The sequence below is a fragment of the Pseudomonas azerbaijanorientalis genome, from assembly GCF_019139795.1.
Lineage (GTDB): Bacteria > Pseudomonadota > Gammaproteobacteria > Pseudomonadales > Pseudomonadaceae > Aquipseudomonas > Aquipseudomonas laurylsulfatiphila.
In genome coordinates this window covers 5,543,340-5,600,200 of the sequence record NZ_CP077078.1, presented here as the reverse complement: position 1 = coordinate 5,600,200, position 56,861 = coordinate 5,543,340, and the positions used below count along the sequence as shown (strand labels likewise).

The following is a 56,861-nucleotide window of genomic DNA, read 5'->3' as shown; positions in this document are numbered from 1 at the left end:
ACTGAAGATCGTCGAATTGTCGCTGCATGATTGATGACACCGGGGATCAAATGAAAAAGCTGGATCAGTAATTATCAGCTGCCAGCTCTGTAAAGAAAGGATTTCTTACCAATTCGCGCGGTGTTCGGCAGACCCGGGAAGCACCAGAACGCTAGCCTGAAGACGGAGGAAATGATTCGGCTGCCAATGCCAGCGGTCGGATTTTCCAGGGAATGTCGGATCCTCGGATTCAAAAACCTAACGGATGGGTTAGCATGAAGGTATGCAGTTTCAAAGGGCAGTCGGTAGTGATCATGTTGCGAGACGAGCATTGTCCGCCTCATGCGCATGTTGAAGCGGGTACGTGGAGTGCGAGATTCAGGTTCAGCTTTTGGCTTAAAGGTGTCGAGCTCTGGGATGTCGTTCCGCTTTCGCGTCGGCCGCCATTGGCGGTGCTTGAGGGTTTGCGCCAATCGCTCAAGCAACCTGCCCATTTGCGACGCGCCCGCGGCATCTGGTGGCGAAAACTACAAACGGCCTGTCTTGATAATCAACTATGGGACTGGCAAAGCAACGAAGTCGTTGTTGTGAAAAGGGTGGCCAGCACGACCAATATGATTGGATCGGCTTGCTACGTACCTGAATTGAACAAGACATTGCTGTCCCTGATCGGTGCACAGGAAAGTGTGGAGATCGAGTTATGAAAACGATAAAAGCCAAGGTTCTGGCCGATAATCCCGTAACGGAAAGTAGTCTGGACAAAGCCATTGAACGGGGCGAACTACGTAGAAAAAATAGCCTGCAAGCGACAGCGGTTACCTACCTGGCTCCCTGTCTGGCCCCTTGTCTGGCCGTCAGCTTCGAAGACGGCAGCGGCGTACTGTTGCCTGTGGCCAATTATCCGGAGTTCGATGATTTTGAGCCGAAGGACTACGCCAGTCTGACTGTCGGCTATGCGGGGACTGCACTGTGCCATGAAGGCAAGGACCTGCATGTGTCTATCGCCGGGATGATTTCTGCGAGCAAGCCGCTGATGGCCATGGCGGCCTCGGTCGTCGCTTCACGCAATGGTCGCCAGAGCAGCGCCGCAAAGTCTGAAGCCGCGCGGGCCAACGGCAGGAAAGGCGGGCGCCCGCGCAAGGTCGATGTTGTCGTGTAAGTGCCCACAAAAAGCCGTCGTGAAGACGGCTTTTTTGTGCCTGGCAGATGCCATCAACGCCGGGTCAGCATCACTCCGGATTCCATGTGATGGGTCCACGGGAACTGGTCGAACATCGCACACCGGCTGATGCGGTGGGTGTCGTGCAGTTGGGCGATGTTGGCTGCCAGAGTCTCCGGATTGCAGGAGATGTACAGGATGTTGTCGAAGCGCCGGGTCAGCTCGCAGGTGTCCGGGTCCATGCCGGCGCGGGGCGGGTCAACGAACACGCTGCCGAACTCGTAGCTCTTGAGGTCGATGCCGTGCAGGCGGCGGAACGGACGCACTTCGTTCAGGGCTTCGGTCAGCTCTTCGGCGGACAAGCGCACCAGGGTGACGTTATCCACAGCGTTTTCGCTGAGATTGCTCAGCGCCGCGTTGACCGAGGTCTTGCTGATTTCGGTGGCGAGCACTTTGCGTACGCGGGTGGCGAGGGGCAGGGTGAAGTTGCCGTTGCCGCAATACAGTTCCAGCAAATCATCTGCGCGATCCCCGAGCGCATCGTACGCCCAGTTGAGCATCTTCTGGTTCACCGTACCGTTGGGCTGGGTGAACGCGCCTTCCGGCTGGCGGTAGCTGAAGGTGCGGCCGCCGACGTCCAGTTGCTCGACCACGTAATCGTGACCGATGACTTCGCGCTTGCCCTTGGAGCGACCGATGATGCTGACGTTCAGGTCCGTCGCCAGTTTTGAAGCCGCCGCATGCCAGTGCTCGTCCAGCGGACGGTGATAGCACAGGGTGATCATTGCGTCGCCGGCCAGCGTGGTCAGGAATTCCACCTGGAACAGCTTGTGGCTCAGGGCCGCACTGGCTTGCCACGCGGCCTTGAGCTGCGGCATCAACTGGTTGATGCGCAGGCTGGCAATCGGGAACTCTTCGATCAGGATGGGCGTACGTTTGTCTTCCTGGGAAAACATCGCGTAATGCCGCTCGCCGGCCTCACGCCACAGGCGGAACTCGGCGCGCAGGCGGAAGTTTTTCAGCGGCGAATCGAAAACGGCCGGCTCGGGTGCATCGAACGGGGCCAGCAGGTCACGCAAGCGCGTGACCTTTTCTTCGAGTTGAACGGCATAGGCCTGGGAATCAAAAGTCATGCGTTGAACCAACCCAGCTTGATCACGAACAGAATCGACAGGATCACCAGCGCCGGGTTCAGCTCACGGCCACGACCGGACATCAGCTTGATGGCGGTCCAGGAAATGAAACCGAAGGCGATGCCATTGGCGATGGAGTAAGTGAACGGCATTGCCAGCGCGGTGATCACCACAGGCGCGGCGACGGTAATGTCGTCCCAGTCTATTTCGGCCAGGCCGGATGTCATCAGCACGGCGACGAACAGCAGGGCCGGTGCAGTGGCGAAGGCTGGAACACTGGCGGCCAGTGGCGAGAAGAACAGCGCCAGCAGGAACAGGATCGCGACGACGACGGCGGTCAGGCCGGTGCGGCCACCGGCACTCACGCCAGCGGCGGATTCGATGTAGCTGGTGGTGGTCGAGGTGCCCAGCAGGGAACCGGCCATGGCTGCGGTGCTGTCGGCGATGAGCGCGCGGCCCATTTTCGGCATGTGACCGTCCTTGCCCATCAGGCCGGCACGCTTGGCAACGCCGATCAGGGTGCCGGAGTTGTCGAACAGGTCGACGAACAGGAAGGCGAAGATCACGCTGACCAGACCGATGTCCAGTGCGCCCTTGATGTCCAGTTGCAGGAAGGTCGGGGCCAGCGACGGCGGCATCGACATCACGCCGCCGAACGGGGTGAAGCCCATCACGATCGAAACGATGGTCACCACCAGAATGCCGATCAGCACCGCACCGCGTACGGCAAGGGCCTCAAGTGCGACGATCAGGGCAAAACCGAGGGTGGCGAGGATCGGAGCCGGTTGTTTCAGGTCGCCGAGGCCGACCATGGTCGCCTGGTTGCTGACCACGATGCCGGCGTTGTGCAGGGCGATCAGCGCCAGGAACAGGCCGATACCCGCAGCAATGGCCGAACGCAGTGGCAACGGGATGCTGTTGATGATCCATTCACGGATGCGGAAGATCGACAGCAGGAAGAAACACACTGCCGAGATGAATACCGCGCCGAGCGCCACTTGCCAGGTATGGCCCATGTGCAGGACCACGGTGTAGGTAAAGAAGGCGTTCAGGCCCATGCCCGGCGCGAGGGCGATCGGGTAGTTGGCGATCAGGCCCATGGTCGTCGAGCCGATGGCAGCTGCCAGACAGGTGGCGACAAACACCGCGCCCTTGTCCATGCCGGTCTCGCCGAGGATGCTCGGGTTGACGAACAGAATGTAGGCCATGGCCAAAAAGGTCGTGACGCCCGCCAGAATCTCGGTCCGCACGTTGGTGTTGTGTGCCTTGAGTTGAAACAGCCTTTCCAGCATGTCTGCTCCCCGTGGCGCGCCGGGCGCCGTGAATGTATCGACCTCAACAGCAAAGCACAGGCAGCAGAACGCGCCTGGAAATTACTGTGGGCCGGAAAAAGCCGCGCATCATACCAGTAGCTTGGGAATATGGCTGCTTATGGCGGTGATCGTCGTCGATGTTTTGCGACAAAGCCAAGTGCGCCATACTGCGCGCTGGTTTTTCGGGGGTGGAAAGGACTGCATGAAAAGGCGTCTGGTTAGCGTGTTCGGCGTATTGATGGCGTTGCTTCTCGGGGCGCAAACGGCCACGGCGGCATCGGCCCCGCCATTGAGTCAATTGAAAGTGCTCAAAGTCGCGTCGCCGTCCTGTGGCGTTGAAAATATCGACGAAGGGCAAACCCGGACGCGCTGCGATCACAATGGCCCGAACATCACGGTGTACGTGCTGGAAGTGGGTTACGGGCGTGAGGCCCATGTCGCCCTGGACGGTTTTGAAGTGAATGGCACCCGCACACCGGTCTGCGCGTTCAAGAACGGCAACCTGACCAGTTGCACCCCCGGGGAAAAAACCGTCGGCTATTTGTATGCACTCGATCTGGCGGGTAAGCAGGAAGGCACATTGACCTTCAGCAATACCTCGATCAATGCGCCCGGCAATACGATGTCGACGCAGCTTTACATCCAGTAGCCACATGTCTCGAACAAGGCGCGGGAAAGCTGACTACGCTTAAAAGATCATTCCGTGGACAGTACCTGATGACCTTTAGAGCCTTGATTGCCCTCGCCGAGGGTACCGATGACCTGCAGACCGTGACCCTGATCGACGTACTGCGTCGCGCCAAAATAGAAGTGGTGGTGGCCAGTATCGAAGGGCGGCGCATGCTCACTTGCGCCCGCGGCACTCGGCTGACGTCCGATGCCATGCTGGTGGACTTGCTGGCGCAGCCTTTCGACCTGATTGCCTTGCCGGGGGGCGCCGTGGGGGCGCAGCACCTGGCAGCCCACCAACCCCTGCAACAATTGATCAAGGACCAGGCGGCAGCAGGCCGCCTGTTCGCCGGCATCGCCGAAGCGCCCGCCGTGGCGCTGCAAGCCTTTGGCGTTTTGCGTCAACGGCGCATGACCTGCCTGCCATCGGCCAGCCATCAACTGTTGGGCTGTAACTTCGTCGATCAACCGGTAGTGGTCGATGGCAATTGCATCACCGCCCAGGGCTCGGCTGGCGCATTGGCATTTGCCCTGGCGCTGGTGGAACAACTCTGTGGAAAAGCCACGCGTGCGGCGGTGGCGGGGGAGTTGTTGGTGTAGCCCGCTTAGACTTTCGCCTCTTGCTTCTCTTCATCTTTAGCCACGTGCATGCGATCGCGGCTGGCCAGGGTCGGGAACAGTTTGACCCACACCCCGGTCACCACCAGCGTGCCGATCCCGCCCATGACCACGGCTGGCACGGTGCCGAACCAGTGGGCAGTCAGGCCCGATTCGAATTCGCCCAACTGGTTCGAGGCACCAATGAACAGACCGTTCACAGCGCTGACCCGGCCGCGCATTTCGTCCGGGGTTTCCAGTTGAACGAACGATGCGCGGATCACCATGCTGATCATGTCTGCCGCGCCCAACACCACCAACACCGCCAGGGAAAACCAGAACGAGGTCGACAGGCCGAACGCGATGGTTGCCACGCCGAAGATGCCCACGGCGGTGAACATCACCCGCCCGACGTTGCGCTCCACGGCAAACCGCGCCAGGAACAGCGACATCAGCAGCGCACCGACTGCCGGTGCCGAGCGCAACAGGCCCAGCCCCCACGGGCCGGTCAGCAGAATGTCCTTGGCGAACACCGGCAGCAGTGCCGTGGCACCCCCCAATAGCACCGCGAACAGATCGAGGGAGATCGCCCCGAGAATGTCCGGACGACTGCGGATGAAGCGGATGCCCGCGAGCAGTGAATCCAGCGTGGCCTTGCCCTTGTTCAGCGGTGTTTGCCGGGCCGGCAGGTTGAGCATCAGCGAACAGGCGATGACGTACAGCAGCACCGTCGGGCCATACACCCAGACACTGCCGAAGGCGTAGAGCAAACCGCCGAGGGCCGGGGCGACGATGGTGGCTGATTGCTGGGCCGATTGTGCGGCGGCCACGGCCCGGGGAAACAGCGCGCTGGGTACGATGCTTGGCAGCAGGGCCTGGGTGGTCGGCATTTCAAAGGAACGCGCGGCACCGAGCAGGAAGGCCAGGATGAAGATCATTTCCCGAGTGACATGGTCGGTCGCGCTGCCAATGGCCAGCGACAGGGCGATCAATGCCTGCAAGGACTGGCAGATCGCCGCGACCTTGCGCCGGTCATAGCGGTCGGCGACGTGTCCTGTGTGCAGCATGAACAGCACGCGCGGGACGAACTCGACCAAGCCGACCAGACCCAGGTCGAGCACATTGCCGGTCAATTGATACAGGTTCCAGCCGATGGCCACGGTGAGCATCTGGAAGCCGCTGGCGGTAAAGATCCGGGCCAGCCAGAACGCGAGAAAAGGGCGATGGTGACGTAACAGCAAGGGCTCTTGGCTGGGCATCTGCGGGGAAATCTGGGGAGAGGGGAACAGCGAGATTATCACCAACCTGTAACAAGAAGTTGCCATGACTAAAAATTTAGTTAGCCAGACATCGATTTTCCTGTGGGAGCGGCGGTGCGACGATTCGACTTGCTCGCGAAGGGGGCATCAGCTTCAACATCAATGTTGACTGACACTCAGCCTTCGCGAGCAAGCCCGCTCCCACAGGAAATGTATTTCAGCTCGTGACCAAGGCCATGAGGCAACTTGTCACGCGGCAATAGACCACGCGGTTCATCCCCGAAATTGGGACTACTCTTTCAACGTTGATTGATCCAGATCAAAACCCGCAAAAGGAATTAATCCGGCGGCCGCAAGGCCAGATTCCCTGCGTTGTGATGCGTGCAAAAAAAAGAACAAACAGAGATTCGCCACACTCCATATCCGTGGGGGCCGTGGGTGCAGGCTTCCAGCCAGCAGCCGTACTACCTGACAGAGGAAGACTTATGTTCGGTTTAGAGGCACTTGATCTCGCCCGAATTCAGTTCGCGTTCACCATCTCGTTCCACATCCTGTTTCCGGCCATCACCATCGGCCTGGCGAGTTACCTGGCGGTACTCGAAGGCCTATGGTTGAAAACCCATAACGACACCTACCGTGACCTCTACCATTTCTGGTCGAAGATCTTTGCCGTCAACTTCGGCATGGGCGTGGTTTCCGGCCTGGTCATGGCCTATCAGTTCGGTACCAACTGGAGCCGCTTCTCGGACTTCGCCGGATCGGTTACCGGGCCGTTGCTGACCTATGAAGTGCTCACGGCGTTCTTCCTCGAGGCGGGGTTCCTGGGGGTCATGCTGTTTGGCTGGAACAAGGTCGGGCGTGGCCTGCACTTCTTCGCCACCGTGATGGTGGCCATCGGTACGCTGATCTCGACCTTCTGGATTCTCGCGTCCAACAGTTGGATGCAGACCCCGCAGGGTTTCGAGATCGTCAACGGGCAGGTCATACCCACCGACTGGCTGGCAGTGATCTTCAACCCGTCGTTCCCCTATCGCCTGATGCACATGGCCACTGCGGCGTTCGTAGCCACGGCCTTCTTCGTGGGGGCCTCTGCGGCCTGGCATTTGCTGCGCGGCAAGGACAACCCGGCGATCCGCAAAATGCTCTCGATGGCCATGTGGATGGCATTGATCGTTGCGCCGATCCAGGCGGTCATCGGCGACTTCCACGGCCTCAATACACTTGAGCATCAGCCGGCGAAGATCGCCGCGATCGAGGGCCACTGGGAAAACAAGGGTAACGAAGCGACTCCGCTGATCCTGTTCGGCTGGCCGGACATGAAGGAGGAAAAAACCAGGTTCGCCGTCGAGATCCCGTACTTGGGCAGCCTGATCCTCACGCACTCCCTGGACAAACAGGTGCCGGCGCTCAAGGAGTTCCCGCCTGAAGACCGGCCAAATTCGACCATTGTGTTCTGGTCGTTCCGGATCATGGTGGGCCTGGGTTTGCTGATGATCTTCACCGGTTTGTGGAGCCTGTGGCTGCGCAAGCGTGACACCCTCTACACCTCGCGGCCGTTCCTGTACCTGGCGTTGTGGATGGGGCCGTCAGGCCTGATCGCGATCCTCGCCGGCTGGTTCACCACCGAAATCGGCCGTCAGCCGTGGGTGGTCTACGGCCTGATGCGCACGGCGGATGCGTCGTCCAACCATAGCGTCATGCAGATGAGCATCACCCTGATCCTGTTCGTCGTGGTGTATTTCGCCCTGTTTGGCGCCGGTCTTGGCTACATGATGCGCCTGGTGCGCAAGGGGCCGAAGATCGACGAAGGCAAGGAAACCAACGACGGAGGCCCAGGCCAGAAACGCACACCGGCCCGTCCGCTGTCCGCAGCCGATGACGATCACACCGATGCCGGCCACAGCCTGACCAAGGAGATTTGAATCATGGGTATTGATCTTCCGCTGATCTGGGCCGTGATCATCATCTTCGGCATCATGATGTACGTGGTCATGGATGGTTTCGACCTGGGCATCGGCATTCTCTTCCCGTTCATTCCGGGCAAGACCGATCGCGATGTGATGATGAACACCGTCGCCCCGGTCTGGGACGGTAACGAGACCTGGCTGGTGTTGGGCGGCGCGGCATTGTTCGGCGCGTTTCCGCTGGCCTATTCGGTGGTGCTCTCGGCGTTGTACCTGCCGCTGATCCTGATGTTGATCGGGCTGATCTTCCGCGGTGTGGCCTTCGAGTTCCGCTTCAAGGCCAAAGACGACAAGCGCCACCTGTGGGACAAGGCGTTCATCGGTGGCTCGGTCACCGCGACGTTCTTCCAGGGCGTTGCGCTCGGCGCCTTCATCGATGGGCTGCCGGTAGTCAACCGGCAGTTCGCCGGTGGTTCACTGGACTGGCTGACACCGTTCACGATGTTCTGTGGCGCGGCACTGGTGGTGGCCTATGCGCTGCTCGGTTGCACCTGGCTGATCATGAAGACCGAAGGCAAGTTGCAGGAGCAGATGCATGACCTGGCACGGCCATTGGCCTTCGTCCTGCTGGCGGTGATCGGCATCGTCAGCATCTGGACCCCGTTGGCCCACCCGGAAATTGCCGCACGCTGGTTCACCATGCCGAATCTGTTCTGGTTCATGCCGGTGCCGATTCTGGTGCTGGTGACGATGTACGGCCTGATCCGCGCCGTGGCCCGCAACGCGCATTACACGCCATTCCTGTTGACCCTGGTGCTGATCTTCCTCGGTTACAGCGGGTTGGGCATCAGCCTGTGGCCGAACATCATCCCGCCGTCAATCTCGATCTGGGACGCCGCCGCGCCGCCGCAAAGCCAGGGCTTCATGCTGGTGGGTACGCTGTTCATCATCCCGTTCATCCTGGGCTACACCTTCTGGAGCTACTACGTGTTCCGCGGCAAGGTCACCCATGAAGACGGGTATCACTAGTGTGCTGCACAACGAACCTGTGGGAGCGAGCTTGCTCGCGATGGCGCCTTCAAAGGCGCCAACCCTCTCTACTGGAGAATTGAGTCATGTCCGGCAAACACACCCTGCACGACATTGAAGAAGCCGAAAAAAAACCGCTGTGGCAGCGGCTTGGCTGGTTGGCCCTGATCTGGGTCGGCAGCGTGGGCGCCTTGTTCATCGTCGCCAGCCTGATGCGTCTGTTCATGAACGCAGCCGGCCTGACGACGCACTGACATCTCTCCCGCAGCCTCAAGGCGCGGATTTACAACCCTCCGACCGGAGGGTTTTTTTTGCCTGTTACTTGCGCGCCTTGAGAATCACGAATTTCGGATTGGCCGCCACTTGCTCGACGCCACGGAACAATCGCGCCAGCTTGCTGTGGTAACCCAGGTGACGATTGCCGACGATGTACAGCGCGCCGCCCACAACCAGCGCTTCGCGCGCTTGCTGGAACATCCGCCAGGCCAGGAAGTCGCCCACGACCTGTTGCTGGTGAAACGGCGGATTGCACAGCACCACGTCAAGCGATTGCGCTTCCTGGCCGGCCAGTCCATCGCCGGCACGCACGATCACTTCCCGCTCACCCAACGCTGCGCGCCAGTTTTCGGTAGCCGATTGCACGGCCATGAACGATTCGTCCACCAGCGTGTAGTGGGCCTCGGGGTTTTGCAGGGCGCTGGCGATGGCCAGGACGCCGTTGCCGCAGCCGAGATCGGCAACCCGCGCCGAGCCAAGGTTTTTCGGCAGGTGTGGCAAAAACGCCCGGGTGCCAATGTCCAGGCCTTCGCGGCAAAACACATTGGCGTGGTTGAGCAGTTCGATAGCCGGTTCGTCGAGTCTGTAGCGTGTCGGGTAAGGCGACTCAACCGAGGGTTTGTCTTGCGCCGTGGCAATCAACAACCGCGCCTTCTTCACCGCCAGCGAAGCTTGTACGGGGCCGATGTAACGCTCCAGCAAATCACCCGCTGCCCGAGGCAGGTGCTTGATCATGGCCGCGGCGACCACTTGGGCGCCGGGTGCCAGTTGGCCTTGCAGGCGGATCAGTTGCTCTTCCAGCAATGCCAGGGTTTTCGGTACGCGGATCAGCACGCAGTCGAATGGCCCGACGGGGGGCTCGCTGGCGGGGACGCTCGGTACCGCATCAAACGCCAGGCCGTTGCGCACCAGGTTCTTTTCAAGACCCTGCAAGGCCAGGAATGAATCACCGCTACTGACTACCCGCACCTTGCCCGCCAGGCTGGCCGCCAACGCGCCGAAACTGTCGTTGAGCACCAATACCCGGGTATCGGCCGTCGGTTGCTGTTCGGCCAGATGGTTAAGCAGGTATTCATCAGCCGCATCGAAAGCTTGCAACGGTTCGTTCTGCTGTTCAGGCTGGCGGATCAGGTCGAGGCTGGCGAAGGGTGTTTCGAGCAAAGGCATGGGGCGGGGCTCTGGGTAATCAACGGATGTCCCGCTGCCCTCAGGCGTTGGTGCGGGCGGAGCCGTCCGAGTGTACTGCGTCGTGAAGGTTTACACGCCATCACTCAGGAGGGACCGCAAATGGTACGTTTTTTTTGTCTGGATTACCCGCAGGTTTTCCCGCAGTCGGGCGTTTTCAGATGACTTTGGCCCGGACCGCGGCCATGACTGCCGCCATCTTGTTGTTGACGCCGAGCTTTTCGATAGCCCTGTGCACATGAAAGTTGACTGTGCGTTCACTCAAATTGAGGATCCTGGCAATTTCATAGGCCGTCTTGCCATCGGCCGACAGTTTCAATACTTCGATTTCCCGCCGTGACAAGGGGGGCGCTTGAGTGCGAACCGGTTTTTTCGGTTGCATCCCGATCGCCAGGGCGTGCAGGTGGCGACTGATGAACACCGAGAATCCAAGATTCTCGTACAGCTCATAGGCTGAAATCGGGCAATGGCTTCGGGCCAGACTGAGAATGCTGCGCAGGCCGGTTTCTTCATCGTGAATTGCTTGCGACCAGCCATGCGCCAAGCCTTGCTGTTGCAGCAGTTGCCATAACCACGGGGTTGCGCAGAAGAGCTCTTTGCTCCAGAGCACGGGTAGCATGGAGTGATTGCAATAGGCCGCTACTGGGTCAATCTCGCTGGCATTGCTTTGTTCATACTGTGTGTTCCAGTTGTGTGGATAGTTGTTCAGGTTGACGGGGCAGCAATCAGTGCGACTGTTGGCTGAAATGGTTGAAAAGGCACAAAATTTATATCCAAGGTTCCTGACGAAATTCAGTGATATTCGATAGGCCGTATTAATGTCCTGTGTTTGAGAAAGCAGTTGAAGCTGTGACTCCTTCCAGATTTCCATATACGGGGTCTCCAACAGTATGTTCCCGGAGGGTGCCGGTTTTGGATCCGAGATCCGGCACGTGACGGAGTGTAGGACATTTCCGACAACTGTAGTCCAACGATTTTGCTCTTTTAACTGCTGACAAACTGTGTGCCGGGTTCTTAAGTCGTGTGTGAAATGTTAAATGCCATATGTCATTTTAAGTTGGCTGGTGTTTCTCGCGTCGAATAATCAATAAGTTGCACATTCAATAACACTACAAAATGTCTGTGTTTATGCTGCCGTCTTTGCGGGACACTGAGGTATCTATTGATTGGAGCCTTCCATGTCCGTCAGCGAAGAAAAATTTACCCGTCAGACCTTGCTCGAGGTTCATCCGTTGACCCCGAACCTGTTTACCCTGCGTGCCACGCGGGATGCGGGGTTTCGTTTTCGGGCGGGGCAGTTTGCCCGGTTGGGCGTCGCCAGGGCTGATGGCAGCACGGTATGGCGCGCTTACTCCATGGTGTCCTCACCCTTTGACGAGTTCCTCGAGTTCTTTTCCATTGTCGTGCCGGGCGGTGAGTTCACCAGCGAGCTCAGCCGGTTGGTTGTTGGCGACAAACTGCTGGTCGACCGCCAGGCCTTTGGCTACCTGACGCCGGACCGTTTTGTCGATGGGCGCGATCTATGGCTGTTATCCACCGGGACCGGCGTGGCGCCGTTCCTGTCGATATTGCAGGACTTCGAAGTCTGGGAGAGATTCGAGCGGATTATCCTGGTCTACAGCGTTCGTGAAGCCCGGGAACTGGCTTATCAGGAACTGATCGCGGGGCTGACGCAACGTGACTATCTGGCCGAGTACGCACACAAACTGCAATTGATCACCACGGTCACTCGTGAACAGCATCCTGGCTCATTGAACGGGCGTATCACCACACTGATTGAAAGCGGCGAACTGGAGCGCACCGCAGGTGTTGCGCTGACGCCTGAACACTCACGGGTCATGCTGTGCGGCAATCCGCAGATGATCGATGACACGCGCAAGCTGCTTAAACAGCGGGACATGCACTTGAGCCTCAGCCGGCGACCCGGTCAGGTGGCGGTGGAAAACTTCTGGTAAAAAAAACGGCACCTCGAAAAGGCGCCGTTTTTATGCGGGTGCGGTCAAGGCCGGTTGTTCTGGACCTTGAGCAAGTCGCGGATCTCGCCCAGCAACTCTTCTTCCTTGGTTGGAACCGGTGGCAGGCTAGGGGCTACGGCCTCTTCGCGCTTCAGGCGGTTGATGGCCTTGACGCCCACGAAGATCGCGAGGGCGACGATGATGAAGTCGATGATGGTCTGGATGAATTTGCCGTAGGCCAGCACCACCGGCGGAGTAGCGCCCTCGGCTGCCTTGAGCGTTATGACCAGATCACTGAAGTCCACGCCACCGATCAGCATCCCGATTGGCGGCATGACCAGGTCACCTACAAACGATGTGACGATCTTGCCGAAGGCCGCGCCGATGATGATGCCGACGGCCATGTCGACCACGTTGCCTTTGACCGCGAAGGCCTTGAACTCGTTTAGCACGCCCATAGGTTATTTCCTTGTTACAGATGAGGTTGATGTGCGCAGTGTAAATCAGCCAATCGCATTCTGCTCGAGTCAACGGCGTGCCGTGCTTGCCGGCAATAGATCAGGGGGGGCATGGAGAGCTCGTCGATTGATCTCATCTGTGGGCCGGTCAGCCCTTCTGCGGCGGTTCGCTTTTGGATTTGTTTCAGCGATATGACTTCGCTGTATGAGCGAACCAGGTTGAAGGACCATCCTTGAGTTGGGGTTTTGAAATTGTTCGGGTAGTTGTTAAACAAAAAGCCGCCATTGAAATTTGACTGCAGTTGCAGTGCTGTTAACTGTTTTGTTAGTTTGTGCTCGGTTTTGTTTGAGTGTTTTTAAGTTATGCATCAGGTATGAAGGTGAATAAAGCTTGTATAAGTTTTTAAGGCAGTAGTGAGGCTCGTATCAAGAGTTTTTTGAGTGTGTTGGGTGGAAACTTATACAAAGTTTTTGTATAGCGGTCGTGTTTCAAAAAAACACGAATGTAATAAGGCTATTTGACATCATTCAAGGGATTATAAAATATCTGGCCGCACTCGCGTGCCTCAGCTGAGCTATCATCGCGTTTTTTTTCCGGGAGTTCCGATGGCCAAGGCCAAGCGCATGTACGGCTGCACCGAGTGCGGCTCAACCTTCCCAAAATGGGCCGGCCAGTGTGGTGAATGCGGGGCCTGGAACACGCTCACCGAAACCATGGTGGAAAGCGGCGGGGCAGCCGCCCCCAGCGGTCGGACCGGCTGGGCCGGGCAGCAGGCGCAGATCAAGACGCTGGCTGAAGTCAGTGTCGAAGAAGTTCCTCGCTTCTCCACCGCTTCCAGCGAACTCGACCGGGTTCTGGGTGGTGGCCTTGTGGATGGCTCGGTGGTGCTGATCGGTGGCGATCCGGGCATCGGCAAGTCGACCATTCTGTTGCAAACGTTGTGTAACCTCGCCAAGAGCATGCCGGCACTGTACGTCACCGGTGAAGAATCCCAACAGCAAGTGGCCATGCGTGCGCGACGCCTGGGTTTGCCTCAGGATCAACTGCGGGTCATGACCGAAACCTGCATCGAAGCCATCATTGCCACGGCCCGCCAGGAAAAGCCCCGGGTGATGGTGATCGACTCGATCCAGACGATCTTTACAGAGCAACTGCAATCGGCACCGGGTGGTGTATCCCAGGTGCGTGAAAGCGCGGCCTTGCTGGTGCGTTATGCCAAGCAGAGCGGTACGGCGATTTTCCTGGTGGGGCACGTCACCAAGGAAGGCGCGCTGGCGGGCCCTCGGGTTCTGGAGCACATGGTCGACACTGTGCTGTATTTCGAAGGCGAGTCCGACGGGCGTCTGCGTCTGCTGCGCGCGGTGAAGAACCGTTTCGGTGCAGTCAATGAACTGGGCGTGTTTGGCATGACTGACAAGGGCCTGAAAGAAGTCTCCAACCCTTCGGCGATTTTTCTGACCCGGGCCCAGGAAGAGGTCCCGGGCAGTGTGGTGATGGCGACGTGGGAAGGCACGCGGCCGATGTTGGTGGAGGTACAGGCGCTGGTGGACGACAGTCATTTGGCCAACCCGCGGCGGGTCACGCTGGGGCTGGATCAAAACCGGCTGGCGATGCTGCTGGCGGTGCTGCACCGTCATGGTGGCATTCCGACCCACGACCAGGACGTGTTTCTCAACGTGGTCGGCGGGGTCAAGGTGCTCGAAACGGCGTCCGACCTTGCGTTGATGGCAGCGGTGATGTCCAGTTTACGCAACCGGCCGTTGCCTCACGATCTGCTGGTGTTCGGCGAAGTGGGGCTGTCCGGTGAGGTGCGACCGGTGCCAAGCGGTCAGGAACGTTTGAAAGAGGCTGCCAAGCACGGCTTCAAGCGGGCCATCGTGCCCAAGGGTAATGCACCGAAGGAGGCGCCACCGGGGTTGCAGATTATTGCCGTGACCCGTCTGGAGCAGGCGCTCGATGCACTCTTCGAGTAACGATTGTCTCCCTGTAGGAGCTGCCGCAGGCTGCGATCTTTGATCTTGCATTTTCAAGATCAAAGATCGCAGCCTGCGGCAGCTCCTACAGGGAGGTGCGCTCAGATTTCGATCAGTGCCCCCAACTCCCGTTCGAGTTCGACCTCGTCGGCCAGGTTGAGCTCGATCAGCCGTCGCAGCCGTTCGATGGACTCCAGACTGATGTGCAGGCAGGCAAACCCGAGTTGGCCATGGTCATCGTGGGCCAGTTGCGCATCCATGGTGATGTCGACGTCTTCGCTCAGATGAATGTCGATCAGAAAATCCTGCTGCGGATTGCCCTGCCACGAATCGGGTCGCTCAATCAGCACCCCTTTGAACGACAGATCAACCAACTTCACCGGCCAGGTGAACTCACCTTGACTCAGCTCGGTTCGGGCATCGAATGCAATACGTTTGAAGCGGCGACGGTCGGCAGGGTGCTCGCTCATGGCACGATCCTCGTAGATGTACGCTGACTATAGACCGGCATTCTTCAAGGCTGCCAGCGCTGGCGGGTGTCCAGACCTATGTCGGGGTATGGCCTTTGCCGTCAGGAGCGCTAAACTCGGTGTGGCTGTCTTTCTTGTCCACTCTGGCTGGAATAATAAAATGAAAAATAATAATAGCCCGCTACGCCATCTGCCCTGGCTGGTGCTGGCAATCGTAGGTGCGTGCGCCCTGGGTGTTGTGGCTTTACGCCGAGGGGAGGCAATCAATGCCTTGTGGATTGTGGTCGCTGCCGTGGCCATCTATCTGGTCGCATACCGTTACTACAGTCTGTTCATCGCCAACAATGTCATGCAGCTCGATGCGCGACGGGCCACGCCGGCTGTGCTCAATAACGATGGTCTGGACTATGTTCCGACCAACAAACACGTGCTGTTCGGTCACCACTTCGCGGCCATTGCCGGTGCCGGTCCGCTGGTCGGCCCGGTACTGGCGGCGCAGATGGGCTACCTGCCCGGCACGCTGTGGCTGATCGCCGGCGTGGTGCTGGCCGGTGCTGTGCAGGACTTCATGGTCCTGTTCATGTCCACCCGCCGCAACGGCCGCTCCCTGGGCGACATGGTCCGTGAAGAAATGGGCCGCATCCCCGGCACCATCGCGCTGTTCGGTTGCTTCCTGATCATGATCATCATCCTCGCGGTGCTGGCGCTGATCGTGGTCAAGGCCCTGGCCGAGAGCCCCTGGGGCATTTTCACGGTGATGGCGACCATCCCGATCGCGATGTTCATGGGCATCTACATGCGCTACATCCGCCCGGGCCGCATCGGTGAGATCTCGGTGATCGGCGTGCTGTTGCTGCTCGGTTCGATCTGGCTCGGCGGGCAGATTGCCGCGGATCCGGTGTGGGCCAAGGCCTTTACCTTTACCGGTATCCAGATCACCTGGATGCTGATCGGTTACGGTTTCGTTGCCGCCGTGTTGCCGGTGTGGCTGATCCTGGCGCCCCGTGACTACCTGTCGACCTTCCTGAAAATCGGTACCATCGTCGCCTTGGCCATCGGCATCCTGGTGACCATGCCCGAGCTGAAAATGCCGGCCCTGACCCAGTTCATCGACGGCACCGGCCCGGTCTGGAAGGGCGGCCTGTTCCCGTTCCTGTTCATCACCATCGCCTGTGGCGCGGTGTCGGGTTTCCACGCGCTGATCTCTTCCGGTACCACGCCGAAGTTGCTGGATAACGAAACCAATGCCCGCTACATCGGTTACGGTGGCATGCTGATGGAATCGTTCGTGGCCATCATGGCGATGGTCGCCGCCTCGGTGATCGAGCCTGGCGTGTACTTCGCCATGAACAGCCCGGCGGCCGTGGTCGGCAGTGATGTTTTGGCCGTTGCCACAGCCGTCAGTAACTGGGGCTTCGCGATTACCCCGGAAGCCCTGCAAGCGGTGGCCCATGACATTGGTGAAACCACCATCCTGGCCCGTGCCGGTGGTGCGCCGACCCTGGCGGTGGGGATCGCGCAGATCCTGCACAGTGTTCTGCCGGGCGAGAACACCATGGCGTTCTGGTACCACTTCGCGATCCTGTTCGAAGCGCTGTTCATCCTGACCGCAGTCGACGCCGGTACCCGTGCCGGGCGCTTCATGCTCCAGGACCTGCTCGGCTCGTTCGTGCCGGCCTTGCGCCGCACCGAGTCCTGGACCGCCAACCTGATCGCCACCGCCGGTTGCGTGGCCATGTGGGGTTATCTGCTGTACCAGGGCGTGATCGACCCGCTGGGCGGCATCAACACCTTGTGGCCGCTGTTCGGTATCTCCAACCAGATGCTGGCCGGTATTGCGCTGATGCTCGGCACCGTGGTGCTGATCAAGATGAAACGCCAGCGTTACATTTGGGTGACCCTGGTGCCAGCCATGTGGTTGCTGATTTGTACCACCACCGCCGGCTTCATCAAGCTGTTCGATGCCAACCCGGCGATCGGCTTCCTCGCCCTGGCGAAAAAATACAGCGATGCATTGGCTAACGGCCAGATCCTCGCCCCGGCCAAGGACATCACGCAGATGCAGCACGTGATTTTCAACGCCTACACCAACGCCACGCTGACCGCGCTGTTCCTGTGCGTGGTGTTCAGCATCCTGTTCTATGCGCTCAAGGTCGGTATTTCCGCCTGGGGCAGCAAAGAGCGTACGGATAAAGAAGCGCCATTCCAGGCTCTGCCGGAAGCGTGATCGAGGATTTGCATCATGTTCAATGACCTGAGTCGCCTCGGTAAATACCTCGGTCAGGCCGCGCGCCTGATGGTCGGCATGCCCGACTACGACAACTACGTCGAGCACATGCAGACCAAGCACCCGGACAAACCGGTGATGGACTACGAGGCGTTCTTCCGCGAGCGTCAGGAAGCCCGTTACGGTGGCAAGGGTGGGCCGAAGTGCTGTTGATCCGGTCGTCGGATTAACAGCAATACCTGTGGGAGCGGGCTTGCTCGCGAAAGCGGTGTGTCATTCAACATTCATGTCGACTGACACGACCCCTTCGCGAGCAAGCCCGCTCCCACATTTGTTCTGTGTTGTGTTTTCATCTTGTGAAAAAGGAGATCCAGTTTGTCCTCCCCCATCCCGGTCACGATCCTCAGCGGCTTCCTCGGCGCCGGCAAGACCACCCTGTTGCGCCACCTGCTCAAGGCCGAGCACGGCCTGAAAATCGCCGTGATCGAGAACGAATTCAGCGACGCCGGCATCGATACCCAGTTGTTGGGTGATGAACCGGTCCAAGTGATGACGCTCTCCAACGGCTGCGTCTGCTGCACCATCCATACCGACCTGACCAAAGCGCTTTATCTGCTGCTCGAACGTCTGGACCAGGGCGACATTGCCTTCGACCGGCTCGTGATCGAATGCACCGGCCTGGCCGACCCAGCACCCGTGGCGCAAACCTTCTTCATCGATGAAGAACTGCGCGAGCGCTACATCCTCGACGGCATCATCACGCTGGTCGACGCGGCACATGCCGACTTGCACCTGACCCAGACCATCGCCCAGGCCCAGATCGGTTTCGCCGACCGCTTGCTGGTGAGCAAGCGCGATCTGGTAGACGAACCGATCTTCACCGCATTGAGCGAACGCCTGACCCGCATCAACCGTCGTGCGCCGATCCGCGTGGTCGACCACGGCAAGATCGACCTGGCCGAATTGCTGGACGTACGCGGTTTCAATCTCAACGCCGACCTCGGTGGCGGTGTGAGTTTGCGACCGGTCAGCCAGGCACCGTCCATCGACCGTATTTCCAGTCTGGTCCTGCGCACCGAAAAACCGCTGGATATCGACAAGCTCAGCGAGTTCATGAACGAGCTGCTGGAGGCACATGGCAAGCAGTTGCTGCGCTATAAAGGCGTGTTGAACATCCTCGGCGAGCCGCGGCGGATGGTGTTTCAGGGTGTCCTGAAGTTGTACGGATTCGATTGGGACACGGAGTGGGCTGACGATGAATCGCGTGAAAGCGTGATCGTGTTTATTGCTGACGATTTGCCGGAAGAGAAGATTCGCGAGGGTTTTGCGCGTGTGGCGGCGCAGTAAAGTCAGAAATTGCGGCGAGTCTTGAGCCGCCATCGCGAGCAGGCTCGCTCCCACATTTAAAGTGCAGTTGCCTGTGGGGGTGAGTCCGCTCGCGAAAGCGGTCTAACCGGCGGCACAGTTTTGACCCAGTGCCGATGCAGGACTCAGCAACAAATCTTCCAGATAATCCAGATGCCGGTTGAGCGCGACTTGCGCCGTCGCAGCATCTCCTCGCTCCAGCGCATCGAGAATCTCGAGGTGCGCTTGCCCTGCGCAATAATCCTTCTGCCGCAGATCAAACTTCGCAACCGCCAACGAAGTCAGTGGGACAAGGCTCTCAAGAAAATGCGCTAGCGGTGCATTTCCCGCCATTTGTGCCAACTGCAAATGAAACTCTCCCGACAAACGAATCGCCCGGCCACGCTCGGCGCATTGACGCTCGTTTTCGACCAGTGTCCGCAGGCGCTTCAAGTCTTGCGCGCTCGCTCGCTGACCGGCCAGCCGCACCAGCATGACCTCGGCCAGCCGCCGGGCATGCAGTGTCTGCCGGGTCTGCTCGGCATCAGGCTCGGTGACGCGGGGACGATGGTTGGCGCGCAGGAGGATGATGTGCTGATGGGACAGTCGCCTCAGCACCTCCCGCATGTCGCTGCGCCTTGCACCGAACATCTGCGCAAGGCTTTCTTCCGTAAAGCGACTGGCCGAATGGATGCGCTGCTCGAAAATGGCCTCGAGGACCCGTGAGTACAGATCATCCACTGAAGGGCGGACGGGCAGGGTGGCGAGTGTTTGTGGCGAGGCGAAGCGGTTCATGGCCGATCTCCAGTTCGAAGAGGTTTCAACTGCCGAGGTTGTCTTCCGGGATGTTCAGTTCGATACCCATGCGTTGACCTTCGCGCAGTATGTGCCGGCGCATCTCGGCGCTGGCCTGGGCGCTGTTCTTGCTGCGGATTGCCCGCACCACGGCTTCGTTTTCTTCAAGTCGCTCGGCCAGATGCTCCGGGGAGTTGCGCAACACTTCGGCGCTTTGCTTGAGGGCATTGCTGGTTTGCTGCACCACACTCTGGAAGATCGGGTTCGACGTCAGCGTGAACAGCTCTTCGTGGAACGCAATGTAGGCGTTTACGCCGGCTTCACTGTCATTGGCCTCCAGGGCTTCGCGCATGTCCATCAAGGTCAGGCGCAGTTGCCCGACCTCCTTGCTGCTGATGGACTGCGCGACGAGGCCGACGATGAATGGCTCAAGGGTGTAGCGCAGTTGCAGCACGTCTTCCAGGCTCGCTGCGGCCACCGCGTTGTCATGGGCCTGGCTGTCTGCGAGATTGGCTTCGAGCACCACCACGCCTTTGCCCGGCATCGAGCGCACCAGTCCGAGGGTTTCCAGAACGATGACGGCTTCACGCAGGCTCGGACGGCTGATACCCAGTTGTTCGGCCAGCTCACGTTGCCCAGGCAACATTTCGCCGGAGCGCCACTGACCTCGGGCCAAAGCGGCCCGAAGTTTTTCTACCACTGAGTTGACGACGGTTGATGAGGTAATCACTTGTTCGCTCCACGAGCCGTGCCTGCGGTCGGCAGGCACGGCGATCATTCAGAATTCTTTGGCTGCCGCTTGAGCAACCGGTTTTCTTGGCTGAAAGGTATAACCCGCCTGGCCGGAAAGTACCTTGTTCGCCCGCTGCACATCGATGTCCTTTTCCCACCGCGCGATGGCCACGGTCGCCACACAGTTGCCAATCAGGTTGGTCAGCGCCCGGCCGATGCCCATGAACCAGTCCACGGCCAGCACCAGTACCAGGCCCACCACCGGAATTGCCGGAACGGCTGTCAGGGTGGCCGCCAGAATCACCAGCGCCGAGCCAGGAATACCGTGGGCGCCTTTGGATGTGATCAGCGACACCAGCAGAATGGTCAGCAGGTCAGTCATGGCCAGCGGCGTGCCGGTGGCGTTGGCGATGAACACGATGGCCAGGGTCAGGTAGATCGAGAAACCGTCGAGGTTGAACGAGTACCCCGTTGGAATCACCAACCCGACCGTCGAACTGCCGATGCCCAGGTGCTCAAGCTTGCGCATGATTTGTGGCAGCACCGCGTCGGACGAAGCGGTGCCCATGACGATCAGCAGTTCTTCGCGCAGGTACTTGAGCAACGGCCACATCCTCAAGCCGGAAAGGCGCATCACCAGGCCGAGAATCAGGGCCACGAAGGCAACGCAGGTCAGGTAGAAGAGGCCGACCAGACTGCCCAGGTGCTGCAGCGAGTCCAGGCCATATTTGCTGGTGGTGAAGGCGATCGCACCGAATACACCGATCGGTGCCAGTCGCACGATCATGCCCATGATGCGGAAGATCACATGGCTGAGTTCGTTGATCAGTCGCGAAATACCCGATGCCGCCTCGCCCACCAGATTCAGTGCACTGCCGAACAACACTGAAAACAGCAGGACCTGCAGGATATTGTTATCGGCAAAGGCACCGATCACCGAAGTCGGAATCAGGTTCATCAAGAACTGCGCAGTGGTGTGCATGTGCTGACTGCGCTGGGCAATATCGCCCATGTCGGCTGCGGAAAGCTGCTCCAGGTGAATGTTCGCACCGCTGCCGATGCCGGTGCTGAAGGCGAGCACCAGGCCGATCACCAGGGCGATGGTGGTCAGCACTTCGAAGTAGATCACCGATTTCAGGCCGATGCGCCCGACCTTTTTCAGGTCGCCGGCGCCGCTGATGCCGCTGACCACCACGCAGAACACGATCAAGCCGATGAGCATCTTGATCAGCTTGATGAAACCGTCGCCGAGGGGTTTGAGTTGGGCGGAGTATTCGGGAAGGGTCAGCCCGCAGACGATGCCGAGCACCAGTCCGAGAACCACTTGGAGGAAGATTGAACGCGAGCACCATCTGAGCATGGGAGGAATCCTGGTCGGTGTCCTGGCTGCCGTGTGCGGGGCACATCAGATTCAGGACTTAATTATTGTGGTCTTACCGGTATGTCCAGTGCAGGCGCAGTCTACGCTGGATTTTTTCTCGATTACAAGTGGAAAACATAAAATTGGCATGACCGGTCTGACCAGTGGCCTGCAGGGAAATCGCGGGCGAAAAAAAACCGGCCAATCACTTGGCCGGTTTTTCATGCTGCGGATTTAACGTCGCAATTAAGCGCCGTACACCGGCAGCTTCTTGCAGATGGCCTTGACCTTCTCACGAACGGCGTCGATTACCGCTTCGTTGTTCAGGTCAGCCAGGATGTCGCAGATCCAGCCGGCCAGTTCCTTGCACTCTGCTTCCTTGAAGCCACGAGTGGTCACAGCCGGAGTGCCGAAGCGCAGGCCGGAGGTGACGAACGGGGAGCGTGGATCGTTTGGCACGGAGTTCTTGTTCACGGTGATGAACGCTTTGCCCAGAGCGGCGTCGGCGTCTTTACCGGAGATTTCCTGCTTGATCAGCGACAACAGGAACAGGTGGTTCTGAGTACCGCCGGAAACCACGTCGAAGCCGCGCTCGATGAATACGCTGGCCATGGCCTGGGCGTTTTTCACCACTTGTTGCTGGTATGCCTTGAACTCAGGCTGCAGCGCTTCCTTGAAGCAGATCGCCTTGGCTGCGATCACGTGCTCCAGCGGGCCGCCCTGGGCACCCGGGAATACCGCGGAGTTCAGCTTCTTCTCGATGTCGGCGTTGGCGCGAGCCAGGATCAGGCCGCCACGCGGACCGCGCAGGGTCTTGTGGGTGGTGGTGGTCACGACGTCAGCGAATGGAACCGGGTTCGGGTAGACGCCAGCGGCGACCAGACCGGCCACGTGGGCCATGTCGACGAACAGGTAGGCACCTACCTTGTCGGCGATTGCACGGAAGCGCGGGAAGTCGAGGATCTGCGAGTAGGCAGAGAAACCGGCCACGATCATTTTCGGCTTGTGCTCAACGGCCAGGCGCTCGACTTCGTCGTAGTCGATCAGGCCATTGGCGTCGATGCCGTACTGGATGGCGTTGTACAGCTTGCCCGAGGACGAAACGCTGGCACCGTGGGTCAGGTGGCCGCCGTGGGCCAGGCTCATGCCCAGGATGGTGTCACCGGCCGACAGCAGGGCCAGGTAAACGGCGCTGTTGGCTTGCGAGCCGGCGTGCGGCTGAACGTTGGCGTAGTCGGCGCCGAACAGCTCTTTGGCGCGATCGATAGCCAATTGCTCGACGATGTCGACGTACTCGCAACCACCGTAGTAGCGCTTGCCCGGGTAGCCTTCGGCGTACTTGTTGGTCAGTACCGAGCCTTGAGCTTCCATCACGGCAGGGCTGGTGTAGTTTTCCGAAGCGATCAGCTCAATGTGCTCTTCCTGGCGCTGAGCTTCTTGCTCCATGGCGGCAAAGAGATCGGCGTCGTACTTGGCAATAGTCAAATCACGGCTGAACATGGCGGTCCTCAGGGATCGGGGGCGGAAAAGGGGGGCATTCTAACCCAATGGGTTTTAGATGGCATATGAAACGGCATCATGTCGCAGACAAGTGGGCTTCATGAGCGGATATGCGGTGCCTGGACGGGCCTCTTCGCGAGCAAGCCCGCTCCCACAGGGGAACACATTCCAAATGTGGGAGCGGGCTTGCTCGCGAAGGGGCCGCCCGCATCACCGCAAGGTTTCAGTCAAACATGAACAGCGCATCATTGCTGAACTGCCCTTCGAACCGCCCCGCCGGCATCGGCCGGCCGAACAGATACCCCTGCACCTCGTCGCAACCGTGCTCGCGCAGGAAGTCCAGCTGTTCATGGGTCTCGACACCCTCGGCGATCACCGCCAGGTTAAGGCTGTGGGCCATGGCGATGATCGCCCGGGCGATCTGCGCATCCTGTTCGCCCGACGGCAATCCGTCGACGAAGGTGCGGTCGATTTTCAGTACGTCGATCGGGAACTGCTTGAGGTAGTTGAGCGATGAGTAACCGGTACCGAAGTCGTCGACTGCAATGCTCAGGCCGAGGTTCTTCAGGCCATCGAGGATCTGCATCGCCTCGCTGACTTCGCGCATCAGGATACTTTCGGTGAGTTCCAGTTCCAGGCACGCCGGCGGCAGGCCGGTTTCCTTGAGGATGGTGGCGATTCGCGTACCGAGCTGGCCGTCGGAGAACTGCCGCGCCGAGATGTTCACCGACACCTTCGGCACCCGTACCCTGGCCTGATGCCAGGCCTTGAGTTGACGGCAGGCTTCGCTGATCACCCAGTCGCCGACATCCACCACCAGCCCGAGCTCTTCGAGCACCGGAATGAAGTCCCCCGGCGGCACCAGCCCGCGGCGGGGATGACGCCAGCGCAACAGCGCCTCGGCGCCGGTCAGGCGCTTGCCGTCGCCGCTGAACTGCGGCTGGTAATACAGCACGAATTCGTTCTGTTCCAGGGCATGGCGCAAATCGCTTTCCAGTTCCAGTCGCTCCAGGGCGCTGGCGTTCATGTCCGCCTGATAGAACTGGAAGTTGTTCTTGCCACGCTCCTTGGCGTGGTACATCGCCGTGTCGGCGTTCTTCATCAACTGGCTGAGTTCGTTGCCGTCCTGCGGACTCAGGGCGATGCCGATACTGGCCGTGACGAAGAACTCGCGGCCCTCGAGCACGAAGGGTTTCACCAGGCTGGCGAGAATCTGTTCGGCCACATGAATGGCCCGGTTCAGGGCGATTTCACGGTTGGCGCGCGGTTGCAGGAGCAAGGTGAACTCGTCACCGCCCATGCGCGCCACAGTGTCGTCATCGTCGACGCAACCGAGCAGGCGCGTGGCCATCTCCTTGAGCATGCGGTCGCCGGCGGCGTGGCCCAGGGAGTCGTTGATCGGTTTGAAGCGATCGAGATCGAGGAACATCAGCACCACCCACGACTTTTGCCGTTCGGCCGATTGCAGTGCCGTGTGCAGGCGATCCTGGAACAGCGTGCGGTTGGGCAGGTGGGTCAGGGCGTCGTAGTAGGCGAGGCGATGAATCCGCTGCTCGCTGGCCTTGCGCTCGCTGATGTCGCTGAAGAAACACACATAACTGGCCAGGTCGCCTTCGTCGTCGAGTACGGCGGTAATCCCGACCCAGGCCGGGTAATGCTCGCCGTTGCGGCGCTTGAGCCAGACTTCGCCTTCCCAGGTACTGTGCTGGCCCAATTGCTTGAGCACATAACGCAGATGCGCTTCCTGCTGCTCGTCGACGGTCAGCATGTTCGGCAACTGGTCGAGCACCTGTTCCACGGCATAGCCGCTGACACGGCTGAAGGCTTCGTTGGCCTGGACGATGTAGCCGGCCGGGTCGGTGATCAGGATCGCCGAGGTCGAGTGCTCGAATACCGTGGCGGCCATGCGCAAGTCTTTTTCGGCCCGGCGTTGCTGGCTGATGTCGCGGCCCACGCCAAGCACGCCTTCGAACGTCCCGTGTTCGTCCCAGACCAATACCAGACGCAGTTCGATGGGGATCTTGCGCCCGTCGGCCCGCAGGCAATCGAACAGGAACAGTTGGGTTTGTACCTGGCTGCGTAACACCGCCAGTTGGTCCGGCTGATCCAGCGCCTTGCTGACCCGGTCCATCAGGTGGTAGATGCCGGTCAGTTGTTGCGGGTTGGCGATGGTCGATTGCCAGCCGTTCTGGAAGATCCACTCGGCGTCATAGCCCAGCACGGCTTGCACCGAAGGGCTGACGTAATTGAGGTTGAGGCGGCTGTCAGTGGAGAAAATCACGTCGCTGATGCTTTCGGCGAGCATGCGGTAACGCTGCTCGCTGTCGCGCAGGGATTCGCTGGCTTCGATCTGGTCGGTGACGTCTTTGGCCACGCCGATGATCCGCGTGACCTGGTCCTCGTTGTCCCGCGCCAGTGCCTGCTCGCGAATCTCGAAGCGTCGCCACTGGCCGTCCCGATGGCGGAAGCGCAACTGACACTGCATCAACTGGCGATAACCGGCCTGGCGCTGGACTTGGCGGGAGCGGTGGTAATAGTCGGCGTCTTCGGGGTGCAGGAGGATTTCCCAGAAGTATTCGCCCATCTGGTGCAGTTCGGTGCGGTTGTAACCCAGCGTCTGGCCCAGATGGTGGTTGCTGTAGATCATGCGCTGGCTGATTACATCCTGCACATACAGATGATCCGGTACGGTACGCACCACGTCCGACCAAAACCCTTCGCGTTCCTGCAACGACAGTTCGATGAGCTTGCGGCTGGTGATGTCGGTGATGCTCAAAATTACCGATTTATAGTCGTCCTGGGTTTGCGGCAGGCGCAGTACCAGCCACAGGTGCTGGTCGCGACCGCCGGCATCCTGCAATTTGATTTCCAGCTCAAGCTGTTGCTGCTGATTGAGCACCGCGTCGAGCACCTGGTTGCCGATGGCGGTGCCGTCCAGCGGATGGCCGTCGATCAGCAGCTTCCAGGCTTTATGGGCGTTATCGACATTGAGCAACTGCAATGCGACCTGGTTGACCTCGGTGATCCGCAGTTCCTGCAGCAGTTGTCGGCGTTTTTCCGGGATCGCCAGCCACGCTTGCAGTTGTTCGCTGTCCTGCAGTTGTGCCTTGTCGAAAAAGCTCTTCAGCCCGGACATGTCGAGGACGCACAAGGCCACACCGGTGCCTTCGAAAATGTCCTGATAACGCCGGCGGCCTTCATTCAATTGGCGTTGACGCCGGCGCATGTTCAGCAAAGCGATGAACGGCAGCATGGAAAACGCCAGGCCCAGCAGGCATTTGCCGATGAACGCCGGCAGCAGCTCTTCCAGTACGCGCTGACGGTCAAACAAGCCGCGCAATTGCCAATCGCTGCTGCTCAGCGGAACCGTCAGCACACTGTTGGCGACATCGTCCTCGGTCAGTGTGCCCGGATTGACCGAGGGCAGCCCTTCGTCACGGCTGATGATCTGATGATTGATGCGGTTTTCCACCAGCCACAACGGACGGCTGCCGGTCTCGCTTTGCTTGGTCAAGGACGAAAAGAAGGTCGGTGTCAGGCGCAAGGCCCAGTAGCCCCGGGAACTGCCGCTGGCCTGATGCAGCAATAAATGCACCACGGAACCATCGGTGGCATTGCTGAAGTAGTGCGCCTGGGCGTGGCTGCGGCGTACCAGTTCACCCAGGTAGTCGCTGTCATCGCTGTCGGGAGCGCTGTCACGGATGACTTTCCCTGAGGGGCTGAGCAAGGCCAGGCTGCGCAGTTCCGGCAGCGACTGTTGCAGCTTGCGTAGCAGGGCCTGCAACTCGTCGGCGTCCTGCGGTTGCTCGACGATAGGCAACAGGTTGAGGGCGATCTGCGCGTTGAGTGCCATGTTCAGGCTGACCTGAGCGGCCAGATCGGCGGTGTAGTCGATGGTGTACTGGCGCTGGTTTTTCTGGGTTTCGCGCAACTGATCGAGCAACTGCCAGAACAGCAATGCCAGCAGCAACAATGCAAGTGTCGCCAAGGTGCCCTTCAAGGTTCCGCGCAGAGGGGAGCCGGGCGCTATGGTCGGCGCACTGGAAGTCAGGGGCGGAGGGACATTGGACAAGCTGGAATCCTGCGGTTTGGCTGGACTGGCGCGACGTGCACTATAAGCCGGACGCCCGAAGGGCGGCTAGCATGCCTTGAGTTGTGGCGAAGTGCCAGCCCCAGCCCGTCGGCTGGACTGCCATCGGTCATTAAGGTAGCTTTGCCGGTTACGCGGGAGCGTTCCAGCTCCGGGGGGGGCGTTCTCAATTAGTTTCCGCACCGCGCCGGGTCTGCTGTTGTGCAGGGCAAGGCGCGAGAAGCGTGGTTTGGTCATTCCAAATAAGCTTCGAGCAACGCAGCCCTGCACAACAGCAGACCCGGCCCTTTGGGTTGTGCCTTAAAGCGGGCCAGGCTGCGTTGCAGGCCTTGGAAAGGGAGCGACCATTTCCAGCGGCCTGCGCCTTGCCTGGCCCGCTTTAAGGCGACAACGCGGCGTGGAAACTAATTGAGAACGCCCCCATACTCAGGCTTTTTCAGCGCGCCTATATTGAAAGCTCTCAATCGGGTGACGCGCACAGCCTGGCCAGGCTTCGCCTGTGCCCTAATCATTCATCAGTCACTGACCCTAGGTTCTCCATGGCTCAATACGTATTCACCATGCATCGGCTGGGCAAAGTTGTTCCGCCGAAGCGGGAAATCCTGAAAAACATTTCTCTGTCGTTCTTCCCAGGCGCCAAGATCGGTGTACTCGGCCTCAACGGTTCGGGTAAGTCCACGCTGCTGAAAATCATGGCTGGCGTCGACACCGAGTTCGAGGGCGAAGCCCGTCCGATGCCGGAGCTGAACATCGGCTACCTGCCGCAGGAACCACAACTGGATCCGACCAAGACCGTGCGTGAAGTGGTCGAGGAAGCGGTCAGCGTGATCAAGGACGCCCAGGCACGCCTGGACGAGGTCTACGCGGCATACGCCGATCCGGATGCCGACTTCGACAAGCTGGCCGCCGAACAGGCCAAGCTCGAAGCCATCCTGCAAGCCAGCGACGGCCACAACCTGGAGCGCCAGTTGGAAGTCGCCGCCGATGCGTTGCGCCTGCCGGCCTGGGATGCCAAGGTCGAACACCTGTCCGGTGGTGAAAAGCGTCGTGTGGCCCTGTGCCGCCTGTTGCTGTCCGCACCGGACATGCTGCTGCTCGACGAACCGACCAACCACCTGGACGCCGACTCCGTTGCATGGCTCGAGCATTTCCTGCACGACTTCCCGGGTACTGTGGTTGCGATCACGCACGACCGTTACTTCCTGGACAACGTCGCTGGCTGGATTCTGGAACTCGACCGCGGCGCGGGCATTCCGTACGAGGGCAACTATTCGGGTTGGCTGGAAGCCAAGTCCGATCGTCTGGCTGCCGAATCCAAGCAGCAGTCGGCTCATGAAAAGGCCATGAAGGAAGAGCTGGAGTGGGTGCGCAAAGGCGCCAAGGCCCGCCAGTCGAAATCCAAGGCTCGTCTGCAACGCTTCGAAGAGATGCAATCGCAGGAATTCCAGAAGCGCAGCGAAACCAACGAGATCTACATCCCGGCCGGTCCGCGCCTGGGCGACAAGGTCATCGAATTCAAGAACGTCACCAAGGGCTACGGCGACCGCGTGCTGATCGACAACCTGTCGTTCTCCATGCCTAAAGGCGCCATCGTCGGCGTGATCGGCGGTAACGGTGCTGGTAAATCGACCCTGTTCCGCATGCTGATGGGCAAGGAAACGCCGGATTCTGGCAGCATCGAAGTCGGCGAAACCGTGCAACTGGCTTGCGTGGATCAGAGCCGCGAAGACCTGGACGGCAGCAAGACCGTGTTCCAGCAGATTTCCGACGGTTCCGACCAGATCCGCATCGGCAACTACGAGATCCCGTCGCGCACCTACGTCGGTCGCTTCAACTTCAAGGGCGGCGATCAGCAGAAGTTCGTCAAGGACCTGTCCGGTGGTGAGCGTGGTCGCTTGCACCTGGCCCTGACCCTGAAAGAGGGCGGCAACGTCCTGCTGCTCGACGAACCGTCCAACGACCTCGACGTCGAAACCCTGCGTTCCCTGGAAGAGGCCCTGCTGGACTTCCCGGGCGCCGCCATTGTGATCTCCCACGACCGGTGGTTCCTTGACCGCGTCGCGACGCACATCCTGGCGTACGAAGACGACTCGCAAGCGGTGTTCTTCGAAGGCAACTACACCGAATACGAAGCCGACCGTAAAAAGCGTCTCGGCGAAGCGGCTGCCCAGCCGCATCGTGTACGGCACAAGAAACTGGCCTGATTTCGGGTTGGTTGCATAAAAAGAGCGGAGCCTTCGGGCTCCGTTTTTTTTTGCGTTTTTTTCAGTGAGACCGAGTAGCGGCCTTCGCGAGCAAGCCCGCTCCCACAGGGTTTTGTGAAAGGCACAGTTCTCGATTCAACATCGAATCCCTGTGGGAGCGGGCTTGCTCGCGAAGGTGGTATTCCTGATGGTGCAGGAATTTAATGGTGAGTCCCCATTCAGGTGCAATATCAGGCCGAAAAGCGGTCTGTTTTATATCGTGCGCACCATTTAATTTCATTAATGCGACATTTTGCTCTGTTCTTGTGCGCGAATCGTTTGTTACAGTCCGGCTCAATCTCCTCCAACGACAATAAATTTGCCGAGACTTTTCCATGATCGAATCCGTCGAATCCTTCCTTGCGCGCCTGAAAAAACGCGACCCGGATCAACCCGAGTTTCACCAGGCTGTCGAAGAAGTCCTGCGTACCCTGTGGCCCTTTCTTGAAGCCAATCCGCATTACCTGACCTCCGGCATCCTGGAGCGCATCTGCGAGCCGGAGCGGGCGGTGGTGTTTCGCGTGTCATGGGTCGACGATCAGGGCAGGGTCCAGGTCAATCGCGGGTTCCGCATCCAGATGAACAGCGCGATCGGCCCGTACAAGGGGGGGCTGCGTTTTCACCCGTCGGTGAACATGGGCGTCCTGAAATTCCTCGCCTTCGAACAGACCTTCAAAAACTCCCTGACATCATTGCCCATGGGCGGCGGCAAGGGTGGTTCTGACTTCGACCCCAAAGGCAAAAGCGACGCGGAAGTCATGCGCTTCTGCCAGGCCTTCATGAGCGAGCTGTACCGCCACATTGGCTCGGACGTTGACGTGCCGGCCGGGGATATCGGTGTCGGCGCGCGGGAAATCGGTTTCCTGTTCGGTCAGTACAAGCGCCTGAGTAACCAGTTCACCAGCGTGCTGACCGGCAAAGGTCCAAGCTACGGCGGCAGCCTGATTCGTCCGGAAGCCACCGGTTTCGGTTGCGTATACTTCGCCGAAGAAATGCTCAAGCGCCGCGGCCTGGCCGTGGAAGGTAAGCGCGTAGCGATCTCCGGCTCCGGCAACGTCGCGCAATACGCGGCGCGCAAGGTCATGGACCTGGGCGGTAAAGTGATTTCGTTGTCCGACTCCGAAGGCACACTGTATTGCGAAAGCGGTTTGACCGAGGAGCAATGGCTGGCGGTGCTGGAACTGAAAAACGTACAGCGCGGGCGCATCCGTGAACTGGCCGGCCGTTTTGGCCTGGAGTTCCGTGCAGGTGAGCTTCCGTGGAGCCTGAGCTGCGATATCGCGCTGCCGTGCGCGACGCAAAACGAACTGGATGCCGAAGCCGCTCGCACCTTGTTGCGCAACGGCTGCATCTGTGTGGCTGAGGGCGCGAACATGCCGACCACCCTGGAGGCGGTGGACCTGTTCATCGAGGCCGACATTCTGTTCGCGCCGGGCAAGGCGTCCAATGCCGGTGGCGTGGCGGTGAGCGGGTTGGAGATGTCGCAGAACGCCATGCGCCTGGCATGGACCGGTGGCGAAGTGGACAGCAAGCTGCACGCGATCATGCAGTCGATTCACCACGCCTGCGTGCATTACGGCGAAGAGAATGGTCGGGTCAACTACGTCAAGGGCGCGAACATTGCCGGCTTCGTCAAAGTTGCCGATGCCATGCTGGCTCAGGGCGTGGTCTAAGTCGGCTCGATACGGATCACTTCAATCAGTTGATCCCCGGCAGGGCGCTGCCACAGCACTTCATCGTTGAGTCGTGCACCGAGCAGTGCCCGCCCCAGCGGTGAACCCCAATTGATCAGGCCGTGGGCGGCATCGGCCTGATCTTCGCCCACCAGTTGTACCCGGCGTTCGGTGGCGTGTTCATCGGCGTAAGTCACCCAACTGCCGATCTGCACTTTTTCGGTTGAAGTCGCGGCGGGTACCACCTGAGCGCTGCCCAGGCGCTGCTTGAAGTAACGCAGATCACGTTCGAGATCGGCCAGGCGCTGCTTGTCCGCCTGCTCGCCTTTTGCCGATTGTTCGGCGTGCAGGCTTTGCAGTTCGGCGACTTTACCCTGCAACAGGCTCAGGCCTTGCGGCGTGACGTAATTGGGCTGCGCGCTGACCTGGCGTTCGACGGGCTGATCGGCTTGCGCGGCGGCGTTATCTTCATTGACGAAGGCACGGCTCATGAAATTCTCCCGATATAGAATTTGGGCCATGGTCGCAGGCATTTGGTTTCACTGGATGTCTGAAAGCGACTTACGGCGAGTGACAGGCCCGGGCGGCGAGCAGGTCGTCGAGTGTTTGTGAAAGCTGCGTATGGGGTTTGTCGAAAGCCACATAACCCCTGTGGGAGCGGGCTTGCTCGCGAATGCGATCTGTCATTCAAAATTAATGCGGACTGACTCACCACATTCGCGGGCAAGCTCGCTCCCACCGGGATTTGCGGTGCGTTCGGGTCAGTAGTGATACCACTTCAGCTCAAGCATCACTTCGTTCTCGGCCGACGCCAAATGGCTGAACTCCCGCTGGGCGCTCAAGCGCAGTCCGAGATTGCGGGAGATCTCCCATTGCTGATTCAGGCTCAGGCTGCGGCGCACTTCACCATTGGTGAAAAAATCGCCCTTGGTTTCGAGGCTCAAATTGCCCAGCGGGTTTTTCCACAGCACCCCACTGTTGAAACCGGCGGCCGGCGCGATGAATTCGGCGAAGTCGTTGTTGTGCTCGATACGCACAGTGCCCAGGACAAATCCGAGCATGTCCTCGCTCAGTTGCCAGGTTCCACCACCACCGCCGTTGACATGGCTGACCAGGGTTTGGTCATCGTGCTTGCCCGGCACCCGTTCCAGGCCACCTGTGACTTGCCATGACAGCGGTTGCAGCAATTCGTTACGCGGGGTCAGGGAGCGAATGGTTGCCAGGTCCAGTTGCTGCACCTGCCAGTCGTTGCCTTCGTACTGGCGAAGCTTCAATTGCAGGATTTCGATCTGCGCGCCAAGGGGAAAGCTTTCGCTGTTGTCATTGAGGTCGTGATAAGCCATGCGCAAGCCGTATTCACCAAAGGCTTTGTCTCCACGGGTGCCGAGACCGAGCTGCCAGGTGCGCGACTCGTGACCGTCTTCAGGCAGGCCGGGTTGCGGGATATTCAGCTCCGGCGCCGGGTTCTGGTTGATCGCCCGCAGCAGTTCGAAGCTGCGCTGGGCGCGCGCCGGATCGCGTTCCTGGCCGTTGGCGCGATAGCGCTCCAGGCGATAGGCGGCATCGATGATCAGCGCCTGGCGGTCGCGGGGTTGTGCCTTGAACGCCGGGTCGTGCAGTTGTTTCTGGTCGGCGCTGACTTTCAGCACCCATTGTTGCTCTTGCGGGTTCAACGGCTCGGCGCGACTGAGCAACTCGCGCTCCCGGGACGGGCGATACTGGATCGATTCCACCAGCCCGGCCGCTTTCACGGCCTTGACGGTGTCGGTGGGGATGGCCGTGAGCGGGAATTGATCCGTCAGGCGCAGGCCCGGACGGGCCACTTGCAGCAGTTCCAGCAAGCGGTATGAGCAGTTTTCGTCGAAGAAGAAATAGTCGAATTTGATCTGCTTCAGCTCCCAGACGTGCTCGACCATGCGCGCGGTTTCCTGTGGGGTCAGGTTAAGGCGGTACTCCCACAGGTCGCGGTTTTCCAGGCTGCGGTATTCCGAGAGCTTTTCCTGATAGGGCACCATCGCGAACAGGCCGGGATAACCGCCCATCAGGCCTTTCCAGGCATAGATGATGCTGTTGTCCGAGCCCTCGATGTAGGCGCCGAAGTTGATCGCGTAACTGAGCAGCGAAGTCTTGTCGCTCTTCACTTCGGCCTGGTCGATGCGCAGCAGGGTATGGCCGAACATCGAGGAGGGGCTGTTCAGGTAGGCCGCCGGGAAGATCATCACTGAGCTGTCGGGCGAGACGTCCTTGAACCATTGTTTGAACGCTGCGCAGTCCGGCGTTGGCAGACCGGTCAGGTCGAGTTGTTCCTTCAGCCAGCGGGTGCGCGCCGGGTAGACGCATTGTGCGTGTTGTTCACCGGCACTGGCCGGGGCGTACAAGGCTTGTACAGTCGCCGCCAGTTCATGGTCCGGATGTTCATTGCCATCGGTGGCGAGGAAGAACTTCCGGTCGCTGACATAGCTGCGCCAGCCGCCGAGCTTGGCGGTTTCGTAATGGCCCAGGGATATCCAGAAAGGGTCGTTGGCCAGTTGCTGCAAGCGTTGTGGGTCGATGTGAGGCGCGGCGGACAGTGGGGCGCAGACACACAGCGCCAGCCAGGCAAGGCGTTTGAACATAGATGGCAACTTAATCGAAAGAAACTGAGCCCCGACCAGGGTAGTGCCAGTCAGTCAAACCCGCTCCCACAGGATTTGCGTGTTGACTTACCGACGCTCTCAAAGAGGGGCAGGTCCAAAAAACAAAACCCGCTTCCCGAAAGAAGCGGGGCGGGTCGAGCTTAAGCTTGAGTTGCGTACTTGGCCAGACGAGGGTCGGCTTTGAGCACGTTCAGGGTGTTGGTATGCACATCTTCGGCAGTCACGTCAGCCTTGCTGAAGATCTGCTGGAAGTGCTCGTGAGTGACAGCGGCGAAGTGCGCACGGTCTTCCGGCGCGACGCCCAGTACCACGGCATAGGTGGTCAGCGCTTCGCCCTGACCCTTGGCCATGTCTTCGGACAGTTCGTTCATCATGCCGTTCATGGCAAACCAGGATTTGCCGCCGTAGGTCAGCGACGCATTGGTTGCGCAACCGTTGGTGCCGGATGTCATGCCGAAGGTTGCGTTGCCGGAAGTGCCGTTGGTGGTGGATGCCAGGAAGTGAGCCGGAGTACCACGCTGGCCTTCGAACAGCATGTTGCCCCAACCGCAATCCGGGCCGCCTGGCGCCTGAGCCATGGCGTTGATGGATACAGCGGTGAAGAGAGTACCAAGAAGAATCCGTTTCATAGCTTTGTTCTCTTTATGTGCATACCAGTTTGACAAGGGGTTCTGGCCCGTCTGGTGCCAGTGGGCCGGTCATTAGTCCAGCCGCGCAGTTTGGAGTTTAGGCACGATCGCGGGGTTCCGTGATTTTTTGCAAAAACAATCGTCGCAAACAGTGATTTGGCGCGGCTCTACGTCGGGGTTTCGGCTTGTCTATGCTTTGGCCTGCGGCGCTCCTTGCCAGTCGGGTATGGGCAGCGCCAGAATGCTGCCATCTGCCCCGCCTGATTGTTAAGGAAGCCCGATGCCTGATCCTGTTGCTGCCAGCTTGCGTCTAGCGCCCGAAGCGCTGACCCGTCCGTTTTCCGCTGAACAGTTCAGCTTCTCTACCACCAATGATCTGGAGCCCTTTCGCGGTGTGCTTGGCCAGGAACGTGCGGTCGAAGCCTTGCAGTTCGGTGTGGCCATGCCACGCCCCGGTTACAACGTATTCGTCATGGGCGAACCCGGGACTGGCCGGTTCTCGTTCGTCAAACGCTACCTCAAGGCCGAAGGCAAGCGCCTGCAGACTCCGGCGGACTGGGTCTACGTCAACAATTTCGATGAGCCGCGCGAGCCGCGCGCACTGGAACTGCCGTCGGGCACCGCCGGTGCCTTCATCGGTGACATCAACGGCTTGATCGACAACCTGCTGGCGACGTTTCCGGCTGTCTTCGAGCATCCGTCCTACCAACAGAAGAAAAGTGGCATCGACCGCGCCTTCAACCAGCGCTACGACAAGGCCCTGGACGTCATCGAGCGTCTGGCGCTGGAGAAGGACGTCGCGCTCTACCGCGACGCCAGTAATATCGCCTTCACCCCAATGGGTGACGGCAAGGCGTTGGACGAAGCTGAATTCGCCCAGTTGCCGGAAGCCGAACGCGAGCGCTTCCACGAGGATATTTCGGCACTGGAAGAGCGCCTGAACGAAGAGCTCGCCAGCCTGCCGCAATGGAAGCGTGAGTCGAGCAACCAGTTGCGTCATCTGAACGAAGAAACCATCACCCTGGCCTTGCAGCCCTTGTTGTCGCCATTGTCGGAGAAGTACGCCGAGAACGCGGCGGTTTGCGGTTATCTGCAAGCCATGCAGGTGTATTTGCTCAAGACCGTGGTCGAGCAACTGGTGGACGACAGCAAGACCGACGCTATCGCCCGCAAGTTGCTCGAAGAACAATACGCGCCGAGCCTGGTGGTCGGTCACTCGGCCAGCGGCGGTGCGCCGGTGGTGTTCGAGCCGCACCCGACCTACGAAAACCTCTTCGGTCGTATCGAATACAGCACCGACCAGGGCGCGCTGTACACCACCTACCGCCAACTGCGGCCGGGGGCCTTGCACCGGGCCAACGGCGGTTTCCTGATCCTTGAAGCGGACAAAATGCTCAGCGAGCCATTCGTGTGGGACGCTCTGAAACGCGCCCTGCAATCGCGCAAGCTGAAAATGGAATCACCGCTGGGCGAGCTGGGCCGCCTGGCCACCGTGACCCTGACACCGCAACACATTCCGCTGCAGGTGAAAGTCGTCATCATCGGTGCCCGTCAGCTGTATTACACGCTGCAAGACCTCGATCCGGATTTCCAGGAGATGTTCCGCGTCCTGGTGGATTTCGACGAAGACATCCCGATGGTCGACGAGAGCCTGGAGCAGTTCGCCCAGTTGCTCAAAACCCGTACTTCCGAAGAAGGCATGGCACCGCTGACCGCCGATGCGGTGGCGCGTCTGGCGACTTACAGCGCCCGCCTGGCCGAGCACCAGGGGCGCTTGTCGGCGCGTATCGGTGACTTGTTCCAGCTGGTCAGCGAGGCCGATTTCATCCGCCACCTGGCCGGTGATGAAATGACCGACGCCGGGCACATCGAACGGGCACTCAAGGCCAAGGCCACGCGAACCGGGCGGGTTTCGGCGCGGATTCTCGACGACATGCTGGCCGGGATCATCCTGATCGACACTGATGGCGCAGCGGTCGGCAAGTGCAACGGCTTGACTGTGCTGGAGGTCGGCGACTCGGCTTTCGGTGTACCGGCGCGGATTTCCGCCACGGTGTACCCGGGGGGCAGCGGTATTGTCGACATCGAGCGCGAGGTCAACCTCGGCCAGCCGATCCACTCCAAGGGCGTGATGATCCTCACGGGGTATCTGGGCAGCCGCTACGCCCAGGAATTCCCGCTGGCGATTTCCGCGAGCATCGCCCTGGAGCAATCCTATGGGTATGTCGATGGCGACAGTGCGTCCCTGGGCGAGGCCTGCACCCTGATCTCGGCCTTGTCGAAAACCCCGCTCAAACAGTGCTTTGCCATCACCGGTTCGATCAACCAGTTCGGCGAAGTGCAGGCGGTCGGCGGGGTCAACGAGAAGATCGAGGGCTTCTTCCGTCTGTGCGAAGCCCGCGGGTTGACGGGCGAGCAGGGGGCAATCATTCCTCACGCCAACGTCGCCACGCTGATGCTCGACGAGAAGGTGCTGGCGGCGGTGCGTGCGGGGCAGTTCCATGTGTACGCGGTCCGTCAGGCCGACGAAGCCTTGAGTTTGCTGGTTGGCGAGCCGGCCGGAGAACCGGACGAGAATGGCGAGTTCCCTGAAGGCAGCGTGAACGCGCGGGTCGTGGAGCGCTTGCGGGTTATCGCGGAAATGATCAGCGAGGATGATCTGAAGGAAGCCGAGAAGGAGTTGGCGCAAGAGGCGTTGGCGGAAACCAAGCCTGCGTGATGCATCGTTGATCTGAAACTGTGCAATCCCTTGTGGGAGCGAGCTTGCTCGCGATAGTGGAATTTCATTCGACCAATATGTTGAATGTTCGACCGCCATCGCGAGCAAGCTCGCTCCCACAAGTTTTTTTGTGGTGGGCATCGGAAAGCGTCGTCGAAATGGCGTCAATATTCACACTATGACCATTCGGCGCCTTTCGGTCTCGCCTCGGCCTGCAGGCCAGACTTTTCTTCTATTCTCTGCTCAGGGATATCGACAGTAATCACAGGATCGAAACAGCCTTCACATGGGGGCTGAATACCGGATCTACCGAGGGTCGCCGCCATGTCGCGCAACCTCTGCCTCACCCGTCAATGCCTGGGCCTTGTGACCCGTATCGAGTGTGCCATCCGTCCGCTGGCGGGAGACACGGGCATGTGGACTCTGTTGTTCGCCGCCGGAATGGCCGGTGAACAACCTTCGGCCATCAAGGCCCAAGGCCCGTTTCACGGTCCAATCGCCGCTGAATCAATCCTCGACACCATCGTTGAAAGTCTGACCTTGCACGGCTACGAATTGGCCGACGATCCGCAAATCTGGTGCCTGCACCTGCAAGCCCAGTTGCGGGAAATCAACGGTGGTCGCTGCCGTAACCTGGGCGGCTTCGAGTTTCACCCCGAGCACTGAGTCGCACTATTGATCAAGGCGTGTCATGTCGGCCTTGTCGAGTTTGACCTCGAAACCATATTGCACGGTGGCGAGGTCAGTGCGCTGATAGGTTTCCAGGCGCGTAGGCTGCCCGTAGAAGTAATGCACGGCAAATTGCGCCCGGCCTTGTGCGTTCGCGCCATGGCTGACGGATAGAATTTCCTTCAAGTAATTGCCACTGTCGTCCTTGGCGAAAAAGCGCCAGTCCTGGGCGGGAAATGCCTTCAGATTCACTATCAGAGCATTGTCCTTGAGCTCAAGGCCTTTGGGCAGTTGACGGGTATCGAGGGTTTTTTGCTCGATCGTGGCCAGGAATAGTGGCATCGAGCCCACTGCGTAGGCCGGCGTTTCCGGAAACAGATTCAGATCGTAGGTGATGGTGCCGCGCAGTGGATCGATCTGGTAGGCCTCCGGTGACAGCTCGATCGGTTCGTCGCGTTTGCCAAGAGTGTCTTCGGTAAAGAAGCTCACCGGGCTTTCACCGGGGTTGAGTGATGTGCCCAGCAGTTCATCGTTGAAGCTGCGCAGATGGGTGAATTCGATTCGAGCAGCGCTGGGGTCGTCGACCGACTGGCTGATGCTGACGTTCTTTTTCAGTTGATCCTCGCTCAGCGTTGCCCCTTTTAGCCAGGTTGCGGCTTGGTCGTCATAGACCACCACAGGCAGGTTCAAGGGCTGAATGCCCTTGTCCGGGGTCTCGGCATCGAAGCGCCGGACCGGCAGGTCAAGGTCCTTGCGGGTGACCGTGACGGCGGAAAAATCCAGCATGCTGACTTCGAGTGTTTCGATCGTCCCGTTGAAATATACCTTTGAATAGCGTCGGGTCTGGCGTTTCTCAAAGGAACGTTGTTCTTCGTCGAGTTGCTTTTCCAGCGTCTCGCTCCAGCTCTTTTGTTGCTGCATCTTGGCCAGTTGCTGCCGATAGAAGGCAATTTGTGTCGCGGTTTCGTTGATCGAGCCTGCGCGCGTGATGTATTGCCCGGTACTGTCCCTGGCCTGGACGATCAACGGGTTCAGTGGTGTTTCACTGACTTCAGGCGCCAGCGGCGCGCTGTCGTTGTATTCGATTTCCGCGTAGTTGTTCGTCAGTGTGAGCAAGGTGACGCTCAGGTTGTCATTGGTGCGGGTCTGGCCGATGTCCTTTTTCGTCAGGTCGAAACTGTAGAGCCTGCGGGGCGCGATGACTTCGACCTTACCCTGCAGGCTCACGGGCTGCGGCTGATTTTTTTTGTCGATGTCGAGGCCTTCGATGAAGGGGTAAGACACTGTCAGGTCATCGGGGTTGGTCAGGTTGGAACTCGATGGGCTGAGTTGAATGCCGGGGTCGGTTTCCGACCATTCCGGCTGGAAGGCAATGACCCGTTTATTGCTCAGGGTGACGGACTGCCACTCCAGGCCGTGGGGAAACAAAAACGCGGCAGGAACGCTGAACGTGAAGGGAAACACCGGTTGCAGATCGGTCAGGTAGTCGGAACTGGAATCCTTTTGCAGCACGAACAACCCGTTGATGTAGGTGTCGACCAGAGCTTGCGGGGTCGGGTAGTGCTTGAGCATGGCAAGGGTGTCTTCGCCGTATTCGGTTTCCACCGGTTTGCTGTCGAGCTTGAGTTGCGCGCGCTCGAGCAGCAGCAGTGAGCCACCCAACTCCGCCACGGCATCCTTGAGCTTCTGATCCTGGATGGCGTCCAGCGACTTTTCGAACTGCGCGGTTTTTTCTTCGAGGCTGACCTGGCGTTTTTCATCGCTGGGTGAGCAGCCACTTAGCAGCAGTGCCAGGCAAATTCCGGCACTCGTCAAAGGCAATCGCACATCCATTTCCAGTCTTCCTGTCCAATATCACTGAGCGTTCAATGATTTGGACACTAGCAGAAAAACCTTGATACACAGGTGCAGGTGGCGGATTTTTCGACGTTTTCTGGCAGCTTCTGGATAGGGGCGGGCGACTGATATACTCGCCGCCATTTCCAGTCCACATGTGAGATTCAATGGAACGCTTTATCGAAAATGCAATGTACGCCTCGCGCTGGCTGCTGGCGCCGATCTATTTCGGTCTGTCCCTCGGGCTGTTGGCGCTGGCACTGAAATTCTTCCAGGAAGTCTTCCACGTCATCCCGAACGTGTTCTCGATGGCCGAATCGGACTTGATCCTGGTGCTGCTGTCGTTGATCGACATGGCGCTGGTGGGCGGTTTGCTGGTGATGGTGATGATTTCCGGCTACGAGAACTTCGTCTCGCAACTGGACATCGACGACAGCAAGGAAAAGCTCAACTGGCTCGGCACCATGGACTCTTCGTCGCTGAAGATGAAGGTGGCCGCGTCGATCGTGGCGATCTCGTCCATTCACCTGCTGCGCATCTTCATGGACGCCAAGAACGTCGACCCCGAACATCTGCAGTGGTACGTGATCATCCACATGACCTTCGTGGTTTCGGCATTTGCCATGGGTTACCTGGATAAAGTCACCAAGCACTGATTTCAACTTCCATCGTGGGAGCGTGGCTTGCCCGCGATGGCATCACCTCGGTCTGTCGATGAACCGCGGTGATGCCATCGCGGGCAAGCCACGCTCCCACAGGGTTGCAAAACAGACGGGCGGCGACGTCTGTGGCTTGTGCTTTGATGCGCCGGAGCCTATCCCTGTAAGTATGTTGGCTCGCCATTGCGTGAGGTGCGTTCATGAACCTGCAAGAATTGAATGCCTATGCCGTCGCCGGGAAGGTCGATGAGTTGAACCTGATCTCCATGGAGGGCGGCATCTACCTGCTTGAGGCTCGGATGCATGGCGCGGCGTATCCATTGAGCGATGCGCACGGGCACATGATGAGCCTGCGTTCGGTGGAGCATGCCCGGGATGTGCTGCGCTCCTTTCCCAAGCTGCACTTCAACCTTGTGCACACCGTCGTGCATGACGAGATGTGCGGGCTGGTTGCCGATGTGGAGGAAAACCTGAAGGTGCCGATCGCCTGACGCCCCTCATCAATGGTATGACATCTGTGCTAGTCTGCTGGCCCTTTTGGTTCCGGGCGCTCCGGGACGCGCTGTGCACGCACGGCAAGTTCCAGGCCGTCCGCACAGCGGAGCAGTGTCATGTCCGAAGTAAATCTGTCCACCGACGAAACCCGCGTCAGCTACGGTATCGGCCGTCAGCTGGGCGACCAGTTGCGTGACAACCCGCCACCGGGTGTCAGCCTGGACGCGATCCTGGCGGGTCTGACCGACGCATTCGCCGGCAAGCCAAGCCGTGTGGGTCAGGAAGAAATGTCCGCCAGCTTCAAGGTCATCCGTGAAATCATGCAGGCCGAAGCTGCAGCCAAGGCTGAAGCGGCCGCTGGCGAAGGCCTGGCTTTCCTGGCTGAAAACGCCAAGCGTGAAGGCATCACCACTCTGGCTTCCGGCCTGCAGTTCGAAGTTCTGACTGCTGGCGAAGGCGCCAAGCCATCCCGTGAAGACACCGTGCGTACTCATTACCACGGCACCCTGATCGACGGCACTGTGTTCGACAGCTCCTACGAGCGCGGCCAGCCTGCAGAATTCCCGGTTGGCGGCGTGATCGCCGGCTGGACCGAAGCCCTGCAACTGATGAACGCCGGCAGCAAATGGCGCCTGTACGTGCCGAGCGAACTGGCTTACGGCGCTCAAGGCGTTGGCGGCATCCCGCCGCACAGCGTACTGGTGTTCGACGTCGAGCTGCTTGACGTTCTGTAAGACCGATTACCTGTAGGAGTGAGCTTGCTCGCGATGGGCGTCAACGATTACGCGGGCATTCTGAATGAACGCGTATCTTTGAGTTTTTCGCGAGCAGGCTCGCTCCTACAAGGTTTTGCAGCGATTTTCATATCTCGATCTTGTGGTGCAGTTCACTGTGCGGGCGCAACGCCCGGGCATAGCAGAACAGAAACAGATTGCGCACCAGTTCCTTGAGCACCACCGGCTCGCTTGAACTCAGGCCGCTGACGTCCAGGTCACCCTGGTCCTGCAGCTCGTTCAAGGCTTCCTCTTCCAGTACGGCACAGACTTCCCCGGTTTCCCGATGCAGGATCCTGAGGTAAGGGTGTGGGCGGTCCAGCCAGGCATCGATCAAATAAGTCATGGTTCTCATCTCCATTGAAGGTTTGATGAGAATAATTCTTATTCATTAAATAGCAAGGGCCTATTGGCGGTTTGCGCTTTTTTCCGGGTAAGGATTGCGTCAGGTCAAAAGGACTGGCGTCTGGCTATTACATGGATTGACCGGGCGAAGCGGGGGAGGGTGAGGCTCCATCCCGCGCGGGGCGTGGGATGGAAGACAGCAGGTTCAGACTTTTCTGACGAACTCGGACTTGAGTTTCATCGGGCCGATGCCGTCGATCTTGCAATCGATGTCGTGATCGCCATCGCACAGGCGGATGTTCTTGACCTTGGTGCCGACCTTGACCACCAGGGACGTGCCCTTGACCTTGAGGTCCTTGATCACGGTGATGGTATCGCCGTCCTGCAGGACATTGCCGACCGAATCCTTTTTCACTGTGTCATCGGACGTCGCTTCGGCTTCACCGCTGGCGGACCATTCGTGGGCGCACTCGGGGCAGATCAGCTGGGTGCCGTCTTCGTAGGTGTATTCGGAATTGCATTTTGGGCAGGGTGGCAGCGTGCTCACTAAGGCTCCTTGGATTCAGGATCGTTAAAAAGCGCACATTATATAGGGTTTTAGGTGGGAGAGGGCACGGCGCAGGAAAACCTGTGGGGAACATACCTGTGGGAGCGAGCTTGCTCGCGATGGCGTCCTTTCAGTCAACAACAATGTTGAATGTAAGTGCCTAATCGCGAGCAAGCTCGCTCCCACAGGGTTTTGCAGTATTGTCAGTGCGTGCGGGCTACCGCGAACTCACTCAGTTCAACCAGCGCATCGCGGTATTCGCTGGCGGGCAGCGCTTCGAGGCACTTGATCGCGCGGGCCACATAATCGCGGGCCAGTTGCGCGGTGTACTCCAGCGAACCCGAGGCTTCCACGGCTTCGCGGATGCTTTCCAGATCTTCGATTCCGCCTTTCTGTATCGCCTTGCGCACCAGGGCGGCCTGTTCCGGCGTGCCTTCGCGCATGGTGTAGATCAGCGGCAGGGTCGGCTTGCCTTCGGCCAGATCGTCACCGACGTTCTTGCCCAGGGTCTCGGCGTCGCCTTTGTAGTCAAGGAGGTCGTCGACCAGCTGGAAGGCCACCCCCAGGTGATCCCCGAATGTACGCAGGGCTTCGGCCTGTTCCGGCGTGGCTTCGCACAGAGCGGCGGCACTGTGGGTCGAGGCTTCGAAGAGCATCGCGGTCTTGCCGCGGATGACTTCCATGTAGGTTTCTTCGGTGGTGCTGGCGTCACGCACCTTCGACAGCTGCAACACTTCGCCTTCGGCGATGATGCGCGTGGCTTGCGAAAGGATCTTCATCACTGGCATGGAACCCAGTTCGACCATCATTTCGAAAGAGCGCGAATACAGGAAGTCACCGACCAGCACGCTTGGCGCGTTGCCCCACATGGCGTTGGCGGTCGAGCGGCCACGGCGCATGCCGGACATGTCGACCACGTCGTCATGCAGCAGGGTGGCGGTGTGCAGGAACTCGATGGTGGCGGCCAACAGGCGCAGATCGTCGCCTTCACGGCCCAGGGCCTTGCCACACAGCAGCACTAATAAGGGACGCAGGCGTTTACCGCCGGCCGAGGTGATGTAATCGCCGATTTTCGATACAAGCGGCACCCGCGAAGTCAGCTGCTTCTTGATGATGCCGTCGACGGCGCTAAAATCGTCCGCCACCGCGCGGTAGAAAGCTTGGGGTTGCATCAGCGACAGTCGCTCCAGAAGGGTTGCGCGGCATGCTAGGACCCACGCCAGCAGGTGTCAAGGCACGATGGACGGCCCCTTGCAAGGCTGGCGTGGCTTGCGTACAATCGCGCACCCTGAACTTCCTGGGCAGCACCTGCCTTACGCAATTGCAAGCGGGCCTTCCAGCCCCATGCAGCCATGCCAGCCAATACCTCTTCTTATAAAGAGCTGGGTGAGCAGGATTATCGGAGAAATACCATGTCTTATGCAGTAATCGTTACTGGCGGCAAGCAGTACAAAGTCGCCCCAGGTGAATACCTGAAGATCGAAAAACTGGAAATCGCTACCGGCGAATCCGTTACCTTTGATCGCGTTCTGTTGGTTGCCAACGGTGACGACGTGAATATCGGCGCTCCAGTTGTTGCTGGCGCTACCGTTGTGGCTGAAGTGATCTCCCAAGGTCGTCACGATAAAGTCCGCATCATCAAGTTCCGTCGCCGTAAGCACCACATGAAGCGTATGGGCCACCGCCAGTGGTACACCGAGATCAAAATCACCGGTATTCAGGCTTAATTTCAGCCTAATTCCTCACTAGGAGAATTGAACTCATGGCACACAAAAAAGCTGGTGGTAGTACCCGTAACGGTCGCGACTCAGAAGCCAAACGCCTTGGCGTGAAGATGTATGGCGGCCAGGCTATCAAAGCAGGCAACATCATCGTGCGTCAGCGCGGTACCCAATTCCACGCTGGCTACGGCGTTGGCATGGGTAAGGATCACACCCTCTTCGCTAAAGTCGAAGGCGTGATCAAGTTCGAAGTAAAAGGCGCCTTCGGTCGTCGTTACGTGAGCGTAGTCGCAGCTTAATTGCGCGATCGCTGGAAAAGCCCTGTCTCGCGACGGGGCTTTTTCGTTTGTGGGGTGAGTCTCTTGCAAAGCTGTTTGTATGGGCTGTCGGCGTACGATGTAGGTGTCGTGGTTTGGGGTCGCTGCGCTCATTTTTGCAAGAGTCTTATGTCTTGATTGTTTTTCGGCTCGTCCGTATGGCGAGAGGCGTTTGTTATGAAGTTTGTTGATGAAGTATCGATTCGAGTAAAGGCCGGTGACGGCGGCAATGGCTGCATGAGTTTCCGTCGCGAAAAATTCATCGAAAACGGTGGTCCGAACGGTGGTGACGGTGGTGATGGCGGTTCCATCTACATGATGGCCGACGAAAACCTCAATACCCTGGTGGACTACCGTTACACCCGGCACTTCGATGCCGAGCGTGGCTCCAACGGCGGCAGCACCGACTGCACTGGCAAGAAGGGCGAGGATCTGATCCTGCGTGTGCCGGTTGGTACCACGGTGATCGACTCTGCCACTCAGGAGGTGATTGGCGACCTGACCAAGGCTGGCCAGAAGCTGCTGGTTGCACACGGCGGCTGGCACGGCCTGGGCAACACCCGTTTCAAATCCAGCACCAACCGTGCTCCACGCCAGACTACGCCAGGCAAGCCAGGTGAGCAGCGTGACCTGAAGCTGGAGATGAAAGTGCTCGCGGACGTCGGCCTGCTGGGCTTGCCGAACGCTGGTAAAAGCACCTTTATCCGTTCGGTATCGGCCGCCAAGCCGAAAGTGGCCGACTACCCGTTCACCACGCTGGTGCCGAACCTGGGTGTGGTCAGCGTCGATCGCTGGAAAAGCTTCGTGGTCGCGGACATTCCGGGTCTGATCGAAGGTGCTTCCGACGGCGCGGGCCTGGGGATTCGCTTCCTCAAGCACTTGTCGCGTACTCGCTTGCTGTTGCACCTCGTCGACATGGCGCCGCTGGATGAAACCAGTGCTCCGGACGCCGCTGAAGTCATCGTCAGCGAGCTGACCAAGTTCAGCCCGTCCCTGGCGGAGCGTGATCGCTGGTTGATCCTGAACAAGTGCGACCAGATTCTTGATGAGGAGCACGATGCTCGCGTCAAGGAGATCGTCGATCGCCTGGAGTGGACCGGTCCGGTCTACGTGATCTCGGCAATTGCCAAGCAGAACACCGAGCGCCTGTGCCATGACATCATGCGTTACCTGGAAGATCGTGCCGATCGTCTCGCTAACGATCCTGCCTACAAGGAAGAGCTGGCCGAGCTCGATCAGCGCATTGAAGATGAAGCCCGTGCCCAGTTGCAGGCGCTGGACGATCAGCGTGCGCTGCGTCGCAGCGGCGTGAAGTCGGTCCACGACATCGGTGACGATGATTGGGACGAAGAAGATGTGGATGACGAAGACGGTCCGGAAATCATTTACGTGCGTGACTGATTCGTTGCGATAAACTTAAGCGCCGCTCAATCGAGCGGCGTTTTAGTATCTGTAAATCGTTGGTCGCGAATAGCCACGAATAACGTCACGGGCAGTGCCAGGTCGCGCTGTCCTCAAGCTAAGGTTGAAGATGATGCGGAGCAAGGTGACAGGTGCGCAGCGTTGGGTCGTGAAGATCGGCAGCGCTTTGCTGACGGCGGACGGCAAGGGCCTGGATCGCGCGGCAATGGGTGTCTGGGTTGAGCAGATGGTGGCCTTGCATGAGGCGGGTGTCGAGCTGGTGCTGGTGTCCTCCGGGGCGGTGGCGGCCGGTATGAGCCGTTTGGGCTGGACTTCGCGACCCAGTGCGATGCACGAGCTTCAGGCCGCTGCTGCAATCGGCCAAATGGGGCTGGTGCAGGCCTGGGAGTCGAGCTTTGCCGAGCATGGTCGGCATACTGCGCAGATTCTCCTGACCCACGACGACCTGTCCGACCGCAAGCGCTATCTGAACGCCCGCAGTACCTTGCGCGCATTGGTCGAGCTCAAGGTCATTCCGGTCATCAACGAGAATGACACCGTGGTCACCGACGAAATCCGTTTCGGCGATAACGACACCCTGGCGGCGCTGGTGGCGAACCTGGTCGAGGCGGACTTGCTGGTGATTCTGACGGATCGCGATGGCATGTTCGACGCTGATCCGCGCAACAATCCGGATGCCCAACTGATTTACGAAGCGCGTGCCGATGATCCGGCGCTCGATGCGGTGGCGGGTGGTACGGGTGGGGCGCTGGGGCGTGGCGGTATGCAGACCAAGCTGCGTGCGGCGCGTCTGGCGGCCCGTTCCGGCGCTCACACCATTATCGTCGGTGGGCGGCTTGAGCGTGTGCTGGATCGCCTCAAGGTGGGCGAGCGCATCGGCACCTTGCTCTCGCCGGAGCGTGGCATGCTGGCGGCACGCAAGCAGTGGTTGGCCGGTCATCTGCAAACCCGTGGCACCCTGGTGCTGGATGCCGGTGCAGTGACCGCGTTGTCCCAGGGCAACAAGAGCTTGCTGCCGGTTGGGGTCAAATTGGTGCAGGGCAGCTTCCGTCGCGGCGAGATGGTCGTCTGCGTGGCGCCGGACGGTCGTGAGATTGCCCGCGGCCTGGCCAACTACAGTGCGCTGGAAGCGCAAAAAATCATCGGTCAGTCGTCCGAGGCGATTGTCGGTCTGCTGGGTTACATGGCGGAACCTGAACTGGTTCACCGCGATAACCTGATCCTGGTCTGAAGGAATACCTGAATGCGCGTGGCAAAAGGATTGTTGGGATTGCTGTTGGCGATGCCGCTGCTGGCTTCGGCCGAGGAAATCGGTCAGGTGTCGACGGTGTTCAAGTTCGTCGGGCCAAATGACCGAATCGTGGTCGAGGCTTTTGATGATCCCAAGGTCGATGGTGTGACCTGCTACCTGTCGCGCGCCAAGACGGGCGGGGTCAAGGGTGGTCTTGGGCTGGCCGAAGATCGTGCCGAGGCGTCCATCGCCTGCCGGCAGGTCGGGCCGATCAGCTTCAAGGGTGAGCTCAAGGATGGTGACGAGGTATTCAAGGAGCGCACGTCCCTGGTGTTCAAGACCATGCAGGTGGTGCGCTTCCTCGACAAGAAGCGCAATACGCTGGTGTACCTGGTGTACAGCGATCGCTTGATCGAGGGCAGTCCGCAGAATGCGGTGACGGCGATTCCGATTCTGCCGTGGGCGCACGCCCAATAAGCTAGTGCAGATCCAGATGTGGGAGCGGGCTTGCTCGCGAAAGCGTTGAATCAGTCAATATTGATGTCGACTGACACGCCGCCTTCGCGAGCAGGCCCGCTCCCACAGTTTTTTGTGTGTTCATTAAATCGCAGGCAATAAAAAACCGACCCTGAGGTCGGTTTTTTAATGAGCGTGTCGCTTAGGCAGCAGCGGCAACGTTCAGGGCCTTGACGTGGCCATTCAGGCGGCTCTTATGACGAGCGGCCTTGTTCTTGTGGATGATGCCTTTATCGGCCATACGGTCGATAACTGGCACAGCCAGAACGTAAGCGGCTTGAGCTTTGGCAGCGTCTTTTGCGTCGATGGCCTTAACTACATTCTTGATGTAGGTACGAACCATGGAACGCAGGCTGGCGTTGTGGCTGCGACGCTTCTCAGCCTGTTTTGCACGTTTTTTGGCGGAAGGTGAGTTGGCCACCGTCGAGCTCCTCGAAAGACTTTTTAGGAAATAGCAAACAAAATAGGCCGCGAATCATGCCGATGAGTTGAAGTCTTGTCAAGGGCGCTTGAAACGTTCCGCTAAGTGGTAGGCGTGGTGCGACGGGATATTTCTTTCCGGCGTGTGACCTGTAAACTCGCGAGCTTTGGCTCTGTGCTGTTGCGGCGCGGAGTATCGCACAAGTAGGCGCTTAGTTCGCCTGCTGTTTATCGACAGGCACAAACTCTTTCCATGAACCTGCTCAAATCGTTGGCCGCCGTCAGCTCTATCACGATGCTTTCCCGGATTCTGGGATTTGTCCGAGACACCCTCATCGCGCGCACATTTGGCGCAGGAATGGCGACCGACGCCTTCTTTATCGCCTTCAAATTACCCAATCTGCTGCGGCGAATCTTTGCCGAGGGGGCGTTTTCCCAGGCGTTCGTGCCGATTCTTGCCGAATATAAAAGTCAGCAGGGCGAAGAGGCGACGCGTACCTTCATTGCCTACGTCTCAGGCCTGCTGACGCTGGTACTGGCGCTGGTCACGGCGTTGGGCATGATCGCCGCGCCGTGGGTCATCTGGGTCACCGCGCCGGGTTTCACCGACACGCCGGAAAAATTCGAACTGACCTCCAGCCTGTTGCGGGTGACCTTTCCCTACATCCTGCTGATTTCCCTGTCGTCGTTGGCCGGCGCGATCCTCAATACCTGGAACCGCTTTTCGGTGCCCGCCTTCGTGCCGACCCTGCTGAACGTCAGCATGATCATCTTTTCGGTGTTTTTGACGCCGTACTTCGATCCGCCCGTCATGGCGCTTGGCTGGGCGGTACTTGTCGGCGGCCTGGCGCAGTTGCTCTATCAGCTGCCGCACCTGAAAAAGATCGGCATGCTCGTACTGCCGCGTCTGAACCTGCGTGACAGCGGTGTGTGGCGCGTCATGAAGCAAATGTTGCCGGCCATTCTCGGTGTCTCGGTGAGCCAGATTTCACTGATCATCAACACTATCTTCGCGTCTTTCCTGGTTGCCGGTTCCGTGTCGTGGATGTATTACGCCGACCGTTTGATGGAGTTGCCGTCCGGCGTGTTGGGCGTGGCGCTGGGGACAATCCTGCTGCCGACCCTGGCCAAGACTTACGCCAGCAAGGATCGCCACGAATACTCGCGCATCCTCGATTGGGGCCTGCGTCTATGCTTTGTGCTGGTATTGCCTTGCGCCCTGGCGCTGGGGATTCTGGCCGAGCCGCTGACGGTTTCTCTGTTCCAGTATGGTCAGTTCGATGCTCATGATGCGGCCATGACTCAGCGTGCGTTGATCGCCTATTCCGTGGGGTTGCTCGGGATTATCGTGATTAAAGTGCTGGCGCCGGGCTTTTATGCGCAACAAAACATCCGCACGCCGGTTAAAATCGCAATTTTCACTCTGGTCGTCACTCAGCTGTTTAACCTGTTGCTGATCGGTCCTTTGGCTCACGCGGGCCTGGCGCTCGCCATCAGTGCTGGCGCCTGCCTCAATGCGGGGTTGCTCTTCTATCAGCTGCGTAAACAGCAGATGTACCAGCCGCAACCAGGCTGGACAAAGTTCGGCTTCAAGCTGGTGATTGCGGTGGCGGTGATGTCTGGCGTGTTGCTGGCAGGGATGCATTTCATGCCGGCCTGGGGTGAAGGGCAGATGCTCGAGCGTTTCCTGCGTCTGGGTGCCTTGGTTGTTGCCGGTGTGGTGGCTTATTTCGGCATGTTAGTGTTGATGGGCTTCCGTTTGCGCGACTTCAATCGCAAGACGCTTGGCTGAGGTTTTGGCCTCGATAAACACGGGCGGGCCGGCGGTTTTGTCGGCTTGATCACTTTGGGTTACGGTGTTGCCTGTCGTCGGCCGCCGGGTGTGGTTATAATCGACCACTTTATGAGCAAGAAGCGCGTTATGCAGCTGGTTCGAGGCCTCCACAATCTGCGCCCCCAGCATCGGGGCTGTGTCGCCACTATTGGCAACTTTGACGGTGTACACCGTGGCCACCAGGCTATCCTGGCGCGGCTGCGTGAGCGTGCGCTCGAGTTGGGCGTGCCCAGTTGCGTGGTGATTTTCGAGCCGCAACCGCGCGAGTTCTTCGCTCCGGAGACCGCACCGGCCCGACTGGCCCGTCTGCGGGACAAGCTGCAATTGTTGGCCGCCGAAGGCGTCGACCGCGTTCTGTGCCTGGCTTTCAACCAGCGCCTGAGCAAACTCAGCGCCAGCGAGTTCGTCGATACCATTCTGGTCGATGGCCTTGGTGTCCAGCACCTGGAGGTCGGTGATGACTTCCGTTTCGGTTGTGACCGCGCGGGAGATTTCGATTTCCTGCTACAGGCCGGCATCCTTCAGGGATTTACCGTCGAAGCGGCGCAAACCGTCGAACTGGATGGCATCCGGGTCAGCAGCACGCAGGTTCGCAATGCCCTGGCCGCCGCGGATTTCGCCCTGGCTGAACGCCTGCTCGGGCGGCCGTACCGGATCGCCGGTCGCGTATTGCATGGCCAGAAGCTCGCTCGGCAGTTGGGTACGCCCACGGCCAACATACAACTCAAGCGCCGTCGCGTACCGTTCACCGGGGTTTACCTGGTGGACGTCGAGATCGACGGCAAGACCTGGCCCGGCGTCGCCAATATCGGCGTGCGGCCCACGGTTCAAGGTGATGGCAAAGCCCACCTGGAAGTGCATCTTTTAGATTTTGCCGGCGATCTGTATGACCGGCGTTTAACGGTGGTTTTCCACCACAAGCTGCGTGAAGAGCAGCGTTTCGCCTCTCTGGAGGCACTGAAAACGGCGATCAGCGCGGATGTCGCCGCCGCCCGTGCACTAGCCGCACCTAGCGCCCATCGCTAATGAAGAGCCTTAAATGACCGACTATAAAGCCACGCTAAACCTTCCGGACACCGCCTTCCCAATGAAGGCCGGCCTGCCACAGCGCGAACCGCAGATCCTGCAGCGCTGGGACAGTATTGGCCTGTACGGAAAGTTGCGCGAGATTGGCAAGGATCGTCCGAAGTTCGTATTGCACGACGGCCCTCCGTACGCCAACGGCACGATTCACATCGGTCATGCGCTGAACAAGATCCTCAAGGACATGATCATCCGCTCGAAGACCCTGTCGGGCTTCGACGCGCCTTATGTCCCGGGCTGGGACTGCCACGGTCTGCCGATCGAGCACAAGGTCGAGGTGACCCACGGCAAGAACCTGGGCGCGGACAAGACCCGCGAACTGTGCCGCGCCTATGCCACCGAGCAGATCGAAGGGCAGAAATCCGAGTTCATCCGTCTGGGCGTGCTGGGCGACTTCGCCAACCCGTACAAGACCATGGACTTCAAGAACGAGGCCGGGGAAATCCGTGCCCTGGCTGAAATCGTCAAGGGCGGTTTCGTGTTCAAGGGCTTGAAACCCGTGAACTGGTGCTTCGACTGCGGTTCGGCCCTGGCTGAAGCGGAAGTCGAGTACGAGAACAAAAAGTCCTCGACCATCGACGTGGCCTTCCCGATTGTCGACGAAGCCAAGCTGGCCGCCGCCTTCGGTCTGCCTGCCCTGGGCAAGCCGGCCTCGATCGTGATCTGGACCACCACCCCGTGGACCATCCCGGCCAACCAGGCGTTGAACGTCCACCCGGAATTCAACTACGCCCTGGTCGATGTCGGCGACAAGCTGCTGGTGCTGGCTGAAGAGCTGGTCGAGTCGTGCCTGGCGCGCTACTCGCTGGAAGGTTCGGTGATCGCTACCGCCGCTGGTTCGGCGCTGGAACTGATCAACTTCCGTCACCCGTTCTACGACCGCCTGTCGCCGGTATACCTGGCTGACTACGTCGAGCTGGGCGCAGGCACTGGCGTGGTTCACTCCGCACCGGCCTATGGCGTGGACGACTTCGTGACCTGCAAGAAGTACGGAATGGTCAACGACGATATTCTCAACCCGGTACAAAGCAACGGCGTGTACGTGCCTTCGCTGGAGTTCTTCGGCGGCCAGTTCATCTGGAAGGCCAACCCGGCCATCGTCGACAAATTGACCGAAGTCGGTGCGCTGCTGCACACCACCGTCATCGAACACAGCTACATGCACTGCTGGCGCCACAAGACTCCGCTGATCTACCGCGCTACCGCGCAGTGGTTCATCGGCATGGACAAGCAGCCGACCACCGGCGACACCCTGCGCCAGCGCTCGCTCAAGGCCATTGAAGACACCCAGTTCGTCCCGGCCTGGGGCCAGGCGCGCCTGCACTCGATGATCGCCAACCGTCCGGACTGGTGCATCTCCCGTCAGCGCAACTGGGGCGTGCCGATCCCGTTCTTCCTGAACAAGGAAAGCGGCGAACTGCACCCACGCACCGTCGAGCTGATGGAAGAAGTTGCCAAGCGTGTCGAAGTCGAAGGTATCGAAGCCTGGTTCAAGCTGGACGCCGCCGAGCTGCTGGGCGCCGAAGCGCCGCAGTACGACAAGATCAGCGACACCCTGGACGTCTGGTTCGATTCGGGCACCACGCACTGGCACGTCCTGCGTGGTTCGCACCCGATGGGCCACGAAACCGGCCCGCGCGCCGACCTGTACCTGGAAGGCTCGGACCAACACCGCGGCTGGTTCCACTCGTCGCTGCTGACCGGTTGTGCTATCGACAACCACGCGCCGTACCGTGAACTGCTGACCCACGGTTTCACCGTCGACGAGTCCGGCCGCAAGATGTCCAAGTCCCTGGGCAACGTGATCGCGCCGCAGAAAGTCAACGACACCCTGGGCGCCGACATCATGCGTCTGTGGGTTGCCTCGACCGATTACTCGGGTGAAATGGCGGTTTCCGAGCAGATCCTGCAACGCAGTGCGGACGCCTACCGGCGTATCCGTAACACCGCGCGCTTCCTGCTGTCGAACCTGACCGGTTTCAACCCGGCCACCGACCTGCTGCCAGCCGAAGAAATGCTGGCGCTGGACCGTTGGGCCGTGGATCGCACTCTGCTGCTGCAACGCGAGCTGCAAGAGCACTACGGCGAATACCGCTTCTGGAACGTGTACTCGAAGATCCACAACTTCTGCGTGCAGGAGCTCGGTGGCTTCTATCTCGACATCATCAAGGATCGCCAGTACACCACCGGTGCCGACAGCAAGGCCCGCCGTTCGTGCCAGACCGCGCTGTTCCACATCTCTGAAGCGCTGGTGCGCTGGATCGCGCCGATCCTGGCGTTCACCGCCGACGAACTGTGGCAGTACCTGCCGGGCGAGCGTAACGAGTCCGTCATGCTCAACACCTGGTACGAAGGCCTGAGCGAACTGCCGGAAGGCTTCGAGCTGGGTCGTGCCTACTGGGACCGCATCATGGAAGTGAAGGTCGCGGTCAACAAAGAGATGGAAATCCAGCGTGCAGCCAAGGCTGTCGGTGGCAACCTGCAAGCCGAGGTGACGCTGTTCGCCGAAGACGCGCTGACTGTCGACCTGGCCAAGCTGAGCAACGAACTGCGTTTCGTGCTGATCACCTCGACTGCCAGCGTTGCACCGTTTGTGAAGGCCCCAGAAGACGCGGTCGTTACCGAAGTCAGCGGCCTGAAGCTGAAAATCGTCAAGTCGGCCCACGCCAAATGTGCCCGTTGCTGGCACTGCCGCGAAGACGTCGGCGTGAATCCGGAGCATCCGGAAATCTGCGGTCGTTGCGTGGATAACATCAGCGGCGCTGGCGAGGTCCGTCACTATGCCTAATGCCGTTGGCCGTTTCGGACGGCTGAGCTGGCTCTGGTTGAGTTTGCTGGTACTGGTCATCGACCAGGCCAGCAAGTTCTACTTCGAAGGCAAGCTCCAGATGTACCAGCAGATCGTGATCATCCCCGATTACTTCAGCTGGACCCTGGCCTACAACACTGGCGCGGCGTTCAGCTTCCTGGCTGACAGCTCCGGCTGGCAGCGCTGGCTGTTCGCCTTGATCGCGGTGGTGGTCAGTGCGGTGCTGGTGGTGTGGCTCAAGCGTCTGGGGCGCAACGAGACCTGGCTGGCGGTCGCGCTGGCGCTGGTGCTCGGCGGCGCGCTGGGCAATCTGTATGACCGCGTTGCCCTGGGCCATGTGATCGATTTCATTCTGGTGCACTGGCAGAACCGCTGGTATTTCCCGGCGTTCAACTTTGCCGACAGTGCAATCACGGTGGGTGCTGTCATGCTGGCACTGGATATGTTCAAAAGTAAAAAGACCGGAGAAACCGTTCATGACTGAACAGGTATTGGCTGAGCAACGCATCGGCCAGAACACGGAAGTCACCTTGCATTTCGCATTGCGCCTGGAGAATGGCGACACGGTGGACAGCACCTTCGACAAAGCCCCTGCGACCTTCAAGGTCGGTGACGGCAACCTGTTGCCAGGTTTCGAAGCAGCCCTGTTCGGTTTCAAGGCCGGTGACAAGCGTACACTGAGCATTGAGCCGGAAAACGCCTTCGGCCAGCCGAACCCGCAAAACGTGCAGATCATTCCGCGCTCGCAGTTTGCAGACATGGAACTGTCTCCGGGTTTGCTGGTGATCTTCAACGATGCGGCCAATACTGAACTGCCGGGCGTGGTGAAAGAGTTCGACGACGCGCAAGTGACCATCGACTTCAACCACCCGCTGGCGGGCAAGACGCTGACCTTTGACGTGGAAATCATTTCCGTCAAAGCGTTGTAAGAGTGTGGGAGCGGGCTTGTGTGGCGAGGGGGCTTGCCCCCGTTGGGGTGCGAAGCGCCCCTGAAACCGGCCACCGCGATTCTGAATGAGTCAGCGGTGACTGTTTTACGATTGCTGCGCAATCGAACGGGGGCAAGCCCCCTCGCCACAACAAGCTCACTCCCACAGTTTGTTTTTCATTGTTTTCGCGCGCAAGACACGAGGCACAGCATGCAAATCAAACTCGCCAACCCCCGTGGCTTCTGCGCCGGTGTGGACCGGGCGATCGAAATCGTCAACCGCGCCCTGGAAGTCTTCGGGCCGCCGATCTATGTGCGCCACGAAGTGGTCCACAACAAATTTGTCGTCGAAGACCTGCGCTCCCGTGGCGCGATCTTTGTCGAAGAATTGGATCAGGTGCCGGACGACGTCATTGTGATCTTCAGTGCGCACGGCGTTTCCCAGGCCGTGCGCAGCGAAGCGGCTGGCCGCGGGCTGAAAGTGTTCGATGCCACGTGCCCGCTGGTGACCAAAGTCCACATCGAAGTGGCGCGCTACAGCCGTGACGGCCGAGAGTGCATTCTCATCGGCCACGCAGGTCACCCGGAAGTCGAAGGCACCATGGGCCAGTACGATGCCAGCAACGGTGGCGCGATCTACCTGGTCGAAGACGAGAAAGATGTCGCGGCGTTGCAGGTGAACAACCCTGAAAGGCTCGCCTTCGTGACCCAGACCACCTTGTCGATGGACGATACCAGTCGTGTTATCGACGCTCTGCGTTCGCGTTTCCCTGCCATCGGTGGACCGCGCAAGGACGACATTTGCTACGCCACGCAGAACCGTCAGGACGCGGTCAAGCAACTGGCCGACGAGTGTGATGTGGTGCTGGTGGTCGGCAGCCCGAACAGTTCCAACTCCAATCGCTTGCGCGAGCTGGCAGAGCGCATGTCCACTCCGGCCTACCTGATCGACGGTGCCGAAGACCTGCAAAAGAGCTGGTTCGACGGCGTCGAGCGTATCGGCATCACCGCTGGCGCATCCGCCCCGGAAGTCCTGGTGCGCGGCGTGATCCAGCAGTTGCAGGCCTGGGGTGCCACCGGTGCCGATGAGCTGGCGGGTCGCGAGGAGAACATCACGTTCTCGATGCCTAAAGAACTGCGCGTTCGCTCGTTGCTCTGAATTCAGTCCTTTTCCCGCATAACGCCTGCTCAACCTTGTCGTTGCGCAGGCTGACGCGACCGGTCCGTGCCAACACCACTTGATGTCGGCTTACCTGCTCGCGAGCGGCGCAAATGTATAACGTTCCTCCAATCAGTGCTTCGCCCTGACCTTTGAATCGTATTGAGCTTTCGACCGAACCGTTCCCTGCAATCGACACGCGTGCGCCGCTCTGGCGTTCGGCCAACAGTGGATTGTCGCTGTCCATCTGCCCCTTGCCGCTGATATCCAGGATCATCCGCCAGCCTTGGCTCCAGTCGCCATTGATGCCGTGAATCACCACGGCCTGGTTGCGGACGATGGCTTCGCTCCGGGCGGTGCGAATACCACTGAAAAGAGCCTGCGCCGCTTGCTGTCTTTGGTTCGACTCGATCAGCGTTGCGAACGCCGGAGTGACCAGAAGCAGAACAATTCCTGTAATTGCCAGTCCCATGAGCAGTTCGATCAGGCTGAAGCCGTGTTGTCGCATGATATTTCCCTCCGTGGCGTGCTGTGGCTCGCGCAATCCGTGCGCGAGAAATGGCAACGCACAGCATCGTTCGAACGTTGTGCTGCGCAACAGCAGGTATAGCCGAAGGAAACAGAAGGGCCCGATGGAGCATCGTACAAAAGGTTTCACGCTGATCGAGTTGCTGGTCGCGCTAGCGATTCTTCTGATCCTGCTGACTATGGCCGTCCCGGCGTTTACCCGCTCGACGCAGACAACCAGGGCTGATACCGAAATCGCGGACCTGAAACGAGCGTTGAATG

At 59.5% G+C, this 56,861-nt stretch carries 53 protein-coding genes (2 of these 53 cut by a window edge); 31 read left to right on the top strand and 22 right to left on the bottom strand.

The genetic code is table 11. From position 1 onward, the window contains the following. Window positions 1–28, bottom strand: the start of a protein-coding gene (locus tag KSS91_RS25105; RefSeq protein WP_015096925.1) for a LysR family transcriptional regulator. It extends 884 nt beyond the left edge of the window; 28 of the gene's 912 nt are visible here — the first part of the coding sequence; it begins with the start codon at window positions 26–28; the stop codon falls past the left edge of the window. Between the two features lie 226 nt (window positions 29–254). Here KSS91_RS25105 and KSS91_RS25100 point away from each other — a divergent pair, with 226 nt between their 5' ends. Together KSS91_RS25100 and KSS91_RS25095 are read left to right on the top strand one after the other, a co-directional pair. Beyond that, window positions 255–683 carry a DUF4160 domain-containing protein gene (locus tag KSS91_RS25100; RefSeq protein WP_217836424.1) on the top strand — a complete coding sequence of 143 codons (429 nt, stop codon included), beginning with the start codon at window positions 255–257 and terminating at the stop codon, window positions 681–683. Next, the gene (locus tag KSS91_RS25095; protein WP_217836423.1) at window positions 680–1,138 is read left to right on the top strand and encodes a DUF2442 domain-containing protein; all 459 of its coding nucleotides are present in this window, start codon (window positions 680–682) and stop codon (window positions 1,136–1,138) included. Before KSS91_RS25100 ends, KSS91_RS25095 begins: the two co-directional genes overlap by 4 nt. Window positions 1,139–1,191: 53 nt before the next feature. On the opposite strand, the gene trmA is transcribed toward KSS91_RS25095, so the two are convergent. Both trmA and KSS91_RS25085 read right to left on the bottom strand, forming a co-directional pair. Then, the gene (gene trmA / locus KSS91_RS25090) at window positions 1,192–2,271 is read right to left on the bottom strand and encodes a tRNA (uridine(54)-C5)-methyltransferase TrmA (protein WP_015096922.1); all 1,080 of its coding nucleotides are present in this window, start codon (window positions 2,269–2,271) and stop codon (window positions 1,192–1,194) included. Further along, on the bottom strand, window positions 2,268–3,563 hold the full coding sequence (locus KSS91_RS25085) for an NCS2 family permease (protein WP_007975781.1): 1,296 nt from the start codon (window positions 3,561–3,563) through the stop codon (window positions 2,268–2,270). Before KSS91_RS25085 ends, trmA begins: the two co-directional genes overlap by 4 nt. A gap of 223 nt (window positions 3,564–3,786) precedes the next feature. Between KSS91_RS25085 and KSS91_RS25080 the strand changes: the two genes are divergently transcribed. Both KSS91_RS25080 and KSS91_RS25075 read left to right on the top strand, forming a co-directional pair. Next, window positions 3,787–4,233, top strand: a complete 447-nt coding sequence (locus KSS91_RS25080; protein WP_095965673.1) for a DUF4879 domain-containing protein — start codon at window positions 3,787–3,789, stop codon at window positions 4,231–4,233. A gap of 68 nt (window positions 4,234–4,301) precedes the next feature. Then, on the top strand, window positions 4,302–4,853 hold the full coding sequence (locus KSS91_RS25075) for a DJ-1 family glyoxalase III (protein WP_007975779.1): 552 nt from the start codon (window positions 4,302–4,304) through the stop codon (window positions 4,851–4,853). 5 nt (window positions 4,854–4,858) lie between these two features. Here KSS91_RS25075 and KSS91_RS25070 read toward each other — a convergent pair whose 3' ends face one another. Continuing rightward, window positions 4,859–6,109, bottom strand: coding sequence for an MFS transporter (locus KSS91_RS25070; RefSeq protein WP_217836422.1), 1,251 nt, complete (start codon window positions 6,107–6,109; stop codon window positions 4,859–4,861). 485 nt (window positions 6,110–6,594) lie between these two features. On the opposite strand from KSS91_RS25070, the gene KSS91_RS25065 reads away from it, so the two are divergent. From KSS91_RS25065 to KSS91_RS25055, 3 genes are all read left to right on the top strand, one after another. Beyond that, complete coding sequence (locus tag KSS91_RS25065; RefSeq protein ID WP_015096918.1) at window positions 6,595–8,031, top strand: cytochrome ubiquinol oxidase subunit I; 1,437 nt, start codon at window positions 6,595–6,597, stop codon at window positions 8,029–8,031. A 3-nt stretch (window positions 8,032–8,034) separates the two neighbouring features. Next, window positions 8,035–9,042, top strand: a complete 1,008-nt coding sequence (gene cydB / locus KSS91_RS25060) for a cytochrome d ubiquinol oxidase subunit II (RefSeq protein WP_217836421.1) — start codon at window positions 8,035–8,037, stop codon at window positions 9,040–9,042. Between the two features lie 86 nt (window positions 9,043–9,128). Next, window positions 9,129–9,296 carry a DUF2474 domain-containing protein gene (locus KSS91_RS25055; RefSeq protein ID WP_095942044.1) on the top strand — a complete coding sequence of 56 codons (168 nt, stop codon included), beginning with the start codon at window positions 9,129–9,131 and terminating at the stop codon, window positions 9,294–9,296. 64 nt (window positions 9,297–9,360) lie between these two features. On the opposite strand, the gene KSS91_RS25050 is transcribed toward KSS91_RS25055, so the two are convergent. Next, on the bottom strand, window positions 9,361–10,485 hold the full coding sequence (locus KSS91_RS25050) for a methyltransferase (protein WP_217836420.1): 1,125 nt from the start codon (window positions 10,483–10,485) through the stop codon (window positions 9,361–9,363). A gap of 175 nt (window positions 10,486–10,660) precedes the next feature. Beyond that, the gene (locus KSS91_RS25045; RefSeq protein WP_015096914.1) at window positions 10,661–11,374 is read right to left on the bottom strand and encodes a helix-turn-helix transcriptional regulator; all 714 of its coding nucleotides are present in this window, start codon (window positions 11,372–11,374) and stop codon (window positions 10,661–10,663) included. Between the two features lie 307 nt (window positions 11,375–11,681). Between KSS91_RS25045 and KSS91_RS25040 the strand changes: the two genes are divergently transcribed. Continuing rightward, on the top strand, window positions 11,682–12,458 hold the full coding sequence (locus tag KSS91_RS25040) for a ferredoxin--NADP reductase (RefSeq protein ID WP_217836419.1): 777 nt from the start codon (window positions 11,682–11,684) through the stop codon (window positions 12,456–12,458). A gap of 44 nt (window positions 12,459–12,502) precedes the next feature. Here the strand turns inward: KSS91_RS25040 and mscL are convergent, their stop codons facing one another. After that, on the bottom strand, window positions 12,503–12,916 hold the full coding sequence (gene mscL, locus KSS91_RS25035; RefSeq protein WP_126047651.1) for a large-conductance mechanosensitive channel protein MscL: 414 nt from the start codon (window positions 12,914–12,916) through the stop codon (window positions 12,503–12,505). Between the two features lie 606 nt (window positions 12,917–13,522). Between mscL and radA the strand changes: the two genes are divergently transcribed. Beyond that, window positions 13,523–14,890, top strand: a complete 1,368-nt coding sequence (gene radA, locus KSS91_RS25030; protein ID WP_007981045.1) for a DNA repair protein RadA — start codon at window positions 13,523–13,525, stop codon at window positions 14,888–14,890. A gap of 101 nt (window positions 14,891–14,991) precedes the next feature. Here the strand turns inward: radA and KSS91_RS25025 are convergent, their stop codons facing one another. After that, on the bottom strand, window positions 14,992–15,360 hold the full coding sequence (locus KSS91_RS25025) for a PilZ domain-containing protein (protein ID WP_217836418.1): 369 nt from the start codon (window positions 15,358–15,360) through the stop codon (window positions 14,992–14,994). Between the two features lie 160 nt (window positions 15,361–15,520). On the opposite strand from KSS91_RS25025, the gene KSS91_RS25020 reads away from it, so the two are divergent. From KSS91_RS25020 to yjiA, 3 genes are all read left to right on the top strand, one after another. Then, window positions 15,521–17,587, top strand: a complete 2,067-nt coding sequence (locus tag KSS91_RS25020; protein WP_217836417.1) for a carbon starvation CstA family protein — start codon at window positions 15,521–15,523, stop codon at window positions 17,585–17,587. A gap of 15 nt (window positions 17,588–17,602) precedes the next feature. Then, window positions 17,603–17,800, top strand: coding sequence for a YbdD/YjiX family protein (locus KSS91_RS25015; RefSeq protein WP_008371622.1), 198 nt, complete (start codon window positions 17,603–17,605; stop codon window positions 17,798–17,800). Window positions 17,801–17,962: 162 nt separating this feature from the next. Beyond that, a complete protein-coding gene (gene yjiA, locus KSS91_RS25010) occupies window positions 17,963–18,934 on the top strand; it encodes a GTPase (protein ID WP_217836416.1) in 972 nt (323 codons plus the stop codon). A gap of 102 nt (window positions 18,935–19,036) precedes the next feature. Here the strand turns inward: yjiA and KSS91_RS25005 are convergent, their stop codons facing one another. The 5 genes from KSS91_RS25005 to KSS91_RS24985 form a co-directional block, all read right to left on the bottom strand. Then, window positions 19,037–19,726, bottom strand: a complete 690-nt coding sequence (locus KSS91_RS25005) for a GntR family transcriptional regulator (RefSeq protein ID WP_217836415.1) — start codon at window positions 19,724–19,726, stop codon at window positions 19,037–19,039. A gap of 25 nt (window positions 19,727–19,751) precedes the next feature. After that, the gene (locus KSS91_RS25000) at window positions 19,752–20,456 is read right to left on the bottom strand and encodes a FadR/GntR family transcriptional regulator (protein WP_041475084.1); all 705 of its coding nucleotides are present in this window, start codon (window positions 20,454–20,456) and stop codon (window positions 19,752–19,754) included. 48 nt (window positions 20,457–20,504) lie between these two features. Then, window positions 20,505–21,818 (bottom strand): C4-dicarboxylate transporter DctA, encoded by a 1,314-nt coding sequence (locus KSS91_RS24995; RefSeq protein WP_217836414.1) that lies wholly within the window; start codon window positions 21,816–21,818, stop codon window positions 20,505–20,507. A gap of 246 nt (window positions 21,819–22,064) precedes the next feature. Then, the gene (gene glyA, locus KSS91_RS24990) at window positions 22,065–23,318 is read right to left on the bottom strand and encodes a serine hydroxymethyltransferase (RefSeq protein WP_007970889.1); all 1,254 of its coding nucleotides are present in this window, start codon (window positions 23,316–23,318) and stop codon (window positions 22,065–22,067) included. A 223-nt stretch (window positions 23,319–23,541) separates the two neighbouring features. Next, window positions 23,542–27,390 carry a sensor domain-containing protein gene (locus KSS91_RS24985; protein ID WP_217836413.1) on the bottom strand — a complete coding sequence of 1,283 codons (3,849 nt, stop codon included), beginning with the start codon at window positions 27,388–27,390 and terminating at the stop codon, window positions 23,542–23,544. A 557-nt stretch (window positions 27,391–27,947) separates the two neighbouring features. Here KSS91_RS24985 and ettA point away from each other — a divergent pair. Continuing rightward, on the top strand, window positions 27,948–29,612 hold the full coding sequence (gene ettA / locus KSS91_RS24980) for an energy-dependent translational throttle protein EttA (protein ID WP_007970893.1): 1,665 nt from the start codon (window positions 27,948–27,950) through the stop codon (window positions 29,610–29,612). Window positions 29,613–29,986: 374 nt separating this feature from the next. After that, window positions 29,987–31,324 carry an NADP-specific glutamate dehydrogenase gene (gene gdhA / locus KSS91_RS24975; RefSeq protein ID WP_217836412.1) on the top strand — a complete coding sequence of 446 codons (1,338 nt, stop codon included), beginning with the start codon at window positions 29,987–29,989 and terminating at the stop codon, window positions 31,322–31,324. Here the strand turns inward: gdhA and KSS91_RS24970 are convergent. The 3 genes from KSS91_RS24970 to KSS91_RS24960 all read right to left on the bottom strand — a co-directional run bounded on the left by KSS91_RS24970 (window position 31,321) and on the right by KSS91_RS24960 (window position 34,589). Next, complete coding sequence (locus KSS91_RS24970) at window positions 31,321–31,815, bottom strand: GreA/GreB family elongation factor (protein WP_007970897.1); 495 nt, start codon at window positions 31,813–31,815, stop codon at window positions 31,321–31,323. The genes gdhA and KSS91_RS24970 overlap by 4 nt on opposite strands. Before the next feature lie 270 nt (window positions 31,816–32,085). Next, on the bottom strand, window positions 32,086–33,939 hold the full coding sequence (locus tag KSS91_RS24965) for an Lnb N-terminal periplasmic domain-containing protein (protein WP_217836411.1): 1,854 nt from the start codon (window positions 33,937–33,939) through the stop codon (window positions 32,086–32,088). A 161-nt stretch (window positions 33,940–34,100) separates the two neighbouring features. After that, complete coding sequence (locus KSS91_RS24960) at window positions 34,101–34,589, bottom strand: DUF3015 domain-containing protein (protein ID WP_217836410.1); 489 nt, start codon at window positions 34,587–34,589, stop codon at window positions 34,101–34,103. Between the two features lie 280 nt (window positions 34,590–34,869). On the opposite strand from KSS91_RS24960, the gene KSS91_RS24955 reads away from it, so the two are divergent. Then, window positions 34,870–37,308, top strand: coding sequence for a Lon protease family protein (locus KSS91_RS24955; protein ID WP_217836409.1), 2,439 nt, complete (start codon window positions 34,870–34,872; stop codon window positions 37,306–37,308). 324 nt (window positions 37,309–37,632) lie between these two features. After that, window positions 37,633–37,974: a PA4575 family protein gene (locus KSS91_RS24950; RefSeq protein ID WP_007970902.1), complete on the top strand. Its 342-nt coding sequence runs from the start codon at window positions 37,633–37,635 to the stop codon at window positions 37,972–37,974. Between the two features lie 6 nt (window positions 37,975–37,980). On the opposite strand, the gene KSS91_RS24945 is transcribed toward KSS91_RS24950, so the two are convergent. Continuing rightward, entirely contained in the window at window positions 37,981–39,810 is a 1,830-nt protein-coding gene (locus tag KSS91_RS24945) for a hypothetical protein (protein WP_217836408.1), read from the bottom strand. Window positions 39,811–39,980: 170 nt separating this feature from the next. On the opposite strand from KSS91_RS24945, the gene KSS91_RS24940 reads away from it, so the two are divergent. The 3 genes from KSS91_RS24940 (at window position 39,981) to bamJ (ending at window position 41,701) form a co-directional block, all read left to right on the top strand. Continuing rightward, on the top strand, window positions 39,981–40,469 hold the full coding sequence (locus KSS91_RS24940) for a TIGR00645 family protein (protein ID WP_007970904.1): 489 nt from the start codon (window positions 39,981–39,983) through the stop codon (window positions 40,467–40,469). A 203-nt stretch (window positions 40,470–40,672) separates the two neighbouring features. Further along, window positions 40,673–40,963: a DUF6482 family protein gene (locus KSS91_RS24935; protein ID WP_217836407.1), complete on the top strand. Its 291-nt coding sequence runs from the start codon at window positions 40,673–40,675 to the stop codon at window positions 40,961–40,963. 120 nt (window positions 40,964–41,083) lie between these two features. Further along, complete coding sequence (bamJ, locus tag KSS91_RS24930; protein ID WP_007970907.1) at window positions 41,084–41,701, top strand: BamJ family beta-barrel-assembly machinery protein; 618 nt, start codon at window positions 41,084–41,086, stop codon at window positions 41,699–41,701. 127 nt (window positions 41,702–41,828) lie between these two features. Here the strand turns inward: bamJ and KSS91_RS24925 are convergent, their stop codons facing one another. From KSS91_RS24925 to KSS91_RS24915, 3 genes are all read right to left on the bottom strand, one after another. Further along, window positions 41,829–42,086, bottom strand: coding sequence for a PA4570 family protein (locus tag KSS91_RS24925; RefSeq protein WP_217836406.1), 258 nt, complete (start codon window positions 42,084–42,086; stop codon window positions 41,829–41,831). Between the two features lie 204 nt (window positions 42,087–42,290). Further along, entirely contained in the window at window positions 42,291–42,632 is a 342-nt protein-coding gene (locus KSS91_RS24920; RefSeq protein ID WP_126047627.1) for a zinc ribbon domain-containing protein YjdM, read from the bottom strand. Between the two features lie 203 nt (window positions 42,633–42,835). After that, window positions 42,836–43,804 carry a polyprenyl synthetase family protein gene (locus tag KSS91_RS24915; RefSeq protein WP_015096895.1) on the bottom strand — a complete coding sequence of 323 codons (969 nt, stop codon included), beginning with the start codon at window positions 43,802–43,804 and terminating at the stop codon, window positions 42,836–42,838. Window positions 43,805–44,044: 240 nt separating this feature from the next. Between KSS91_RS24915 and rplU the strand changes: the two genes are divergently transcribed. The 5 genes from rplU (at window position 44,045) to KSS91_RS24890 (ending at window position 47,800) form a co-directional block, all read left to right on the top strand. After that, the gene (rplU, locus tag KSS91_RS24910) at window positions 44,045–44,359 is read left to right on the top strand and encodes a 50S ribosomal protein L21 (RefSeq protein WP_003176051.1); all 315 of its coding nucleotides are present in this window, start codon (window positions 44,045–44,047) and stop codon (window positions 44,357–44,359) included. Window positions 44,360–44,394: 35 nt separating this feature from the next. Beyond that, window positions 44,395–44,652 (top strand): 50S ribosomal protein L27, encoded by a 258-nt coding sequence (gene rpmA / locus KSS91_RS24905; protein ID WP_003281574.1) that lies wholly within the window; start codon window positions 44,395–44,397, stop codon window positions 44,650–44,652. Between the two features lie 195 nt (window positions 44,653–44,847). Beyond that, a complete protein-coding gene (cgtA, locus tag KSS91_RS24900) occupies window positions 44,848–46,071 on the top strand; it encodes an Obg family GTPase CgtA (RefSeq protein ID WP_007970919.1) in 1,224 nt (407 codons plus the stop codon). A gap of 133 nt (window positions 46,072–46,204) precedes the next feature. Continuing rightward, on the top strand, window positions 46,205–47,323 hold the full coding sequence (proB, locus tag KSS91_RS24895) for a glutamate 5-kinase (protein ID WP_217838474.1): 1,119 nt from the start codon (window positions 46,205–46,207) through the stop codon (window positions 47,321–47,323). A 12-nt stretch (window positions 47,324–47,335) separates the two neighbouring features. Continuing rightward, window positions 47,336–47,800 carry a CreA family protein gene (locus KSS91_RS24890; protein WP_008022496.1) on the top strand — a complete coding sequence of 155 codons (465 nt, stop codon included), beginning with the start codon at window positions 47,336–47,338 and terminating at the stop codon, window positions 47,798–47,800. A gap of 181 nt (window positions 47,801–47,981) precedes the next feature. Here KSS91_RS24890 and rpsT read toward each other — a convergent pair whose 3' ends face one another. Continuing rightward, window positions 47,982–48,260, bottom strand: coding sequence for a 30S ribosomal protein S20 (gene rpsT, locus KSS91_RS24885; protein ID WP_007970922.1), 279 nt, complete (start codon window positions 48,258–48,260; stop codon window positions 47,982–47,984). A 252-nt stretch (window positions 48,261–48,512) separates the two neighbouring features. Here rpsT and murJ point away from each other — a divergent pair, with 252 nt between their 5' ends. From murJ to ispH, 6 genes are all read left to right on the top strand, one after another. Beyond that, the gene (murJ, locus tag KSS91_RS24880; RefSeq protein ID WP_217836405.1) at window positions 48,513–50,051 is read left to right on the top strand and encodes a murein biosynthesis integral membrane protein MurJ; all 1,539 of its coding nucleotides are present in this window, start codon (window positions 48,513–48,515) and stop codon (window positions 50,049–50,051) included. 129 nt (window positions 50,052–50,180) lie between these two features. After that, on the top strand, window positions 50,181–51,119 hold the full coding sequence (gene ribF, locus KSS91_RS24875; protein WP_007970925.1) for a bifunctional riboflavin kinase/FAD synthetase: 939 nt from the start codon (window positions 50,181–50,183) through the stop codon (window positions 51,117–51,119). Window positions 51,120–51,132: 13 nt separating this feature from the next. After that, complete coding sequence (ileS, locus tag KSS91_RS24870) at window positions 51,133–53,964, top strand: isoleucine--tRNA ligase (protein ID WP_217836404.1); 2,832 nt, start codon at window positions 51,133–51,135, stop codon at window positions 53,962–53,964. Continuing rightward, entirely contained in the window at window positions 53,957–54,469 is a 513-nt protein-coding gene (lspA, locus tag KSS91_RS24865; protein ID WP_015096890.1) for a signal peptidase II, read from the top strand. The genes ileS and lspA overlap by 8 nt, the downstream gene beginning before the upstream one ends. Before the next feature lie 7 nt (window positions 54,470–54,476). Then, entirely contained in the window at window positions 54,477–54,914 is a 438-nt protein-coding gene (fkpB, locus tag KSS91_RS24860) for an FKBP-type peptidyl-prolyl cis-trans isomerase (RefSeq protein ID WP_172435717.1), read from the top strand. 210 nt (window positions 54,915–55,124) lie between these two features. Then, entirely contained in the window at window positions 55,125–56,072 is a 948-nt protein-coding gene (ispH, locus tag KSS91_RS24855; protein WP_217836403.1) for a 4-hydroxy-3-methylbut-2-enyl diphosphate reductase, read from the top strand. On the opposite strand, the gene KSS91_RS24850 is transcribed toward ispH, so the two are convergent. Beyond that, window positions 56,041–56,580, bottom strand: a complete 540-nt coding sequence (locus tag KSS91_RS24850) for a GspH/FimT family pseudopilin (protein WP_217836402.1) — start codon at window positions 56,578–56,580, stop codon at window positions 56,041–56,043. The genes ispH and KSS91_RS24850 overlap by 32 nt on opposite strands. Window positions 56,581–56,704: 124 nt before the next feature. Here KSS91_RS24850 and KSS91_RS24845 point away from each other — a divergent pair, with 124 nt between their 5' ends. Next, window positions 56,705–56,861, top strand: partial view of a GspH/FimT family pseudopilin gene (locus KSS91_RS24845; RefSeq protein WP_217836401.1) — the start only. It continues 317 nt past the right edge of the window; the window shows 157 of its 474 coding nt (coding positions 1–157); it begins with the start codon at window positions 56,705–56,707; the stop codon falls past the right edge of the window.

Coding starts and splice junctions, on each gene's coding strand:
- KSS91_RS25085 (WP_007975781.1), bottom strand. CDS start 3,563: ATGCTGGAAAGGCTGTTTCAACTCAAGGCACACAACACCAACGTGCGG.
- KSS91_RS24940 (WP_007970904.1), top strand. CDS start 39,981: ATGGAACGCTTTATCGAAAATGCAATGTACGCCTCGCGCTGGCTGCTG.
- KSS91_RS25020 (WP_217836417.1), top strand. CDS start 15,521: ATGAAAAATAATAATAGCCCGCTACGCCATCTGCCCTGGCTGGTGCTG.
- KSS91_RS25005 (WP_217836415.1), bottom strand. CDS start 19,726: ATGAACCGCTTCGCCTCGCCACAAACACTCGCCACCCTGCCCGTCCGC.
- KSS91_RS24955 (WP_217836409.1), top strand. CDS start 34,870: ATGCCTGATCCTGTTGCTGCCAGCTTGCGTCTAGCGCCCGAAGCGCTG.
- murJ (WP_217836405.1), top strand. CDS start 48,513: ATGAACCTGCTCAAATCGTTGGCCGCCGTCAGCTCTATCACGATGCTT.
- KSS91_RS25055 (WP_095942044.1), top strand. CDS start 9,129: ATGTCCGGCAAACACACCCTGCACGACATTGAAGAAGCCGAAAAAAAA.
- rplU (WP_003176051.1), top strand. CDS start 44,045: ATGTCTTATGCAGTAATCGTTACTGGCGGCAAGCAGTACAAAGTCGCC.
- KSS91_RS24945 (WP_217836408.1), bottom strand. CDS start 39,810: ATGGATGTGCGATTGCCTTTGACGAGTGCCGGAATTTGCCTGGCACTG.
- glyA (WP_007970889.1), bottom strand. CDS start 23,318: ATGTTCAGCCGTGATTTGACTATTGCCAAGTACGACGCCGATCTCTTT.
- KSS91_RS25065 (WP_015096918.1), top strand. CDS start 6,595: ATGTTCGGTTTAGAGGCACTTGATCTCGCCCGAATTCAGTTCGCGTTC.
- lspA (WP_015096890.1), top strand. CDS start 53,957: ATGCCTAATGCCGTTGGCCGTTTCGGACGGCTGAGCTGGCTCTGGTTG.
- KSS91_RS25015 (WP_008371622.1), top strand. CDS start 17,603: ATGTTCAATGACCTGAGTCGCCTCGGTAAATACCTCGGTCAGGCCGCG.
- ileS (WP_217836404.1), top strand. CDS start 51,133: ATGACCGACTATAAAGCCACGCTAAACCTTCCGGACACCGCCTTCCCA.
- KSS91_RS25040 (WP_217836419.1), top strand. CDS start 11,682: ATGTCCGTCAGCGAAGAAAAATTTACCCGTCAGACCTTGCTCGAGGTT.
- KSS91_RS24915 (WP_015096895.1), bottom strand. CDS start 43,804: ATGCAACCCCAAGCTTTCTACCGCGCGGTGGCGGACGATTTTAGCGCC.
- radA (WP_007981045.1), top strand. CDS start 13,523: ATGGCCAAGGCCAAGCGCATGTACGGCTGCACCGAGTGCGGCTCAACC.
- KSS91_RS24960 (WP_217836410.1), bottom strand. CDS start 34,589: ATGAAACGGATTCTTCTTGGTACTCTCTTCACCGCTGTATCCATCAAC.
- KSS91_RS24995 (WP_217836414.1), bottom strand. CDS start 21,818: ATGCTCAGATGGTGCTCGCGTTCAATCTTCCTCCAAGTGGTTCTCGGA.
- rpmA (WP_003281574.1), top strand. CDS start 44,395: ATGGCACACAAAAAAGCTGGTGGTAGTACCCGTAACGGTCGCGACTCA.
- ettA (WP_007970893.1), top strand. CDS start 27,948: ATGGCTCAATACGTATTCACCATGCATCGGCTGGGCAAAGTTGTTCCG.
- KSS91_RS25100 (WP_217836424.1), top strand. CDS start 255: ATGAAGGTATGCAGTTTCAAAGGGCAGTCGGTAGTGATCATGTTGCGA.
- KSS91_RS24850 (WP_217836402.1), bottom strand. CDS start 56,580: ATGCGACAACACGGCTTCAGCCTGATCGAACTGCTCATGGGACTGGCA.
- KSS91_RS25095 (WP_217836423.1), top strand. CDS start 680: ATGAAAACGATAAAAGCCAAGGTTCTGGCCGATAATCCCGTAACGGAA.
- KSS91_RS25080 (WP_095965673.1), top strand. CDS start 3,787: ATGAAAAGGCGTCTGGTTAGCGTGTTCGGCGTATTGATGGCGTTGCTT.
- cgtA (WP_007970919.1), top strand. CDS start 44,848: ATGAAGTTTGTTGATGAAGTATCGATTCGAGTAAAGGCCGGTGACGGC.
- KSS91_RS25070 (WP_217836422.1), bottom strand. CDS start 6,109: ATGCCCAGCCAAGAGCCCTTGCTGTTACGTCACCATCGCCCTTTTCTC.
- gdhA (WP_217836412.1), top strand. CDS start 29,987: ATGATCGAATCCGTCGAATCCTTCCTTGCGCGCCTGAAAAAACGCGAC.
- KSS91_RS24925 (WP_217836406.1), bottom strand. CDS start 42,086: ATGACTTATTTGATCGATGCCTGGCTGGACCGCCCACACCCTTACCTC.
- KSS91_RS25025 (WP_217836418.1), bottom strand. CDS start 15,360: ATGAGCGAGCACCCTGCCGACCGTCGCCGCTTCAAACGTATTGCATTC.
- proB (WP_217838474.1), top strand. CDS start 46,205: ATGCGGAGCAAGGTGACAGGTGCGCAGCGTTGGGTCGTGAAGATCGGC.
- KSS91_RS24970 (WP_007970897.1), bottom strand. CDS start 31,815: ATGAGCCGTGCCTTCGTCAATGAAGATAACGCCGCCGCGCAAGCCGAT.
- bamJ (WP_007970907.1), top strand. CDS start 41,084: ATGTCCGAAGTAAATCTGTCCACCGACGAAACCCGCGTCAGCTACGGT.
- KSS91_RS25075 (WP_007975779.1), top strand. CDS start 4,302: ATGACCTTTAGAGCCTTGATTGCCCTCGCCGAGGGTACCGATGACCTG.
- KSS91_RS24965 (WP_217836411.1), bottom strand. CDS start 33,939: ATGTTCAAACGCCTTGCCTGGCTGGCGCTGTGTGTCTGCGCCCCACTG.
- KSS91_RS24935 (WP_217836407.1), top strand. CDS start 40,673: ATGAACCTGCAAGAATTGAATGCCTATGCCGTCGCCGGGAAGGTCGAT.
- trmA (WP_015096922.1), bottom strand. CDS start 2,271: ATGACTTTTGATTCCCAGGCCTATGCCGTTCAACTCGAAGAAAAGGTC.
- ispH (WP_217836403.1), top strand. CDS start 55,125: ATGCAAATCAAACTCGCCAACCCCCGTGGCTTCTGCGCCGGTGTGGAC.
- mscL (WP_126047651.1), bottom strand. CDS start 12,916: ATGGGCGTGCTAAACGAGTTCAAGGCCTTCGCGGTCAAAGGCAACGTG.
- cydB (WP_217836421.1), top strand. CDS start 8,035: ATGGGTATTGATCTTCCGCTGATCTGGGCCGTGATCATCATCTTCGGC.
- KSS91_RS25045 (WP_015096914.1), bottom strand. CDS start 11,374: ATGGAAATCTGGAAGGAGTCACAGCTTCAACTGCTTTCTCAAACACAG.
- KSS91_RS24950 (WP_007970902.1), top strand. CDS start 37,633: ATGTCGCGCAACCTCTGCCTCACCCGTCAATGCCTGGGCCTTGTGACC.
- KSS91_RS25050 (WP_217836420.1), bottom strand. CDS start 10,485: ATGCCTTTGCTCGAAACACCCTTCGCCAGCCTCGACCTGATCCGCCAG.
- ribF (WP_007970925.1), top strand. CDS start 50,181: ATGCAGCTGGTTCGAGGCCTCCACAATCTGCGCCCCCAGCATCGGGGC.
- KSS91_RS24890 (WP_008022496.1), top strand. CDS start 47,336: ATGCGCGTGGCAAAAGGATTGTTGGGATTGCTGTTGGCGATGCCGCTG.